Origin of the sequence: Maritimibacter sp. HL-12 (genome assembly GCF_900177545.1) — a bacterium.
GTDB lineage: Bacteria > Pseudomonadota > Alphaproteobacteria > Rhodobacterales > Rhodobacteraceae > Sinisalibacter.
In genome coordinates, this window is record NZ_FXBQ01000001.1 from 2,936,144 (window position 1) to 2,991,561 (window position 55,418).

The following is a 55,418-nucleotide window of genomic DNA, read 5'->3' on the forward strand; positions in this document are numbered from 1 at the left end:
TGGACGAAACGCCGAAAGTGAATTCGAAAGGATACTGGCAGTGGATCGCGAAAACTGAGGTAATGCTTCACTGACCACCGAAGTAAGCTTTGGGGAGGCTGCAAGGCAGCGACGGAGGTAATGATGAAAGTCCGCAAAGGGCCGAGCACGTTCTGAGGGACGAACACGTTTCGCATCTTTGCAGCGGCAGCTCCCTGCGCATAGTTGCCATCCAAGCACCACGCGGCATTCGTCACTTTGGCTCCCCACCAAAAAAACCCGCCCCGCCGCGGGTGACGGCGGGGCGGGCCACGTGGGTAAACGTGTGCACAAGCAGCGGCCTGCTCCTACAGGCCAAGCCCGGTCTAGCGCGGAAAGGTTAACGCAAGGTTCACGCGCCCTCGAATTCGCACAGAACATGCACGTCGAGGCCCATTTCCTCGAGCAGCGCGCGGCCGCCAAGCTCGGGCAGGTCGACGATGAAGGCGCAGCCGACGATCTCGCCGCCGAGCCGTTCGATCAGCTTGATCCCGGCCGCCGCCGTGCCGCCGGTGGCGAGAAGGTCATCGACCACCAGCACCCGCTCGCCGGGCTGGATCGCGTCGTCGTGAATCTCCATTACCGCCTCGCCGTATTCGAGCTGGTAGGCCTCGGAGAGCACCGCGCCGGGCAGCTTTCCCTTCTTGCGGATCGGCACGAAGCCAAGCGTGAGCTGGTGGGCGATGGCACCGCCGATGATGAAGCCGCGCGCCTCCAACCCCACCACCTTGTCGATGCGCTGACCGGCGTAGGGGTGCAGCATCTGGTCGATCGTCATCCGAAAGCCGCGCGGGCTGGCGAACAGCGTGGTGACATCGCGAAACATGATCCCTTCGTGGGGGAAATCGACGATGGTGCGGATATAGTCCTTGACGTCATTCATGGCGGGCTCACTCGGTGTTGCGGAGGCTGTAGATCGAAACGGCGTGCTTCGGCGCGTCGGCGAGGGCGAAGGCGAAGGGCCGGGCGCGGCGGGCATGGGGCACGACGTCAGTTCCTTGTGTAATGGCGGCGCAGCGCCATGATGTCTTGCGGTGCGAGCTCGGTCGCGGTGTTGGTGTCCTGGTCGAGCACCGAAACCCCGCGATAGGCGGGGCCCTTGATCTCGGTCATCAGCCCCATCGCCTGCGTCAGTTCCTCGAGCATCACGCTTTCGTAGGCGCGGGTTTCCAGCGTGGTCGAGAAAACCACGGCGGCGCGGGTGATGAAGCCGGTGTCGGGGTTGAACAACACCCGGGTGGACGCGCCGCCGAGGCGCGCGCCATCGACCCCCTCGATGCCGGTGCCGGCGATCGGCTGGCCGCGGGCGATATCGAGAAAGAAGATCTCGATCTCGGCGGGCGCATCCCCTTCGACGCGGGCGAGGCGAAAGCCGGCCTCGGCATCGTTGAGGGCCTGCAGCGCACGTTCCAGCGCGGCACCTGCGCGCAGTTTCGGACGCCCGAGAAAGGCATCGTCGATCTGCCGGAGCGCCACCCGGACCGGGCGCGAGGCATCCCAGCGCACGAAGGGCTTCCCGCAGTCGCCGCCGGGCGGCGCGGCGCAGGCGACGGCGCGGTAGAAATCCTCGTCCGAGAGCCGCCCGGGCGCTTCGATATGGTCTTGCGCCCCGGCCGGAAGCGGCAGGGCTGCAAGCAGGAGAGGCGCAAGTGCTCTCACAGAACCCGGCCTGCCACCGCGTCGAGCCGGGCGACGAGCGCCGGGTCGCGCCGGTCGGGGGCGGTCATGATGGCGTGGTCGAGGGCGCGATCGCAGCCGTGCGGGCAGGCCGGGTGCGCGGCACCGAGCATCGCGGGAAGCCGCGCGACGAGGGCGCGGGCATGTGCGGCATTGGCACCGAGGGTGGCGATGATATCGGATATCTCGACCGCGCCGTGATCGGGGTGCCAACTGTCGTAATCGGTGACCATCGCCACCGAGGCATAGCAGATCTCGGCCTCGCGGGCGAGCTTGGCTTCGGGCATGTTGGTCATCCCGATCACGTCGGCCCCCCATTGCTCGCGGTAGAGCCGCGATTCCGCAAGGGTCGAGAATTGCGGGCCTTCCATCGCAAGATAGGTGCCGCCCATGTGCACGCGGACCCCCTCGGCGGCCTCGAAACAGGCGCGCGAGAGATCGGGGCAGGTTGGATGGGCGAGGCTCACATGGGCCACGCAGCCGCTGGCGAAAAAGCTCTTCTCGCGGGCGAAAGTGCGGTCGATGAACTGGTCGACGATGACGAAATCGCCCGGTGCCATGTCTTCGCGGAACGAGCCACAGGCGGAAACCGAGACGAGATCGGTGACGCCGAGGCGCTTCATCGCGTCGATATTGGCGCGGTAGGGCACGGTGGAGGGCGCGTGCACATGGCCGCGTCCGTGGCGGGGCAGGAAGGCCATTTTCACCCCGTCGAGCCGTCCGGTGAGGATCGCGTCGGAGGGTGGCCCCCAGGGGGTTTCGACGGCGATCCAGTCCGCCGCTTCGAGCCCGTCGATCTCGTAGAGGCCCGAGCCGCCGATGACGCCGATCACCCGTTCCATGCCGTTCTCCTTTAAGGCCAGTATCGAGGATGCAAAAGCAGCGCGCGAATGCAACGTCAAAGCGCCGTGCGGGGGGAGACGAATGGCCGCGTGGGGGGCGCGGGCAAGGATGGTCGGGCATTTTTGCGAGGGGCCTTCGAGAGATCGCGGGCCGGCCTCAATCGTCGGGACGGGTGAGTTCGAAATAGTCGCGCACGATGGTATAGTCGCGGTAGCCCAGCCGGGCGACGAGGCCGAAGTGGGCGATGTCGAACTTGCCATCGACAAGGCAGTCGTCGCGCAGGTGCACGCCGACGACGTCGCCGAAGACCACGTAATTGGCGTCGCCCTTGAGCTTGACCACCTGGGTCATCCGGCATTCGAGCGCGGCGGGGGAGAGGGCAACGCGCGAGCAGGCGATTTCCTTGCAGGCCGCCTTGGTCACGCGGGCGGCGGCGAACTCGTCGGTGCGCGCGGGGAAGGCGGCGGAGGAGGCGTTCATTTCGTGCATCGCCTCTTCTTCGACCACGTTGATGCAGAACACGCCGGTCTGCTCGATGTTGCCAAGGGTGTCCTTGCCGCGCAGCCGGTCGGGCTTGTCACCGGTGGTCGAAAACATCACCTGCGGTGGAACGTAGGCGGCACCGTTGAAGAAGCTGTAGGGGGCGAGATTGTCGTGGCCGTCGCTGCCACGGGTGGAGATCCAGGCAATCGGGCGCGGCGCGATGATCGCGTTGAACGGGTTGTGTGGCAGGCCGTGGCCGTCTTCTGGGCGGTAGAACATCCGGTTTCCTTTTTCCCGAGCTCCTCGCGAAAACCTGCGACAGAGGTTGTCGTGAAACGCGCGCGTGCTCCTGTGTCTTGTCGCGCGTCAAGTGTTCCGGTTCAAAAACAAGTCGACGCGCATTTGGTTTTGCGGACGTGATAGAGCACCGCCGCGATGGCGGGAAGGGGGTGGCAGGGGCGCACGCTGGAAAACCGCAGGGTGCCATGTTATGGGCTGCGCCGGAAAGTGGCGGCCGGTTTTTCGGGCAGCCCGGGTTTCGCCCGGGCGGTGCATGACGGGGAGACCGCGATCGGCTGCAAAAAACAAGGCCCGCGGGCAGGCATGCCGGGGCAGGGACCGGCGCGGCGCGCGCGGGTGAGGGGCGGGCAGTGTTTACGCTGAGCGAGGAAAAACCGGACGACTGGTGGGAAGTCGAGGCGCTCTATGACCTGTGCTTTGCACCGGGGCGCGAGGCGCTTTCGTCCTACCGGCTGCGCGACGGGATCGACCCGGTGGCCGGGCTCTCGCTGGTGGCGCGCGACGATGACGCGATTCTCGCGGGCGCGATCAGGTTCTGGCCGGTGCTTGTGGGCGATGCGCCCGCGCTGCTTCTCGGACCGGTCGCGGTGCACCCGACGCGGCAAGGCGAAGGCCTTGGCGGCTTTCTGATCCGCGAAAGCCTTGCGCTGGCCAAGCCGCTGGGCTGGGCGCGCGTGATGCTGGTGGGCGACCGGCCCTATTACGGGCGGTTCGGCTTCGAGCGGCTCGACGATGTGATCATGCCGCCGCCGACCAACCCCGAGCGGGTGCTGGGCGCGGCCCTCGCACCCGGCGCATGGGAGGGCGTGACCGGCCCGGTGCGCCGCTTCACGGAGGGCTGAACAGCGCGCGGCTCTGTGGCGCGCCGGTTTGGGCCTTCGTCCTGTTCCTGGGCCAGACCGGCGCCAGGGCCACGATCAGCGCGGTGAACACCACCGCACCGAAGCTGAACAGCCCGTAGGCCGCCAGCGCCGCCACCATCCCGCCGCCACCTGCAAGCGCGACCACGGTAGCCCCGGCACCGACCACGAAGCCGACCATCACGAGAATGAGAATCATGCCATCCCTCCGCCAGTTGCCCGGCCAGACTGGCGGCAGAGGTGTTAAGACCGCCCTAACGCGGCCGCGATCAGGCGACGGGCGGGTGCGGCTTGTAGAGGTATTCGATCACTGCCGGGCGTACCGACTGCGCACCCGAGCCGCGGGCGGTGTCGATCACCTTGCGCAACTCAGCAAGATTTGTTCGCCTGATCAGGTGCTTGACCGGGCCGATCGAGGCCGGACGCATGGAGAGCGTGCGCAGCCCCAAGGCGGCAAAGGTGACCGCCTCGATCGGCCGTCCGGCATCCTCGCCGCAGAAACTGAGCGGGGTTCCGGCCTCGGCGCAGCGCCGCGTGATCATCTCGATCAGGTTGAGGAAGGACACGTTGAGCGTGTCGTAGCGCCGCCGCACGCGCTCGTTTTCACGGTCGGCGGCGAAGAAGAACTGCTTGAGATCGTTGCCGCCGATCGAGATGAAATCGGCGTCCTTGTAGAACTGCGCGGGCGAGAAGGCGAGCGAGGGGGTTTCCAGCATCGCGCCGATCTTGATCTCGGTGGGCAGGATATGGCCCACGCGCCGTTCGCGTTCGATCTCGCCGATCAGAAGCTCGCGGGCGTCCTGGAACTCCTGCAATTGCGCGATGAAGGGAAACATCACCGTGAGTTGGCGCCCAGCCGCCGCGCGGATCAGGGCCTGAAGCTGCATCCGCATGACACCGGGCTTGTCCAGCCCGACGCGGATCGCGCGCCAGCCGAGCGCGGGGTTGGGCTCGTCCTGCGGCTTCATGTAGGGCAGCACCTTGTCGGAGCCGATATCCAGCGTGCGGAACACCACCTGCTTGTCGCCGGCCCGGTCGAGCACCCGCGAATAGAGCTGCGCCAGTTCGCCCCGGCGCGGCACCCGCGACTGGGTGAGGAATTGCAGCTCGGTGCGGAACAGCCCGACGCCCTCGGCACCGGAGCTTTCGAGGCTCGGCAGATCGGCCATCAGACCGGCGTTCATTGTCAGCCGAACCCGCACACCGTCGTCGCTTTCTGCGGGCTTGTCGCGCAGCGACACGTAGCGTTCCTGCTGTGCCGCCTCCATCGCCATCTTGTCGCGGAAACTGTCGACGACGGCATCTTCCGGGCGCAGGTGCACCACGCCGTGCTCGCCGTCGACGAGGATGAGATCGCCGTTCAGCGCCTCGGTTGTGATCGGCCCGGCGTGCACGATCAGCGGGATCGCCCAGGCCCGGGCCACGATCGCGGCATGGCTGGCTACCGAACCCTCTTCGAGCACCACGCCGCGCAGCTTGCGGCCGTATTCCAGAAGCTCGCCGGGGCCGATGTTGGCGGCGACGAGGATCGGGTCTTCGGGCATTTCGGCACCGGTTTCCTTGCCTTGCCCGGTGAGGATGCGCAACAGACGGTTCGACAGGTCGTTGAGGTCGTGCAGGCGTTCGCGCAGGTAGGGATCGGGCACCTGGCTCATCCGGGCGCGCGCGGCGGTCTGTTCCTTTTCCACCGCCGCGGCCGCCGAAAGGCCGCGCGAGATGTCTTCTTCCATCCGCCGCCGCCAGCCGCGCGAGTTGGCGAACATCCGGTAAGCCTCCAGCACCTGCATCTGTTCCTTGTCGGCACCGTCGGCGGTGGCGAGCAACTCGTCGACTGAAACCCGCAGCGACTCGATCGCGGCTTCCAGCTTCTTCAACTCCTCTGCCGGATCATCGGCAATCGGGTTGGTGACCACGACGCGTGGCTCGTGCAGCCAGACATGGCCCATGGCGCTGCCTTCCTGGCCGATGCCGCCCTTGAAGGTGGCCGGGCGCTGGTGCAGCGCCGCAAGCGCCGCGCCCTCGCCGACGAAGGCACCCAGCTCGGTCATCTCGGCGATGACCATGGCCACCACCTCCATGCCGTAGATCTCGTCTTCGGAGAAGGCGCGCGCCTCTTTCGACTGGACCACGAGCACGCCGAGCGCTTCACCGAGGCGCTGGATCGGGACGCCGAGGAAGGAGGAGAAAACCTCCTCGCCGGTCTCGGCCATGTAGCGAAATCCCTTCTCGGCCGGGGCATCGGCGGTGTTGATCGGGCGCTTGGTGCGGGCGATGCGGCCCACGAGCCCTTCGCCGACGCGCATCCGGGTCTTGTGCACGGCCTCCGGGTTCAGGCCCTCGGTGGCGCTGAGCTCCAGCGTTTCGGCGTCGCGGAACAGGTAGATCGAGCAAACCTCGAGCCCCATCGAATCGGCAATGATCGTGGTGATCCGGTCGAGCCGTTCCTGCCCGGCCGAATCCTTCGCAAGCGTCGCCTTCAGACGGCCAAGCAGTTTGCGGCTGTCGCTTTCGCCGGGGTTCACGATGCTATTCCCTGTCGGTCTCGTCACGACAGACTAGGGGGGGCGGCGGGATTTGCCAACCAGCCGATTCCCCCTCTGCGCGAGCGCCCGCCGAGGTGATCATTCAACTGGCTTGCCGCAGGTCGTGCGCCTGCAAACGTGGCGCTGCGGCGATGGGCTGGCCTCAGCCCTTCTCCAGTTCGAAGGCGTCGTGCAGGGCCTGAACCGCGAGTTCCATGTACTTGCGGTCGATCAGCACCGAGATCTTGATCTCGGATGTGGTGATGACCTTGATGTTGATCCCCTCGCGGGCGAGCACCTCGAACATCTTCGCGGCGATCCCGGCCTGGCTGCGCATGCCGATGCCGACGATCGACACCTTGGCCACGTCGGTGTCGGCGACGAGATCATGGTAGTTGATCTGCCCCGCCGTCTTGGCCTCCTGCAGCGCCTTCTCGGCCCGCGCGACCTGCCCCACCGGGCAGGAGAAGGTCATATCGGTGCGGCCTTCCTCGGAGATGTTCTGCACGATCATGTCGACGTTGATCCCGGCTTCGGAGAGCGGGGTGAAGATCGCGCTGGCGATCCCGGGGCGGTCGGCCACGGAGATCAGCGTCATCTTGGCCTCGTCGCGGCTGTAGGCCACGCCGGATACGGCATTCTGTTCCACGATTTCCTCCTCGTCGCAGACAAGCGTGCCTGCCTCAGGGTCATATTCGCCGAAGCTCGACAACACGCGCAGCTTCACCTTGTAACGCATCGCCAGTTCGACCGAGCGGGTTTGCAGCACCTTGGCCCCGAGCGAGGCCAGTTCGAGCATTTCCTCGAAGGCGATCTTGTCGAGCTTGCGGGCCTTGTCCGCAATTCGCGGATCGGTGGTATAGACGCCATCGACATCGGTGTAGATGTCGCAACGTTCGGCATCGAAAGCGGCGGCGAAGGCCACCGCGGTGGTGTCGGAGCCGCCCCGGCCCAGCGTGGTGATCCGGCCCTCGGGGCTCACGCCCTGGAACCCGGCGACCACGGCCACCTTCATGCCCTCGGCGAATTTCGCCATGATGTTGGTTTGCGGGATGTCCTCGATCCGGGCGGCGGAATGCGTTCCGGTGGTTTTCACCGGCACCTGCCAGCCCTGCCAGGAGCGCGCGGGGATATCCATCTCCTGAAGCCTCAGCGCCATCAGCCCGGCGGTGACGTTCTCGCCCGATGACACCACCGCGTCGTATTCGCGCGCGTCGTAGAGCGGCGAGGTTTCCTCGACCCAGCCGACGAGTTCGTTGGTCTTGCCCGACATCGCCGAGACGATCACGATCACGTCGTAGCCATTGGCCACCTCGCGCGCGACGCGCTTCGAGGCCCGGGCGATCCGGTCGAGCGTGGCCACCGAGGTGCCACCGAATTTCATCACCAGAATGGGCATGGAAACCGGCTCCCGTTGCAATCCTGCGCCTGATAGGGCCAGCGTTGACAAAGCGCAAGGGGCGGGTGAGGTCCGGCCAGGCCGCTTCAGTTGGTCTTGCGGGTGGGGGTGAAGGGCAGGGGGGCGACCGGCACGCCGTCCTCGATCAGCGCGATCGCCTCCTCGGGCTTTGCTTCGCCGTAGATCGGGCGTTTCGGCGCGTCGCCACCGTGGATCGCGCGGGCTTCCTGCGCGAAGCCAAGGCCGACGTATTCGCCTTCGGTCTCGACCTTGCGCTTGAGCGCGGCGATCGCCTTCTCGCGTTCGGTGTCCGGGGATAGCCGGGCCGGGGGCTGGGCGCGGGCAGGGCGCACATCCGGGGTCATCAGCGATTTCTCGATCCGGTCGGTGCCGCACCTTGGGCAACGCAACCGTCCGTCGGCCGCCAGCGCATCAAAGGCGTCGGCGTTTCTGAACCAGCTTTCAAAGCTGTGCCCTTCCGGGCATTTCAGGGTATAGCGGATCATCTGGTTATCCAGGCAGGTCGTGCGATCATGCAGGCAGGACCGCCACCCGCGCAACCGTTTTCAATGCGCATGGGCGCGCGGGTCGAAATGCCTGACCATCTGGCGCAGCTCGGGTTCCTGCAACAGCGACGCGGCGCGTTTGCGGCTGACCCAACGGCGCTTGCGCTCGGCTTTCTCCGGCCATTCCTTGTGCACCTTCTTCACCTTCAGCGGGAACATCGCCACGACGATCGGCAGGTTGTCGCCTTCGAGCAGCTTCTGATAGGCGTAAAACCCTGCCGCGACATGCGATGGCGTGCCGGTTACGCCCGCCTCTTCCCAGGCCTCGGTGGCCGCGGCCTCCGCCGGGGTGGCTCCGTGCATTGGCCAGCCCTTGGGCAGGATCCAGCGCCCGGTGCCGCGCGAGGTGATCAGCAGGATCTCGACCTTGCCATCGTTCAGGCGCCACGGAATCGCGCCGAACTGGCTGCGCACCTCTCGCTTGACGGCGCCTGCGAGCCGCATCGGGTGTTGTCTGAGGTTGAGCGCAACCACGCTGCCGGTCCTTCGATCAATTCGCCTGTTGACGGGGTTCGCCATGGGCGCCCCGCTGTTATTCCTTCCTCTGAAGATAGCGTTTTTGGCGCTAAACTCAAAGAAAAACCGGTGTTTTGAAGTCGAGCGCCGCTGCGAGGCCCGGAGCCAAACCTAGCTGCGCTGGCCCGAGAAGCGGTCGTGCCAGGCTTCGCGGTCATCGTCGATGATCTTGGCGAACAGAACCTCCGGCACCTCGAATCCGTGGCCCGGTTCGAGCGCCGCGAGCGCGGCTGCGAGATCGTCCGGCCAATCAGCGTTTTCGGTCCTGAGGGCCGCCAGCGTCGTTGCTGCGGCGTCGGGGATGAACGGGGCCGAGAGCACCGCGTAGACCCGGATCAGGTTGAGCATCAGCCGGATGATCGCGGCGGCGCGCTCGGGGTCTTCCTTGTAGACCGACCACGGCGCGGCACCTTGCAGGTATTCGTTGCCCACCGCCCAGATCGCGCGCAACTCGGTGGCCGATTTGCGCACCTCCATGGCGTCCATCAGGCGGGCATACTCGGCGATGCGGCGCGAAAGATCGGCGATCAGCGCCGTCTCCACCGGGCCGTTCTCGCCGCCCGCGGGCACCTCTTCGCCGAACTTCGAGCGGCAGAACTTGGTGACGCGGCTGACGAAATTGCCCAGCACGTCGGCGAGATCCTTGTTCACGCTGGCCTGGAAGTTTTCCCAGGTGAACTCGCTGTCGGCGTTCTCGGGTGCGTGGCTGAGCAGCCACCAGCGCCAGTAATCGGCGGGCAGGATCGAGAGCGCCTGGTCCATGAACACGCCGCGGCCCTGGCTGGTGGAAAACTGGCCGCCGTCGTAGTTGAGGTAATTGAAGCTCTTGATGTAGTCGACGAGCTTCCATGGCTCGCCCGAGCCCATCAGCGTGGCGGGGAAGGAGAGGGTGTGGAAGGGCACGTTGTCCTTACCCATGAATTGCACATATCGCACATCATTGGCGCCCTTGTCGGTCCGCCACCAGCGTTCCCATGCAGAATCCCCACCTCCCGTGGCCTCGGCCCATTCGGCGGTGGCCGAGATGTATTCGATCGGCGCGTCGAACCACACGTAGAAGACCTTGCCCTCCATCCCCGGCCAGTCCTCGTCGCCGCGCTTCACCGGGATGCCCCAGTCGAGATCGCGGGTGATGCCGCGATCGCGCAGGCCCTCGCCGTCGTTGAGCCACTTCTTCGCGATCGAGGTGGTCAGCACCGGCCAATCCTTCTTGGATTCGATCCAGGCGTTGAGCTTGTCGCGCATCAGCGACTGGCGCAGGAACAGATGCTTGGTCTCGCGCACCTCGAGGTCGGTCGAGCCCGAGATCGCCGAGCGCGGGTTGATCAGGTCGGTCGGGTCGAGCTGCTTGGTGCATTCCTCGCACTGGTCGCCGCGGGCGCGCTCGTAGCCGCAGTTGGGGCAGGTGCCCTCGATGTAGCGATCCGGCAGGAAGCGGCCGTCGGCGACGGAATAGACCTGTTTCTCGCTCACCTCCTCGATCAGCCCGGCATCGGCCAGCTTGCCGGCGAGGTGCTGGGTCAGGCGGTGGTTCTGCGGGCTGGAGGAGCGTCCGAAATGGTCGAACGACAGCCGGAACCCCGCCGCGATCGCGGCCTGTACCTCGTGCATCTCGGCGCAGTAATCGGCCACGTCCTGCCCCGCCTTGGCGGCGGCAAGCTCGGCGGGCGTGCCGTGCTCGTCGGTGGCGCAGATGAACATCACCTCGTGACCGCGCGCGCGCATGTAGCGGGCGTAGAGATCGGCGGGAAGCTGGCTTCCCACGAGATTGCCGAGGTGCTTGATCCCGTTGATGTAGGGCAGCGCGGAGGTGATGAGAATACGGGCCATGAGACGTCCTTGGCTGGTTTTGCCCGCGTTTAACCCAACGCCGGGGCAAACGCCAGCACCGGGCCGGGGCGGTGCCTCTCCCGCCAACCCGCGCCGGCTGCCTCGGCGAACCCGGCTGGCACCAAGGCCCGGGCCCGGGGGGCCGTGCCCCCCGGGCCTGCGCTTATTGTGCCGTGTAGGCCCCGTCGACGAGGTTGTACGAGCCGGTGATGAAGCTGGCGCGCTCCGACAGCAGGAACACCACCAGCGCGGCGACCTCTTCCGACTCGCCGAGCCGCCCGATCGGGTGCGCCCCTGCGAGCATCTTCAGCGTGTCCGCGTCGAGGTTCTTCTCGATCAGCGGGGTCTTGATGAAGCCGGGGCCGACCGAGTTGATGCGGATGCCCTTGGCCGAGTACTCGATCGCCGCGGCCTTGGTCAGCCCCAGCAATGCGTGTTTCGAGGCGACATAGGCCGAGGCGTTGGCAAAGCCGACCGAGCCGAGGATCGAGGCCATGTTGACGATCGCGCCGGCACCGGCCTTTTCCATCACCGGGATGGCGTAGCGCATGCCGTAGAACACGCCGTGCAGGTTCACGTTCATGAGGTTGTGCCAGCCGTCGATGGAAAGCTCGCCGAGCGGCGCTTGCTCACCGCCGATCCCGGCGTTGTTGACGAGCGCGTCGAGCCGACCGGTCTTTTCGACCGCGAAGTCGATCATCGCCTTGACCTCGTCGACCTTGCCCACGTCGACCTTGAAAGGCAAAGCCTTGCCGCCCGCCTTCTCGACCTCGGCGACCTTGGCGGCGATGGCATCATCCTCGAGGTCGGCCACCACCACGGTGGCGCCGGCGGCGGCGAGTTCATCCACCACCGCGGCCCCGATCCCCGATGCGCCGCCGGTTACGATTGCCGTCTTGTCGTCGAATCTCAGGTCCATTTGGGGCCTCCTTTGGTGAATTGTCCTATGGGTCAAATATGGGGGCGACGGACGCTTGCGCACAGGGGGGGAAGCATTGACGATTCCGTGTGTCTGCCTTGCGCCGGGCGCAAGGCCTGTCCGCGCAGAACGGACGCCCCCCGGCACCTCCGCGCGATCGCCCGTGAAGCGTGGCGGCGCGGGCGAAAGTGTGAAATACCGTTTGCAAAGCGCAGCTTTGAACCGAAGGGACCGGCCATGACGGATATCAGCTTGACGAAATCGCGCCTCATCATCCGCAAGGCGCTCGAAGCCGGGCGTGCCCGCGAGATGAAACCGCTCTCGGTCGTCGTGGTCGATGCGGGCGGGCATGTCATCGCGTTCGAACGCTCCGACGGCGCGCCTCCGGGTCGGTTCGAACTGGCGCGCGCCAAGGCCTACGGCGCGGTGATGCTGGGCATGAGCGGCACCGCGCAGCGCGACCGCGCCGAGGCGCAGGCCTACTTCATGGCCGCCGCCAACGGCATCTACGGCGGCCAGCTTGCGCCGGTGCCCGGCGGCATCCTCGTGCGCGACAAGCGCGGTCGGGTGATCGGTGCGGTGGGCGTCACCGGCGACACGTCGGAGAACGATCTTGCCGTCGGGATCGTGGGCATCGAGGCGGCGGGCTTCGCGGCCGAAGGCTGACCCCCCTTTTCCTGCCTGCCCAACCGGCCTATCCTGAAGAAACCAGCGAGGAAAGGAACCAGTGGTGAGTGTGAAGCGGCGTCCGGTGATCGGGATCATCGGCAATTCGGCGTTGATCGGCGGCGATTATCCGGCCCATGCCGGCGGGACGATGAACTCGGCCGCCGTCGCCGAGGTCGCCGGCGGCATGCCTCTGCTGATCCCCGCCGATCCGAATTACGTGAGCGTCGAGGAGTTGATGGAGGTCTGCGACGCCTTCCTGCTCACCGGCGGGCGGCCGAACGTGCACCCGGAGGAATACGGCGAGCCGCCGACCGAGGCGCATGGTGCCTTCGACCGCTGCCGGGACGCGGTGACGCTGCCGCTGGTGCGCGCCTGTGTCGAGCGCGGCCAGCCCTTTTTCGGGATCTGCCGGGGCTTTCAGGAGGTCAACGTCGCAATGGGCGGCACGCTCTACCCGGAGATCCGCGAACTGCCCGGCCGGATGAACCACCGGATGCCCCCGGAAGGCACGCTGGAGGAAAAGTTCGCGGTGCGCCACGCGGTCCATCTGGAGGAAGACGGCGTCTTCCACCGCCTGCTCGGCGCGCGCGACGTGATGACCAACACCCTGCACGGTCAGGGGATCAAGACGGCCGGCAAGCGCGTGGTGATCGACGGCTGGGCCGACGACGGCACGCCGGAAGCGATCTACATCGAGGATGCGCCCGGTTTCGCGCTCGCCGTCCAGTGGCACCCGGAATTCAACGCCGCCAACGACCCGGTCTCGCGGCCGCTGTTCGAGGCGTTCGGCAACGCCGCCCGCGCCTGGGCCGAGGGTGCGCGCCGGGCCCCGTCGCTCAAGGCGGTGTGACCGGTTCGCGCTTGACCTTGCCTGCGCTGGAGGCTTGAAACGGCGCGCATTCAGGGAATCGAGGTTTCATGCGGATCGTGCTTGCTGTTGTTTTCGTCGCCGCTGCCGCCGCGGGCTGGGTGCTGTTCGCCCCGTCCGCCCCGGAGCCGGAACAGGTGGCGGCCACGAACCCGGCGATGGTCTCCGTGCAGATGCCCGAACTGGTGGGGGCCGAACGCGTCGGGCAGACCGTGTTCGCGTCACGATGTGCCGATTGCCACGGCAGGGATGCGGGCGGGATAGAGGGTGCCGGGCCGCCGCTCATTCACAAGATCTACGAGCCCTCCCACCATGGCGACATGTCCTTCGTGCTCGCCGCCACGCGCGGGGTGCGGGCGCATCATTGGCGCTTTGGCGACATGCCGCCGGTCGAGGGCGTGACCCAGGCCGAGATCGAGGCGGTGATCGCCTTCATTCGCAAGGTGCAACGCGCAAACGGCATCCTTTGAGGCTTGCGCGGGTCTCCCGGCCGATACACCAAGGCGACAGCCAACCGGAGGGCACATGAAACGCGCGCGCATCAACGAGATCATGGCCGAGGCCGACGCGATGATCCGCCGGTTCGGCTTCACCCTGCCGCCCTTCGCCTGTTGGACGCCCGAGGAATTCCGCGACCGCGCCCGCGAGGCGCGCGCGGTGATCGACGCCCGGCTGGGCTGGGACATCACCGATTACGGCGCGGGCAACTTCGACAAGATGGGCTTGTTCCTGTTCACCATGCGCAACGGCCGGCTCGCCGATCTGCGCGCCGGGCGCGGGATGTGCTACGCCGAGAAGCTGCTGATCTCGCGCCGCGACCAGATCAGCCCGATGCACCGCCACATCGTCAAGGCCGAAGACATCATCAACCGCGGCGGCGCGACGCTGGCGGTGGAGTTGTTCGGCTCCGACCCGGACGGCAATTTCGACGAAAGCGCCGGCGGCGCGGTGCGCTGCGACGGGATCGAACGGCGCTTTGCCCCGGGCGAGGTGATCCGCCTCGCGCCGGGCGAAAGCGTCACCCTGATGCCCGGCGACTGGCACGCCTTCTGGGGGGAGGGCGGCGACGTTCTGATCGGCGAGGTCTCGACGGTGAACGACGACGAGACCGACAACGTCTTTCGCGACCCGATCGGGCGGTTTTCGCAGGTCGAGGAAGACGAGCCCCCGCGCCACCTGCTGGTATCGGATTATGGGCGGGTGTTTGGTGGTTAGGGTTGGCAATGCGGACGGAGCGGACGTTCGCTGCGTTTGCGCCAATTGCCGCTTTGACGATTATATGGCTTCCGGCAATTCGTCTGACGGTCTTGCCATGTCCTTCAGCGCCTCTTTGCGGCGGGAGATGGTTTCATGCCATTCCTGCGCCTCACGGTCTGAGAAAAAGCTGGCGGACGGGGCAAGGCGTTTTACAGCTTCCTCGACCTCTTCCAAGCCAACTCGGAAGAATTCCTTGCGCATGTTAGAAGCGTTCACGCGGCGGTCTGCGAACTCTTTGTGAAGGGCGCTTTCTAGGGCTGGGGCTTCATCCGAATAGATCATCGCATGGGTGTCGAAGCCGAAAGGGACGCTTGCGTCACCAAGCTCTTTAACCCGGTCGTCTGGTTCAAGGCGCCGCGTCAAGCCGATCTTGACTACATCCTCGCCAAAGGAACCGATGTTCGAAATAATATAAACATAGCCGGATTTGGTCATCTCAGCCATTGCGCGGGCGCGTTCGCTTGTAGCGTGGGCTTCGGCCAAAGCGGCTTCCAGCTCCGCTATGCGGCCTTCATCTACGCCCGCCTCTGAGCGCGCTTTATCCAAGAGCTTCTGATACCGTTCCTCTTCACGTTCTGCCGCTTCGGCTTCGGCTATGAGCTTCTTCTCTTCGCGTTCCGCGCGGGCCAGCTCTGCGCGCTCTTCTTTCTCCATCTTAAGGCGCTCACGGTATTCATGGGTCGCATGCAATTCGTCCAGTTTGAGGCTGACATATTGCTCACTGATACGCAGATTCATGGACTCGTTGGCTTTGTCGATTTGCTTGGCCGCGTTGAGGATACGCTTCTCCATCGCGTTGACGTTGTTCCAGCGCGTGTTTGCGATTGCGGCTTCGCATTCGTTGTTGAAGGCTCGCATGGTCAGGCGGGTCTGGCGGTTAATCATCGTCTGACCCTTGGCGCGGCTTCCGTCCACTTGCCAGTCAGTCGGACAGAGGGTCGAGGTCTTCGCCGAGACCATTGCCTTCTGGCGATCTCGGATGCGTATGATTTCTTGCTTGTATTCGTCAGCGTCGTTGAACTCAAAATGGGGTTCATAGACACCGAGTTCCGCAAATGAGAGCTTTTCGTCATAAATTGCGACTTGTTGCTCTAATTTTTTAAGCGTGGCGCGCTTCTCGGAATAGGAATTACGCGTCTCTTCGACTTGCTTCTGTATCTCTGTTGCCGTATCTTTGAGCGTCGCGACTTCATCCTCAACAGACTTGATGGGCGCATATTTTTCCCTGAGCGTTTGTGCCGTCGCTTCCGCTTCCTTAATACGCCTTTCGGCGCGGTGTTTTGCGCCACGAGCGCGAAGCCAGAGGATCAAAAGAAGGATGGGTAGGAGCAACCATGCGGTTGCGAAAACCATAATTGGGTCCATTATTTCCAGCCTTTCAATTTTTTCTGAATTTGACCAGTATAGTGGAGGAGATCAAGGATAAGGTTTCCAGACCTTCGCTGCGCTTAGACGAATGAGCGAGTTGGACTCCCAGCCGTCATCTGACCGTTTCGCTCAAGGATGCGGCGCAAGCGTCCGAAACCCTCCGGAAAAACCAACCCCCGCCTTCCGGATCGCGTTCAGCGCCAGAGCCAGGCCTGTCCCGCGAGCGCGCCTTGCGCCTTGGCCAGAAGCCGGTGCGCGGGGCCGGTGGGGGCGGCGACGCCGGCCGCGAGCCGGTCGGCCACCACTTCCGGCGGGCAGGGCGCGCCGGTGACGGGGTCGCGGTAGCGCGGGTAGTCGATCAGCACGGCATGGGCCAGCGCGATGATGTCGGGCCGGGCGGCGCGGCGGGCGGGCACCGGGCCGAGATCGCGGGTCAAACCCCATCCGGCATAGAACGGCGCGCCGAGGCAGGTGACGGGTTTGCCGCGCAGGAGCGCCTCGAAGCCCATCAGCGAGGTCATCGTCCAGATCTCGTCGCAGGCCTCGATCAGCGCCACCGGGTCGGCCTCCTCGGCCACGACGTCGGCCAGCGCCCGCGCCTCCTCGGGCGGCACACGGCCCGCGCGCAGCCCCGCCTCCACATCGGGGTGGGGCTTGTAGACGATCACCGCCTGCGGGTTGGCCGTACGCGCGGCTTGCAGGAGCGCGAGGTTGGTTGCCACCTCGCCCGCACCAAGGCGGATCGAGGCGTCGTCCTCCACCTGTCCCGGCACGAGGATGCGGTGGCCCTCGGGGAGCGCGGGCGCGGGGCGGTCGAGGTTGTACTTGCTCAGCCGCCCCCGGATCAGCCCCGCCACCAGACGCTCGGCGCGCAGCCGCGCGCCCTCGGGCAGGGTGGCGGAAGCGGCGATCAGGCGCTCCAGTCGGCTTTCCCGCGTGGGGTCGTAGTAGATGCCGAGATCGTCGGCGACCAGCGAGAGCGGCGGCACCAGTTCGGCCCCCAGCCCACGCGAGCGCAGGAAGCCGTCTTCAACCCGCAGAACGGGCAGGCCCGCGGTGTCGCCGAGGGTTTCTTCCTTCCCGGCCCAGACCATCAGCCGCCGCCCGCTTGCCCGCGCCTTGGTGACGGCGGCGGGGCCATCGGCAAACACCAGCCGCCTTTCGCCCCCGAAGAAGCCCGCGAGTGCCCCGCGCTTCCACAGCCGCATCCCCGCCGCCACGTAGCCCGCGCCGTCTTCGCGCGCGGCGCGGGCGCGGGCTTCCAGCGCGGTGATCGCCTGTTCGACCCCGCAAAGCGCATCGTGGTGGGGATCGTACCAGGTGGGGTAGAGCACCATCGCACCGGCGAAGAGCTGCGTGCGGGTGAGCTTGCGCGTGCGGCGGGCGACGGGGTTTTCGTCGCGCGTCAGGCCCCAGCCGGCATACCACGGCTGGCCGAACACCCTTGGCCGGTGGCCTGCGAGGATCGCCTCGAAGCCCATGCCGGAACTCACGGTATAGACCGCCACGGCCCCTTCCATCAGCGCCCATGGGTCGACCGGACCGGTGACGAGGCTCACGCCCTCGCCCGCGTCCCCGGGGCCGAAATGGCCGGGGCGGTGGCCGGCGGCGGTTTCGGGGTGGGTCTTGATCACGATCGGCATGCCGCGCTCGTCGATCCGGGCGGCGGCGAGCATCTCGCGGAATGTGCCCGGCCCGGCCCCGGCATGGGCGATCGAGGCATCGCCCCGGGTCTGGTCGATCACCAGAACGTAAGGGGAGGGGGGCAGCGGCGCGGCAGGGTCGAAGCCCGCGTATTTCGACAGCTTCGCGCGCCGCATCAGATCCGAAGCCTGACGGGCGCGGGCAAGCAATGCGCCATCGTCGAACGGGTGGGTGGCGAGCAGGTGTTCGAGATCGGACGGCGCCGAACTGTCGAAATGCGCCGCGCGGCTGTCGATCACGAGGCCCAGCGGCGGCTCGCCCGCGCGCCCGGGGCGGAGCGAGCGCAGGAAGGCATCCTCGATGCGGATCAGCCGCGCGCCGGTCTTCGCCGCCACCCGCCCGCCGCGATGCGCGGTGGGCGAATGGCCCCAGACGCCGACGTTGTCATTCGGCCCCGGCCAGCCGAGGCGCAACTCCCACCCTGCGAGCGCGAGGATGCGCCGCAGCCGGGGTTGGGTGAGAAACCCGCCGTTGAAGACGAAAAGCCGCCGGGAGCGCGCTGCCCCGGCGGCTTCGGTGTCGGGTTGGCGGCCCATGCGACGGCTAGAACAGCCCCGCGGTGGCGGCGGTGGTGGCCAGCGAATCCGCGGCCCCCACGGACGAGGTGAGCGCCGAGAGCACCTTGGTCCACTGCACGTAAGGCGCTTCGGTGACATAGACGGTATCGCTGTCGCGGATCACGAAATCGCGGGCCATGAACATGCCGTTGGGTTCGGTGAGATCGAGCACGTAGATCAGCCGCTGCGCGCCCACCAGATCGGTGCGGCCAAGCACGGCACTCGCGATCTCGACCGGTTCGTTGCGGAAGACGAAAACCCCGGTCGGATCGGCCAGAGCCGGGTTGAGGCCGCCGACCTGTGCGATGGCTTCGAGCGCGGAAAGCGTCTGGGTCTGGAACTTCACCCGGGTCTGCGCGCCGGTGGCACCGAGCGCGGTGAAGGCGCGGGTATCTTCCTCGACGAGGATGCGGTCGCCGTTCCTGAGCGCGACATCAAGTTCGGGGTGCTCGAACAGATCCTGATACCAGATCTTGCCGGTCCGCTCGCCCCGGATGATCTTGACCACGGCCACCTCGGCGGGCACCGCGACGCCGCCGGCGCGCGCCAGCATCGCGCCCAGCGTGCGCGTCGGCCGCTCGATCGGGTAGACGCCCTGACCGCCCACCGCGCCGGTGAGAGACACCGTGGCACCGTCCCCCGCGAGGCGGCGCACGACCACCTGCGGATCCGGGGTCTGTTCGGCAAGCTTTTCGGTGATGATCCGGCGGATCGCCTCGGGGGTATTGCCCGCGGCCTTGATCCGGCCGGCATAGGGAATGAAGATGAAGCCCGAACCGTCGACCTGCACTTCCTCGAGGCTCGCCGCGGCCCCGGCGGCGGTGAGAATGCCTTCCTCGACGTTCTCCCAGATCGAAACGCCCAGCACGTCGCCGGGGCGGATCGTGTCGGAGCCGACCACGCCCGCGCTGGTGAACTCGGAGGTCAGCCCGAGCGAGGGCACGACCGCGGTGGCGCGGGTGACGTCATCGTTCACCGCAACCACGAAGGCGTCGCCCTGCTTTTGCACGGAACCTGCGTAGATCTCGGATTTGTTGGGACCGGATCGGGGAAGAACGTCGCAGGCCGCAAGGCCCACCACGCATGCAAAAAGGGCGGCTCTGCGCGCCCATGCGTTGCCCATCTGTATCACTGCTCGGGCTCCTTTGTGGAGTTCTGCCGTTGATTTTTTCTGCAACCTACCGGCACATCGAGGAAAAATCTACCCTTTCGATAGTCACGGGCTATTTCACCGCAAACAACTGTTGCCGTGGTGCCGCTGTGCCACGGGCGAGGGCGTCGTAGGGGTCGTCGGCGATGAGCATCATGTCGACCACTTGGCGCAAGAGCTGGCGACGGCCGCGCGCCGAATAGAAGCCGCCAGGCACCTGGCTGGTTTCGAGGAGGTATCGACGATAGTCGCGATAGGCGCGGTTGTCGGGTCGGCTCGGGCGGGTAAAGAACTCCGCCACGCCCTGCGTCGAGACGAAGTCCGGCTTGGCAAAGACCGCGTCGCCGAACGCGCGCAGCGGCAAGCCGCGCCACAGCACCTGCTGGGCGGCGGTGGAATTGACCGTCACCGCGCTGCGGGCATGGTCGAGCAGCGCCGCGAGCTTGCCGCCGCGCACGTAATGCACCCGCTTTTCAACGCCGTGGAGGCGCGCGAGGTGGCGAAGCTCGGCGCGCAGCGGCACCCGCCCGTCTTCCAGCGGATGGGCCTTGAACACAAGATGATGGTGGCGCGCCGCTCCCTCGGCAAAGCCGCTGATCACCAGGTCGAGAAAATCGGTCATGGTGGAGAACGGCGAATGCGCCTGAAAGCTCGAGTCGTGTTCGAGTTGCAAGAGCGCGAGGTGATAGGGAAAGCCGCCGTGCTTGATGCGCAACGTCGCGATCCGGCGTTCGAGCGCGAGAAGCGGCATCAGCACCAGGCGTTGCAGGTAGAGGCGAAATTCCTTGGTCACCGGCATCGCGCGGTGCGGCTTGAAGCCCCTGTAGCGCCGGTTCAGGAACATCACGAAAAAATGGTAGAGCGCGCCGTAGAAGACGTGGTGGCGCATGTCGCCCCAATGTGCGGGTGCCTCGGGAATATCGCGCTCAGCGTCGGCGAGCACCTTCTGCATCGCCGCCACGCTCATCGTCATCAGCCGTGAATTGCCGTTCGAGCCGCCGCGCTCGTAGGTGACCCAGTAGGGCCTGAGGTAGCCTTCCTCGAAAACATGGATGCCCAGCCCCGCCGCCCGGGCAATCCGCACCGCCTCGGCGTGAACGAAGCGGGTATCGCCATAGAGCACGATATCGGTGACGCGCTTCTCGGCGACGAGGGCTTCGAGGCGTGCGGGCCAGGCCGACTGATCTTCGGTGAAGGCGATATAGCCGGCGCGTCCGGGCCAGAATACCCCGTCGCCCTGGTTGAAGCCGACGCGCCAGACCTCGGCCCCGGCGGCGCGCAGCATCCGGCCAAGCCGCCAGAAGAACGGCCCGTGCGGTCCCTGCAGAAATAGAAATACCCTGTCTTTGCCGTCGATCGCTGCCATGTGCCTCCGTCTCCCGTGGTGGTCACGGGTTTGACAGGTGTTTCTTGCCATATCGTTTCGGCGAAAATGTGGCAACGCGCCAATCCGGCGCGGCTTGGCAAGCCCGCCGCGCTGGCTTAGGCAGGGGCAAAAGGAGACTGGCCCATGTTTACAGGCATCATCACCGATCTTGGCCGGGTGGCGGCAATCGCCCGGCCCGGCGACATGCGCGCGCGGATCGAAACCGGCTACGATACCGCGAGCATCGACATCGGTGCCTCGATCGCCTCCGATGGCGTCTGCCTGACCGTGGTCGATCTCGGGCCGAACTGGTATGACGTCGACATATCCGCCGAGACCCTGTCGAAAACCAACCTCGGGGACTGGACGATCGGGCACCGGGTCAACCTCGAACGCGCGCTCAAGGTGGGCGACGAGTTGGGCGGGCACATCGTTTCGGGCCACGTCGACGGCGTGGCGGAGGTGGTCGGGGTGCGCGACGAGGGCGAGTCCACCCGGGTGAGCCTGCGCGCGCCCGCATCCCTCGCCCGCTTCATCGCGCCGAAAGGATCGGTGGCGCTGAACGGCACCTCGCTCACCGTCAACGAGGTCGAGGGCGACGTGTTCGGCGTCAACCTGATCGTGCACACCAAGGCGGTGACGAACTGGGGCGCGGTGCGTCTGGGTGACCGGATCAACCTCGAGATCGATACCCTCGCGCGCTACGTCGCGCGGTTGAACGAGTTTCGCGCCTGAGGCCGCAACCGCCGGGGACCACCGTCGCCTTGCTGCCGGCATACAGCCCCGTGAGGTTTTTTCGGGTCCGGAAAACGGGTATTCTCGGGTCGCGAAATACCTTCGGGGGGTGAGCCCGAAGGGCGAGGGGGGCAGACAGCCCCCCTTTGCTCTGGCAATGCCGGGCGCGAGCGGTTATCTCGCCTGCGTGCTCAAGTGAGGGAAGGCCATGGCCGACGCAAAGCAATACGAATCCCCCGGACCGATGGAAGTGAACTGGCGCGATGCCATTTCGGCCATCGAGGAGATCATCGAGGAGGCCCGCAACGGGCGGATGTTCATCCTCGTCGACCACGAGGACCGCGAGAACGAGGGTGATCTCGTGATCCCGGCGCAGATGGCGACGCCGGAGGCGGTCAACTTCATGGCCACCCACGGGCGCGGGCTGATCTGCCTCGCGCTGCCCGGCGCGCGGATCGACGCGCTCGGGCTGCCGCTGATGTCGACGGTGAACGCCTCGCGGCACGAAACCGCCTTCACGGTCTCGATCGAGGCGCGCGAGGGGGTGACCACCGGGATCTCGGCACATGACCGCGCCCGCACCATCGCGGTGGCGATCGACCCGGCCAAGGGGGCCGGCGATCTCGCCACGCCGGGCCACGTCTTTCCGCTGCGCGCGCGCGCAGGCGGCGTGCTGGTGCGCGCGGGTCATACCGAGGCGGCGGTGGATATCGCCCGCCTCGCCGGGTTGCAGCCCGCGGGCGTGATCTGCGAGATCATGAACGACGACGGCACCATGGCGCGGCTGCCCGAACTCGTCGGCTTTGCCCAGAAACACGGGCTGAAGGTCGGCACGATCTCCGATCTCATCGCCTACCGCCGCCGCCACGACAACCTCGTGAACGAGAGCGCGCAGAAGGCGGTGACCTCGCAATTCGGCGGCGACTGGATGCTGCGGGTGTTCACCGACGAGACGCAAGGCGCCGAGCATATCGTGCTGACCAAGGGCGATCTGACCACCGATGCGCCGGTGCTGGTGCGGATGCACAGCCTCAACCCGCTGGAAGACGCGCTCGGCCTCGGCCCGGCCCCCGCCGACGAGCTTCAGCGCGCGATGGAGATCATCGCCGAGCAAGGGCGCGGCGTCGTGGTGCTCCTGCGCGACCCAGCGATGAAACTCGCCGTCGACGGTACGGTAAGCCCGCAGATCCTGCGCCAATACGGGCTGGGCGCGCAGATCCTGTCGTCTTTGGGGATTCGCCGGCTCACGCTGCTGAGCGACAGCCCGATGCCGAAGGTGGTGGGGCTCGAAGCCTATGACCTCACCATCGAGGGCACCCACCCGATTCGCGGAGGCAAGTGATGGCGACGGCCGAACAGCATTACATCCTGCCTCGCCCGTCCTTCGACAAGCCGGTGAAGCTCCTGATCGTGGTGGCGCCCTATTACAAGGATATCGCCGACAACCTCGTGGCCGGCGCGAAGGCCGAGATCGAAGCCGCCGGGGCTACGTGCGATCTCGTCGAGGTGCCCGGTGCGCTCGAGGTGCCGACCGCCGTGGGCATGGCCGACCGGCTTTCGAACTTTGACGGCTACGTGGCGCTCGGCTGCGTGATCCGGGGCGAGACCACGCATTACGACACCGTCTGCAACGACAGCTCGCGCGGGCTAACCCTGCTCGGGCTTCAGGGCCTCGCGATCGGCAACGGCATTCTCACCGTCGAGACCCGCGCCCAGGCCGAGGTCCGGGCCGATCCGGAAGGGCAGAACAAGGGCGGCGGCGCAGCGGCGGCGGCGCTGCACCTGGTGGCGCTGCGGCGCAAGTGGGGCCGTCCGGACAAGCCGGTCGGGTTCCGCCCGCGCGAGGACTACCGGGTCGCGGGCACGCCCGGCGAGGGGAGCACCGGGGCATGACCCTGTCGGGCAACGAGAAACGCAAGATGCGCTCGGCGGCGCGGCTCTACGCGGTGCAGGCGCTGTTCCAGATGGAAAGCTCGGGCCAGACCGTAGATCGGGTGATCCGCGAGTTCGAGGATTTCCGCTTCGGCGAGATCCTCGAAGAGGGCGAGATGGTCGAAGGCGACCCCGACCTGTTCCGCGCGCTGGTGGACACGGCGGTGAACCGGCAGGCGAAGATCGACCAGTTGACCGACCGTGCGCTGGTGGCAAAATGGCCGATCGCGCGGATCGACCCGACCTTGCGTGCGCTGTTTCGGGCCGCAGGAGCGGAACTGGTGGAAGGCAACACGCCGCCCAAGGTGGTGATCAGCGAGTTCGTCGATGTCGCCCGGGCGTTCTTTCCCGAGTCCGACGAGCCGAAATTCGCCAACGCCGTGCTCGATCACATCGCGCGCGAGCTGCGTCCCGAGGCGTTCTGAGCCCCCGGGCAGCGCAGGGCGCTCCGGCGCCCTGCCGCCGATCCGGCCCCCGCGACGGCTTGACGCTTGGCAGCCCGCGATTACATGCTACTATGAGAATATATCGCAAGACCGGGGGAGAATGCCCATGCCCAAGCTGATACGCTTGTATATCAAGAACGTCATCATCGGCTTCGGCCTCTCCGCTGTCTTTGTCTTCGCGCTGCTCTACACCAACGTGGCCAACCTCTGGCACCTCGTGTCGACCTCCGATATCGGCTGGATCGCGGCGGTGATGCTCTGGGTGTTCAACGGCATCGTCTTCGCGGGCGTGCAATTCGCCATCGTGGTGATGCGGATGGGCGACGACGACGAACCGAAGGGGGGCAAGCGGGTGCCGGTGGCCACCGACATTCCCGCCCGTGTCGAGGCTGTCGCCACTGCTCCGCGCAAGCCGCGCCACTGAGGCCGCGACCCCGCGGACCGACGCAAAGGCCCCGCGCGGGGCCTTTTTTCATTCCGCCTCGTAGGCCTTCAGGATCTCGTCGAGAGGTTTCTTGATCTTCGCCACGGCAGGCACCGTGGCGTCCGGGGCCGGATGGCCCACGGCGAGGATCATCACCGGCTTTTCCGAGGCGGGGCGGTCCAGTACCGCGTTCAGAAACCGCATCGGGTTCGGCGTGTGGGTGAGGCAGGCCAGCCCGGCCTGGTGCAGGGCCGCGATCAGGAAGCCGGTGGCGATCCCGACGCTTTCGGGCACGTAGTAATTCTTGAACCGGCTGCCGTCGTCGAACGCGCCCCAGCGCTGGGCGAAGACCACGATCAGCCAGGGCGCGATCTCGAGGTGCGGCTTGGCCGCATCGGTGCCGAGCGGCTCCAGCGCTTTCAGCCACTCGTCGCCCGCCGCGCCATCGTAGAACCGCTTTTCCTCCGCTTCCGCCTCGGCGCGGATCCGCGCCTTGAGGCCGGGATCGGAGATTGCGGCGAAGAACCACGGCTGGTGGTTCGCCCCCGAGGGCGCGCGCCCGGCGGTGGCGACCGCCGCCTCGATCACCGCGCGCGGCACCGGACGGGGCGAGAAATCGCGCACCGAATGGCGCTTGGCCATGTGGTCGAAAAACCCGCTCACCCGGGCCAGCATCTCGGCGTCGGAAAGCGCGAAACGGTCGGGCAGGGGGAGCGCCTCGTGGGGCAGGTTCTTGCGGGAAAACATCGTGCCTCCGGGGAAGATCCCCGGGAGGCTAGGATGTGGCGGGACCGCACGCAACCGTCGAGGTAAACTAATTCCCGAGAGCCTGCATATACAGGTGGGCACCGGGTAACCGGACCAGGGCCCGGACAGAGCCAGCTCCCTCGAGAGTCGTTAAGGCCACTGGAATTTGACCTCGTCACGAGTAGGGCAGACCGCCACATCGCTATCTAGGCGCGATAGGGGGGCTGTGCAAGCCGACGCGTTGGTTGGCGGTTTCCTGGGTCCGAAAAAACCTCGGGGGTGCGGGGGGCTGGCCCCCCGCCCCGGCACGCGCCACCGGCGCCGTGCTCTGGACAAATGTTCACCTCCTGTTCATGGTGGCCTCATGCAAGATCTCCCCCTCCAGCCCGGCCAGGTCCTGGCGCGCGGCGTGGCGCGGCACCTGCGCCAGCACGATTTCGTCTCGGTCGAGGAATTCGTGCCCGTGCGCGGCCTGCGGATCGACGTCTTCGCACTTGGCCCGAAAGGCGAGTTCTGGGTGATCGAGTGCAAGTCCTCGCGCGCCGACTACGCGGCGGATTCAAAGTGGCAGGGCTATCTCGAATGGTGCGACCGGTTTTTCTGGGCGGTCGACAGCGATTTCCCCAGCGAGCTTCTGCCGGCCGAGACCGGGCTGATCATCGCCGACGGATTCGATGCCGAGATCCTGCGGATGGGGGTTGAAACCAGGCTCGCCCCGGCCCGGCGCAAGAAGCTGATGCTCAAGTTTGCCCGCGACGCGGCGCGCCGTTTGCAGGGCTGGCGCGATCCCGGGGTCAGCGCTTTTTCGGACCCTTCGCGCCCTTCGGACCATCGGTGATCGCGCGCGCCTGCTCTGCGGCAGCGCGGATTTCCTCGGCGATTTCTTCCGCTTCCTCGGGGTCGAAATCCATCGGCAGGTCGATGCCGCCGCCCTCGACATAGATCCGCACCATTCCAAGGCTGGTGGGGCCAATCTGGATATTCGCGGTGATGTCGGTTTCGGAATCGATACCCATGCCGGCCTCCCTGATGTCCTCGCGAGGGTTACGCCGCCGCCTTGCTTTTTTCAAGGGCAGACCTCTTGCAAAGCAGAGGCCGCGGCGGTAAATGCGAGCGGCGTGCCGCCTTAGCTCAGTTGGTTAGAGCGCTGGATTGTGGATCCAGAGGTCCCCCGTTCGAGCCGGGGAGGCGGTACCACCGAAACCCCAAGATCAAGACGACCGGCCACCGGCGCGCGCGCCGATGCTGCCACCTGCGTGATCTCGGCGGTGCGGGTGGGGAACCCCGGGGAACCGACGCTGCCCCCGCGCTCAGCTCGACGCGGTGAGCACGCTCAGTGCGTCTCCGTCGAGCAGCGCCGCCGAGAGCCGCCCGGTGGCATAGGCCCCGGTATCGACGCCGATCCGCCCGGCCTCGGGTTGCACCGCATCGACAACAACGTGGCCGTGGATCACCCAGATCCCGTCGCCGCGTGGGCTGCGCAGAAAGTCCGGGTGGCCCCAGAGCAGCGCCTGTTCGGATTGCGCCTCGATCGGCTTGGCCGGGTTGGCGGCGGCGTGGACCACGGCGACGTTGCCGCTGACGTATGACAGCGGCAAGCCGCGCAGCCAGGCGAGCATGTCGGGCCCCAATGCGCGCGCGAGGGCGTCGCGGGCCTTGATCGCGCCGGCCTCGTCGGGATTTGCGCCCAGCCCGCCGATGCCGAAGCTCGCCAGCGTCTGCAACCCGCCAAAGCGCAGCCAGCGCGCGGCCTCGGCCGTGGGCGCGTCGAGAAAGCGCAGCATCATTTCCTCGTGGTTGCCCTTGAGAAACACCGCCTTTCCGTCTTGCGATCGGGCGAGCCCGTGCAGCCGGTCGAGCACCGCCGCGCTGTCTTCGCCGCGGTCGACGTAATCGCCGACGAAAACCAGACGGTCGGGGGCGGCCGCGTCGATCCGGGCCATGAGCCGGTCGAGCAGGGCGGCACAGCCGTGGATGTCACCGACCACTGCGAGCCGCTCGGCGGGTGCGCGCGGCGCCATCATGGCGACCGGGTCGGCGGGCTTGGCCCCACCGCGAAAGATCCGTTTGAGCAGCTTCATGCAGCCAGTCTAGGTGGACGTTTTCCCGCGGCCAAGATCGGGCGGGCTCAATTGTTGTAATACTTGTTGTGGCCATAGGCGGCATAGGCACTGTATTGCCCGCCGTAGCCGTATCGCTTCATCCCCTTGGGGTCGATCTGGTTGAGCACTGCGCCGGTGATGGTGATGCCGCTGAGGGCGAACTGGCGCACCACCTCGCGCACTTGGGCGCGCGAGGTGGCATCCCATTTCACGGTGAAGAGCACGGCGTCGGCCTCCTGGGCGATGATGCGCGAATCCGGCACCAGCAGCACCGGCGGCGTGTCGATGATGATCACGTCATACTTGTGGCGCAGATCCTGCATGAAGGTGCTGAAACGCTCCGAGGAAAACACGTCGGCGGCGTTGGTGGTGCTCTGTTCGCCAAGCAGCATGTCGACCCCGAGATCGTCGATGCGCTGCACCACGTTGTCGAAGCGCGCGGCCCCCGAGAGGATCGACAAGAGTCCCTCGGCTTTCTCGTAGTCGAAGTATTCCGAGAACACCCGGCGGCGGATATCGCCCTCGATCAGCAGAACCTTCTTGCCGAGGCCGGAGAAATTCTGCGCCAGAGCGATTGCCGTTGTGGTCTTGCCCTCGCCCGAAAGCGCCGAGGTGGAAAGGATCACCTGCGGCGGGCGGTCGAGGTTGGACAGCATCAGCGAGGTGCGCAGGTTGCGCACGGCTTCGGCCGCGGCCGAGGTTGGCTTGTTCACGAGGTAGTCGATCACCGCCTTGCGCTGGCGGGCAGGGATCTTCGGCAGTTGTCCGATCACCGTGAGCCCGGTCTCGCCTTCGAGGGACTCTGCCGTGCGGAAGCCCGTGTGCATCATCTCGCGCAGCAGCACGACGCCCGCCCCGGCGATGAGCCCGAGGATCATGCCGAGGGCCAGGATCAACGATCTGCGCGGCTCCGAGGGCTGCACCGGCTGCGTGGCATAGGACAGGATCCGGCTGTCGGCCTGCTGGATGCCGCGCTGGACGGAGGTTTCCTGCATCCGGGTGAGGAAATACTCGTAGATCGCGCGCAGCGCCTGGGTTTCCCGCTCGAGCTGCTGAAGCTGGACGAGATCATCGGACTGGCGGGCGTAATCGGCCTCCAGCCGGTCGAGCGACAGGCCCAGCGACGTCACCTGACCTTCCGCGCGTCCGAGATCGGCCCGGGCCCTGTCGAGAAGGGTTGCAAAGCGCGCCGCGAACAGCCCGGTGTTGCTCGCGCCGTCGATCTCCCCCGCCAGTCGCGTCAGGGCGGCATCCTCTGCGACTCGCGCCATCTCGGCAGGCTCGCCGCCCGCTTCGGCGGCTTCCAGTGCGCCGACGCGGGTTGCCAGCGCGTCGCGCGTGGTTACCAGCCCGTCGAGGCGCACCCGGGTGTCCTTGATCTGGCGGTTGAGGCCTTCGAGCGCCTCGACCGAGACCAGGTCGGTGCGGGTGGCGAAGCTCTTGATCCGTGCTTCCGCCGTCTCAAGCTCGACTCGCAGCGTGGCGACGCGCTCGGAGAGCCATTCGGTGGCCGTCTCCATCGCCTCGAACTTCACCGCGAGCTGGTCGGCGATGTAAAGCTCGGCGAGCCGGTTGGCGATGTCGGCGGACTTGTTCGGATCGGTTGTGAGCGTGGTGATGGTGAAGACATAGCTTGACCGCAGGTTGGATACCGTGATTGCCTCGGCCACGCTGTCGACGGTGGCATTGCGTTCGTGCTGCGGCGATGGTGCCGGGGTATCGGCGTCGAGGAACGGGTTGAACTCGGGATCGGCCAGCAATCCCATGTCATCGACCAACCTGTTGATCAGGTTGCGCGAGCGCAGCACCTCGACCTCGGTGTTGATCGTCGCCTGGTCGCCCGACAGGCCCGACAGGACGTTCTCGAAATCGACCATCGCGCCTTGCCGGTTGTCGAGCGCGACCGCGGCCTGCGCGGTGTATTTCGGCACCGCGATCCGGGTTGCGTAACCCCAGGCGGTGGCCCCGGCCAGAAGCATCGCGAGCACGATCCAGAGCTTGCCGCGCCACAAGGTGCCGAGCACTTCCAAGAGGTCGATTTCGTCGCCGTCGATGCCCTGGTGCACCGCTCGGTTCGAAGCGGCCGCTTCGGCCACGGCTTTGCTGTACTGGTTCACGCAGTCACTCACCTGTGGAAATCCAAGCTTTCTTTTGCGTAATGCTTTCAACCCTCGTTTGCAATCCTTGAGCAAATACACGCGGAAGTTTTGCCGCGGACGAGAGCGAGGTCGCAGGGGGATTGTGCGCCTGGTTGGCAATTCTGCGGCCGCCATGCGCCGGAATCGTGCGCCCCATCGCCCGTTCAGGACGTGTTGTGGTGAGACCGCCACAGTTGTGGATGTATCACGACATCACCTTCAGGTAGAGTATCGCGACCGATGTGGTTACTATCTATTAAGGATGTATGGAAAGTCCGAGATTCAATTCTCGCGTGTATTGCCTGGAACGCGAATTGCCGTGACACGTCGGGAACCGGAGAGAGGCATGGCCTGCTTCGGTGCGGTAGCCATCGGCCACGCACCCCGACGAGATCGACGGCGGCGACGCAGGGGGACGGTTTGAAATCTCCAGACGACATGACTTGGCGCGGGGGTTCGCGGCGGTGCGCCTCCAAGGTGCGACGCCCGCCGATCATGTGCCGACGTGCGCCGGTGAATCCGTGAAGAAGGTTCTCACCGTTTTCGGGACGCGTCCCGAAGCGATCAAGATGGCACCGGTGGTCGAAGCCCTGCGCGATGATCCGAGGTTCGACGCGCGGGTCTGCATCACGGCGCAACATCGCGAGATGCTCGATCAGGTGCTCACCCTGTTCGATATAGTGCCGGCTCATGATTTGAACATCATGAGCCCGGGGCAGTCACTTCATCAGGTCACATCACGGATCCTGACCGGCCTTGCCCCGGTTCTTCAGGCCGAAAAGCCGGATCTCGTGCTCGTGCACGGCGACACGGCGACAACTCTGGCCACATCGCTTGCGGCCTACTACGCGCAAGTCCCGGTCGGGCACGTGGAGGCCGGCCTGCGGACGGGAAACATGCGTTCGCCATGGCCCGAGGAAGGAAACCGCCGTGTCGCCGGTGCGCTTGCGGAACTGCATTTTGCCCCAACGGAAAAGGCCCGGGAAAACCTGGTTGCAGAGAACATCGCGAAAGACACGATCACCGTGACGGGAAACACCGTGATCGACGCCTTGTTCCTCGTCCGCGATCGCATCGACGCCGATCCCGCGCTCACACAAGAAATGGCAGAGCGATTTTCATACCTGGACCCTTCAAGGAAGCTGATCCTGGTCACAGGGCACCGGCGAGAGAGCTTCGGCGGCGGTTTCGAGCGTATTTGCCAGGCCTTGCGGGAGATCTCCGATAACCACCCGGACGCGGAAATCCTCTACCCGGTGCATCTCAATCCAAATGTCCAAGGCCCGGTGAACCGGCTCCTGAAAGGCATCGGGAACGTCCATCTCATCGAACCTCTGGACTACTTGCCCTTCGTGTTCCTGATGGCCCGGGCGCATCTGATCCTGACCGATTCCGGCGGCATCCAGGAAGAAGCGCCGTCGCTGGGCAAGCCGGTGCTCGTCATGCGCGAAACCACCGAGCGCCCCGAAGCCGTCGAGGCAGGAACCGTGCGGCTCGTTGGTACCGATGTCGCGTTGATCGTTGCCGAGGTTGGCCGCCTGATGACCGACCATGCGGCCTACGAAGGGATGAGCCGCGCCCATAACCCTTATGGCGACGGCAAGGCCTGCGGACGGATCCTCGATGCGCTTGCCGGGTAACTGAATGATTGAATTCAAGAAGATATCGGTCATCGGATTGGGCTATATCGGCCTTCCCACGGCGGCGATGTTCGCCTCCAGAAAGGTCGAAGTCGTCGGTGTCGACGTGAACCAGCGCGCGGTCGACATGATCAATCGCGGTAAGGTTCACATCGTGGAGCCGGATCTCGACCTCGTGGTGCGGGCGGTGGTCACGCAAGGCTATCTGCGGGCCACGACGGTTTGCGAGCCGGCCGAGGCCTTCCTGATCGCGGTTCCCACCCCGTTCACCGGCGACAATCACGATCCCGATCTGTCGTATATCGAGGCGGCCGCACGCCTGGTGGCCCCGGTTCTGGAACCGGGCAACCTGGTGATCCTCGAAAGCACCTCGCCCGTTGGTGCGACCGAAGCCCTGGCCGGCTGGCTCGCCGGTGCCCGGCCCGATCTGAGTTTCCCCCAGACCGCCGGCGACGCCTCGGACATCCGCGTGGCCCATTGCCCGGAGCGGGTTCTGCCGGGGAAGGTCATGCAGGAGCTGATCACCAATGACCGGGTGATCGGAGGGATGACGGCGGCCTGTTCGGCGGCGGCCGCGCGCCTCTACCGCACCTTCGTCACTGGCGAGTGCGTTATCGCAAGCGGCCCGCGCGTGGCGGAAATGGCCAAGCTGACCGAAAACAGCTTTCGCGACGTCAACATCGCCTTCGCCAACGAGCTTTCGCTGATCTGCGACGCCCTGGGAATGGATGTCTGGGAACTGATCCGCCTGGCTAACCGCCACCCGAGGGTCAGCATCCTGCAGCCGGGGCCGGGTGTGGGCGGGCATTGCATCGCCGTCGATCCGTGGTTCATCGTATCTTCCGCCCCCGACCAGACGCGCTTGATCCGCACCGCCCGCGAAGTCAACGACTCCAAGCCCGAATGGGTGATCGAAAAGGTCCGCGCCGCGATCGGGGCGCACCTGATGGAAAATCCCGGCAAGACCGCCGCAGACGTGACCCTTGCGATCTACGGCCTCGCCTTTAAACCCGACATCGACGACCTGCGCGAAAGCCCGGCACTGGAGATCGCGCAGGCGCTGGTGGCGGCGCACGCCGGGCCGGTGCTGGTGGCGGAACCCAATATCGAATCCTTGCCCCCGGGCCTCGGCACAGCCCGCCTCGTCGCCCACGAGGAGATCCGCGCCGACGTCCACGCGATGCTGGTTGACCACAAGCCTTTCAAATCCAGCCCCCCGCCCGCGGGGCAGATCGTGGATGCACGGGGGGTGTGGGGGTGAGACCCACGATTCCCGTGAGAAAAATACAAGCCATTCCGATAGCCCTCGCTCTTTACCTCGCGCTGGCGGCAGGAGGGTTGGGTCTCGGAGAAACCTTTACGTTGCCACGGGCCACAGTCTCTATCTTCCTGTTGATGGCTTCAGTTCTCACGATCAACAAGCGCAGTCCATTTGGCAAATCTGAGGTCACAATCCTATTCCTATTCACAATATTTCTTTTGACGCAATTCTTTCGCACGACGGAAACGTCGATCGCACTAGCCAAAATCGATGGTTTCCTCATTGGCGGGATATTTGTTCTGGTGCTCTCAAACCACGCCCTAAGAGCATACGGGAAAGACTTTCTGATTACCTTTATTTCCGTGGGTATCATCTTCCTAGTGGCAACCATAATATACAAGTTCAACTATGGGTTCTGGGATCGACTGGTGCGATACTTCGTTAACGGTCCGATTGTGTTTGGTTGGATGATGTCAATAATGGCCCTTGCCTCACTCTTTGTCTTTTTTGAGGGAAGGGGCCGGAGGTTCTTGGCGGCATACGTAGTTTTTGCGCTGTCAGTTGTCTGGAGTGGTTCGAAGGGCCCATTGATAGCGCTCGCGATTTCGACGTTGTACTTCCTTATAAAGTCGAGGAAAATAGGATCGACGTTCGCCTTCTTGCTGGCCGCGCCGTTCTCCTTCGTTTCGCTATTGGAGTTTGGATTGCTTCCAGAACGTTTGATGGTCTTCCAGAGGGTTATCGAGGGAAGCTACCGAGAGTTCGATCACGGATCAATCGGAATCCGGGCTACTATGCTGGGAGAGGCGATTGATATTTTCCTTCAGAACCCGGTTTTTGGTGTCGGAATAGCGAACTGGAGCCATTACTCGCAGCAAACATACCTGAGCAGCTTCGGTTTCATCTACCCGCACAACTTTTTTGGAGAGGTGCTCTCCGAGTTCGGTGTCGTGGGGATGATCTTTGTCGTGTGCATCTTTGCCTTCATATGGACGAATGGCAACGTCCTTTCGAAGACATTCGCAGTATTCGCAATGGTCGCACTCATGTTCACAGGCGATATTTCGTACTGGAGATTCTTGGTGTTTTTCCCCCTTTCTATGTCCAGGATCGTGGCGCGCGGATGGTAAACATAATAATAATAGCTTGGGTATCGTTGTTCTTCGCTGGGTATGTCTTTTTTGATGGGTTGGCGGCACTATCTCGAATGGCAGCCGCCAAGGCCTCTCTGAACGCGTTCGGCGCTGCGATTGAAAAAATTATGAACACAATTAAAAGGTTGAGCATTTTTTCGTTTCCACCTGCAATTGGCTACTTCGTAATGAGGCAAGACGCTAGCTCTTTGTTTCTGGCCGTGTTTGGGTCGCTGTTTCTCGGAGCTTCTGCGGCAATGTTCATTTTCCTTCGCCGCATTGCGATTCAGAGGTACTTCTTTTTGGTGGCGCTGAATTTTGATTCAGGACAAGGGATTTTCCGTGCTTTCATTTCTGCATGCCGCGGTTCTCAAAGTGGTCAGAAGGTTCAATCTCCTCCCAATGTGACTGTCTCCCTGCCAGAGGCCATGCGGCATAACCTTCAACTGTTTCTTCTTGCCTCCTGGGTCTATTTGGTGTTCGGTTCTTCAATCTTCCTTGTAAATATATTGGCGATGGTTTTTTTCGAGGCGGCGCCTGTGATACTCCAGACTCTCGGATTTTTTAATGGCTTGGGAACACTTGTACTTGCTTTCTTCGTCGACCCGCGTATCGCGAGGTTCCTGGACAAGAAAGAGAAGTTGGAGGAACTGACCCTTGTGGTCATTGCTGCGCAAGGAATCAGTGTAGGTCTCTATTCTCCGTTCTTGTTCGGGGCAGTCTTCTTGGTGTTTTTTTGATTCGGATGTTTGTGGGGTCTTGGTGCCCAGTTGAGTCGAGTGGAGTTGGACGATGACTGTTACTTTTCCCAATCCGTTCTCCAACATGGTCCAACCCGACGCCTCGCGAGACTGGTGGCGTATCCCCGACTTCGGGGCCGGAGACATCAAGGGCCTGTGGGAACTTTCGCGCTTCGACTGGGCGGTGGCATGGGCAAGCTGCGCCGCGCACGGCGATGCGGACGTGCTGCCGCGTCTGAACGCTTGGATTGCCGATTGGGCCACGAGCAACCCGCCCTACAAGGGGCCGAACTGGAAATGCGGACAGGAAGCCGCGATCCGCGTGATGCATCTTGTCGTGGCGGCTTGGGTGCTGCGGCAGGACCATGCGCCTGAACCCGGGCTGGTGGCCCTGTTGCGCACCCATCTACAGCGCATCGCGCCGACAATGTCCTACGCCATCGGTCAGCAGAACAACCATGGCACGTCCGAAGCCGCCGCGCTTTTCATCGGCGGCAGCTTTCTTGCCGGGCACGACGCCCGGGCCGATGCATGGGCGCGCAAGGGACGGCGCTGGCTGGAAGATCGGGCGCGGACCCTGATCGAGTCCGATGGCAGTTTCAGCCAGTATTCCGTGACCTACCATCGGCTGATGGTGGATACCTATGCGCTTGCCGAGGCATGGCGGTGCCATCGCGGCCTGCCTGCGTTCACGCCGCGTCTTCGCGCGCGGTTGGCCGCGGCCACCCGCTGGCTCGACGCGATGTGCGATCGCACCACCGGCGATGCGCCCAATATCGGGGCCAATGACGGGGCGCGGCTGGTGCCATTGACGGACAGCGGTTTCCGCGATTTCCGCCCGTCGATCCAGTTGGCCGCGGCCTTGTTCGAAGGGCGTGACGCATTCGGTGACGGCCCCTGGACATCGCCGCTGCGCTGGCTGTCCGTGCCAGACGGGTCCGCCGGGGCGTCGGCGGGCAGTGCCACTTTTGGCGATGGCGGGTATCATGTGCTCCGGAACGGCCAAAGCCTTGCGGTCATGCGCTTTCCCCGGTTTCGGTTTCGCCCCAGCCAGGCCGATGCGCTGCACGTCGACCTCTGGCACGAGGGCGTCAACCTGCTGCGCGATGCGGGCACTTACAGCTACAACGCCGACGGGGCCGAGTGGTTCGCGGGCACATCTGCCCACAACACCGTAGAGTTCGACGGGCGCGACCAGATGCCCCGCCTTGGGCGATTCCTGTTCGGCGACTGGATCGGGGTCGATTCAGTCGAGACGGTGCGCGAACACGGGCGGAACGTGACCGCCGCCGCAGCCTGTGGCGACGCCCACGGTGCCCGGCACCGGCGCGAGATCACCCTTGGCCCCGACGGGCTGATCTGCCGCGATACCGTGTCGGGCCGCTTCCGGGAGGCCTGCCTGCGCTGGCGTCTTGCGCCCGGCGACTGGACGCAGGACGGCCACATCCTGCGCGCCGGCCGTTTCGCCGTATCGGTCGAGATCGACGGTGTGCCGGTGACCCCGACCCTCGGGACCACCACGGAGTCGCGCCACTACCAGCAGAAGTCCGAGATCCCCTTGGCCACGGTCACCGTGAGCCGCCCGGCGGCGCTCGTCACGAAAGTCACCTTCTGACCATGCATGTTCTCTACTTCCACCAGCACTTTTCGACACCGCAAGGATCGGCCGGCACGCGGTCCTATGAGATGGCGCGGGCGCTACTGCGTGCGGGCCACAGCGTCACGATGGTTTGCGGCCGCTATGCACAGGGCACGACCGGGCTGACTGCCCCGTTCACGAAAGGTCGCCGGCGCGGCGGTGTTGACGGGATAGACGTGATCGAGTTCAACCTCGATTACGGAAATCACATGGGGTTTGCGCAGCGCGTCGCGGTCTTTGCGAAATTTGCGCTTGGCTCGATCGGGGTTGCGCTGCGCGAGCCCGCAGATGTCGTGTTTGCCACATCAACGCCGCTGACCGCCGGAATCCCCGGCATTTTCGCACGATGGCTGAGGCGCAAACCCTTCGTGTTCGAGGTGCGCGATCTGTGGCCGGAACTGCCCAGGGCGATGGGGGCCATCACCAACCCGGTGGTTCTGTGGCTCATGTCGGCGCTGGAATGGGCCTCCTACCGCTCGGCCAACCGTCTGATCGGGCTGTCTCCCGGGATCGTCGCGGGGATCGCCGCGCGCGGCGTTGACAAATCACGCATCGCGATGGTGCCCAACGGCTGCGACCTTGAGTTGTTCGCCGCCCCGCAAGACGCCTGGCGCCCCGAAGGCGTGCACGACGATCAATTGCTTGCCATCTTCACCGGAGCGCATGGCCCCGCCAATGGCCTTGATGCGGTGCTGAATGCCGCTGCGGTGCTGAAAGACCGTGGCCGCGACGATATCCGGATCGCCCTGGTCGGTCAGGGGAGGGTGAAGCCGGCCTTGCAGGCGCGCGCACGTGCCGAGGCGCTGGACAATGTCCTGTTCCTCGACCCGGTCCCGAAGACCCGGCTCACAGGCCTGATGGCCGGCGCGGATCTCGGGCTTCAGATCCTGCGAAACGTGCCCGCCTTCTACTACGGCACCTCTCCGAACAAGTTCTTCGACTACATCTCGGCGGGGTTGCCGGTGCTGAACACCTATCCGGGCTGGCTGGCCGGGTTGATCACCGACCACGACTGTGGCTTTGCCGTTCCGCCCGACGATCCGGACGCCTTCGCCGACGCCCTGATCGTGGCGGCGCAAGACCGTGCCGCCCTTGCCGGAAAGGGAAAGAACGCCCGCGCGCTCGCGGAAATCCGCTTCGCGCGCGCCAAGCTGTCGGATGACTGGGTGGCCTGGGTGACCGCTGCCGTGAGGGATTAGATATCGACCACCGGTTCAACCCGCGACAGACCGCAGCGCGTCATCAGGGTTTCAAACTGGCTGGCCCGGTTGCTGTCGTCGCGCAGGTCGATCTCGAGGGCTGCGTGAAGCTCCGGCAGACTGGCGAGCGCTGTTTCCATGTCGCGCACGAACACCGCGTCAGCGGTGGCCCGAAGGCCGAGATGCGTGGCGGGGTCGGTGCCGTCCGGGCTCAGCGGAACAAGGAAATTGTGCGCCCCCCAGCCAAGCGAAGCGAACAGCGCATCGGCCTTTTCCAGCCAACTCAGCGGCGTGATGATGGAGATCGAATGTTTCAAAGGCTCACTCCCGTCCTGTCCGCCATCCACCGCTCCAATCGCACGATCTCGGCGAGGCCCGCATCCTCGATTTCAACATAGCCGAACACCTTCCCGCTCGGGCGGAACTGCCCGTAACAGAAAAACGTGCCTTCGAGGTTGAGGTGCGGGGACGTGTTGGCGAATGCCGTGCCGACGCGCGGGGTCTGCAGGGCTTCATAAAGGTCGTCCCGGGCATAGCTCGAGGCCGCGCCGTCGATCCTGTCGGTGCCACCGGCGGTGTTCGTGATCGACCCTGCGTCCGACGGGGTGCTCGCCCCTGCCGCCACGTAGGGCGGAAGTGCCCTCGGGCTTCGGAACGCGCCCCAGGTGACCCGTTCGAAGCGTTGCAGTCCGAGACAGACCGACATCGGCGCGGCGTAGGAGATCGCGGGAATGACCATGTGATCGTCAACCCCGTCAAACTCGATCCAGGTCAGATCGCCATCCGTGCGCCATGTCGGGCGTGCCGCCGGGGTGGCCTGAGTGGCATGGTGCGCATTGCCGGACTTGTCGAGCACCAACCCCACGGGATCGCCATCCGCCGCCACGGGGATCGTGCCGGCCGCGTCCTGGAACAGCGCCGAAAGGTCGGAAAGGTCATACCACGCGCCGGGACTGCCACCCCGAAACAACCAGCCCGGATGCCATCCGGCGCGGGCGCGCACCGGCGCGGACAGGAGCGAAAAGTCGGTGACGAATTTCATGCCAGCACCAGGGCATGGATGCCGGTGGCGGTTGTGCCGGTCGCCCGCACCTGGCGCACCCCGACCGGCAGGATCGAGAAATCGGCCACGACAATGCTGCGCGTTTCGCCCGCGACCGTAACCAGACTGATCTCGCCGCCGGTCTCGACATAGAGTCCAAGCGCCACATAGGGCAGATCGGCAGAATCCTCCGGGGTGACGGGCAGCGCGTCGGTGGCAGGGCCGGAAAGCGAGGGGGCACGGTTGGCAAAGGGGTTCATGGGCGCTCCTGTTCATGTTGGCCGGCGCAGGGATGCGTCGCCGATTGGTGTCGGCGGAAATGTCGAACAAGTTGATTTCGATTTGCCGATCCACGGGCGCGCAAGGGGAAGAAGGCGTTAACCCATGAAACATGTGCTGGATGTGCTCGGGGCTGGCGTGGGCTTGGTGGTGTTCTCGCCCGTCCTGTTTGCGGTCGGGCTCCTGGTCTGGCTGCGGATGGGCTGGCCGGTATTCTTCCGCCAGACCCGCCCCGGCCTGCATGGCAAGCCGTTCGAGATGATCAAGTTCCGAACGATGCGCGAGGCGCTCGATGCCGAGGGCAACCCGCTGCCCGACGCCGAGCGGCTGACCGGGCTGGGACGCTTCCTGCGATCGTCGTCGCTCGACGAGTTGCCCGAGTTGTGGAACGTTCTGAAAGGCGACATGAGCTTCGTCGGCCCGCGCCCGCTCTTGATGGAATATCTGCCGCTCTATTCACCCGAACAGGCACGCCGCCACGAGGTTCGGCCCGGAATAACCGGCTGGGCGCAGATCAACGGCCGCAACGCGATTTCGTGGGAGGAGAGGTTCGCCCTCGATGTCTGGTATGTCGATAACCGGACGATCTGGCTGGATTTCAAGATCGTCTGGCTGACCGTTCTCAAGGTGGTGCGGCGGGAAGGGATCTCGGCGGCGGGGGAGGCGACGATGTATCCATTCGAAGGGATAGGGAAATGAGTATGGCCTTCAACTCGGGCTACGCTGAAAGCGAGGAACTCTTGCAGCTCGGCTTCGCGAGAGTGGGGCACAACGTCAGGATTGCCCGAAACTGCACGATAATCGGCTTCGAGCGCATCGCTGTCGGTGACAATGTCAGGATCGACGGCCCGACAACCATTGTCGTTGCCGAAGAGTCATTCGTTGAGATCGGCTCATACGTTCACATCGGCGGGGGCTGCCATCTGTCCGCAACCGTTCCCCTCCGGCTGGGGGATTTCTCCGGGTTATCGCAAGGTGTGCGGATATTCACTGCGACCGACGACTATTCCGGAAAAACCCTTACCAATCCTATGGTTCCGGCAAGGTACAAGCGCATTGAAACCGGTCCGGTGATATTGGGGCGGCACGTAATCGTCGGGGCCGGAACCGTTATCCTGCCCGGTGCCTGCATCGGTGAAGGCAGCAGCGTCGGGGCACTCTCCTTGGTATCCCGCCCGTTGCCGGAATGGCAGGTCTGTGCGGGAACACCCTGCAGGGCGCTGAAGGCCCGTGAAAAGGACCTGTTGTCTCTGGAGAGGGAACTTCGCGCCGAGGACAGCGGTGTGGCCAGCCCGTTCAAGGGATAATCCATGCGCATCTATCTCTCCCGCCCGCATATGTCGGGCCACGAGGAGGCGCGCGTGGCCGAGGCCTTTGCCTCGAACTTCGTGGCCCCCCTCGGCCCCCAGCTCGACGCCTTCGAGGCGGCGGTGGCCAAGTATCTCGGCGGCGGCGTGCACTGCGTCGCGCTGTCCTCCGGCTCGGCGGCGCTGCATCTCGCGTTGCGCATCGCCGGGGTGGGGCAGGGCGACGAGGTCTGGATTTCCTCGATGACCTTCGCGGGCGGCATCTTCCCGGTGAACTATCTCGGCGCAACCCCGCGTTTCTTCGATCTCGACCCGGCAAGCTGGACCATCGACACCGCGCTGCTCGCGGAAGAACTGGCCAGGGCGGCGAAGGAAAACCGCCTGCCGAAAGCCATCGTGCCCACCGACCTCTATGGCCAATCCGTCGAACTCGACACGCTGGAAAGCCTCGCCGCCCGATACGGCGTGCGCTTGATCGTCGACAGCGCCGAGAGCCTTGGTGCCAGCATCTGTGAGCGCAAGGCCGGCACCGGCGGCGACGCCGCGATCCTGTCGTTCAACGGCAACAAGATCATCACCACCTCCGGCGGCGGCATGTTGGTGACCCGGCACAAGGACTGGGCCGACGAGGCGCGGTTTCTGGCCACCCAAGCCCGCGACCCGGCCCCGCATTACGAGCATTCCACATTTGGCTACAACTACCGCCTCTCCAACATCTGCGCCGCCATCGGGCTCGGGCAGATGGAGGTGCTCGATGCCCGCGTATCCCGGCGGCGCGCGATCTTCGCGCGTTACCAATCCGCGCTCACCCGCCCCGGCATCACCTTCATGCCCGAACCCGAGGGGTCGCAATCGACCCGCTGGCTGACCGCCCTCACCATCGATCCGGAGCAGACCGGCGTCACGCGCGAGGATATCCGGCTCATGCTGCTCGACCACGAGATCGAGGCCCGCCCGCTGTGGAAGCCGATGCACCTGCAGCCGCTCTATGCAGGCGCGCCCTACCACGGAGCGGGTATCGATGAGCGCCTGTTCGAGACGGGGCTCTGCCTGCCGTCCGGCAGTGACATGAGCGACGCGCAGCAAGACGAGGTCATCGGCCGCATCCTGGCCCTGCTCGACCGTCATCGCTGAGGCCGATCGCAGGGCAACGGATCAGGGCCCTGTCCGGCGTCGGGCCTGCCCCGCTCGAGCCGGGGTCTGCGTCAGGCGCGATAGTGGTCCCTCCCGATTATTTTCCTTGGCCATGATCTCAAGTCGGGTTTATGCTCAAACTACTATAGGTTGTGTAATGGTCTGTTGAGTCTTCTTTTAGAGGATCCTTGATGATCACGAAACCGATCAGGTTTTTGCTTGAACTGGCCGACGCCCCGCGGAGGGTGAAAGGCCAGATCGTGCTTGCGCTCGATACCGCGCTCGTCCTGATCGGCCTCTACACGGTGCTCGCGCTGCGGTTCGAGGATCCGGCGTTTCTCAACCGCGCCCCGCAGGGCTACACCGCGCTGTTCGCCGCGATGGCGGTTGCAACGCCGGCGAGCCTCATCCTGCTCCAGATCCCCCGCATCAAGCTCGGCACGCTGGAAGGCCGGGCGATTCTGCGGATCGTCTTTGCGGCCGGCATTCTGGGCTTGATCCTGATCGCGGCAGGTGCCTTGCTCCAGGTCCTCGTGCCGCGCTCTGTCCCTTTCGCCTTCGCCGCCCTGTTCTTTGCCTCGGCCTTGATGATGCGGGTTGCCGGGGTTCAACTGGTCACCCACGCCGCCGATCACGACGGTGCCGCCGACAGGGTCGCGATCTATGGAGCCGGCGCCGCCGGGATCCAGCTTGCGTCCTCGCTTCGCCAGTCGCGCGAGTTGCGCCCGGTCTTCTTCGTCGATGACGATCCGAAGCTGCGCGGCGTGATGGTCGCGGGGTTGCCGGTCTTTGCCCCGAATCTCCTGCGCGAAAAACTCGATCGTCACCAGCTCGCCCACGTGCTGCTCGCCATGCCCTCGGCACCGCCGCACCGGGTAAAGGCGATCGCCGACGCGGTTGGCAGCCTCGGGGTCGAGGTTCGCTCTTTGCCCTCCTACGTCGACATCATCGCCCGGAACGAAGGCATTGGCCTGCGCACCGTCGAACCGGGCGAGCTTCTCGGCCGCGGCGTGGTGAACCTCGACGCCCCGGATATCGCGAGCACCTATGCCGGTCGCGGCGTGATGGTGACCGGGGCAGGCGGCTCGATCGGCTCGGAGTTGTGCCGACAGTTGCTGGAGTGCCGCCCGGTGAGGATCGTGTTGTTCGAGCAAAGCGAGTACGCGCTCTACGCGATCCATCACGAGCTTGCGCCGCTGGCCGAAGCGTCGGGGATCGGCCTCGTCGCACGCCTCGGGTCGGTGAACGACCACGCCCGTGTCGAGTCCGTACTCCTGCAGGAGCGGGTCGATACGATCCTGCATGCGGCGGCCTACAAGCACGTGCCGATGGTCGAAGACAACGAGATCGAAGGCGCGCGCACCAACGTGCTCGGTACCCGCACCGTGGCGCTCGCCGCGCTCGCCGCGAACGTCGAGCGGTTCGTCCTGATCTCGACCGACAAGGCCGTGCGCCCGACCAACGTGATGGGGGCGACGAAGCGGCTGGCCGAACTTGTGATCCAGGATCTCGCCACGCGTAGCGCCGAGACGAAATTTTCCATGGTGCGGTTCGGCAACGTGCTGGGCTCGTCAGGCTCGGTCCTGCCGCTGTTTCAGCGCCAGATCCAGGCCGGCGGTCCGGTCACGGTGACCGACCCGGAGGTGACGCGCTTTTTCATGACCATCCCCGAGGCGGCCCGGCTGGTGCTGCTGGCAGGGTCCTATGCGCGCGGCGGCGACGTCTTCGTGCTCGACATGGGCCAGCCGGTGAAGATCATCGACGTGGCCCGGCGCATGATCGAACTGTCCGGTCGGCGGGTCTACGATCCCGCAACCGGATCCGGCGACATCCGGATCGAGATCACCGGCCTCAGGCCCGGAGAAAAGCGCTATGAAGAGCTTCTGATCGACCACGACAACCTCCGCGACACGCCGCACCCGAAGATCCTGCGCGCCGAGGAACACATGCTCAGCGAGATCGAGATCAAGGCGATCATCCGCGAGATCGAAGCCGCGATCGAGCATCAGAACCCGGATCGGGTGCGCAAGGTGATCGAGGCGCGGGTGGATGGCTATCGCCGCCCGGATCACGCAGCGGTGCAAATCGCGGCAGGGCGGGGCTGCGAATTGCCACCCGCGGCCTTGCCGGCGTAGTTGCGCCCACACATGCTGTTCCGCCGGCACAAGACAGCCGGCGAGGACGTTGACGGCCTGCCAGCCGCCCGCGCGATTTCAGTGATGCTCTCCCAGTCCAAGGCAAGGGTCGCCCCATGACCGAGTATTTCCGCAACAGCTCGGGGCCAGTCCTTCCTGAAAGTTTTGCCAATGGGTGCTCGCATGATAACCTGTCGCAAAGAGGTCGCCGCGAGCTGGGCGGACGAGAAAACAAGAAACCGCCGGCACCGCGACATGGAATGGCGGGGCAGGGGCAGATGTCATGATCCTGGATGGCTACTTCGTGCGCGGCGAGGTCGAACGCGTCGATCCGCTTGCGGGCGGTCTTGCCACCCGTCACAACGGCAAGGTCGGGGTCGGCCTCAAGTTCTGAGCCGCTGGCAGCGGAAGCGACCGGGATCGAGACTTGACAAGCGGCCTGATCCATCGGATTGGCCAAGGTGGTGTTTTTGACGTCGTCAGGGGTGGGTTGGCATGAAGGATCTTTTTGCGGCTACCAAGTCCCTCGGTTTCGCGGGTGCCTTGTTTGGATGCCTGTTCGCGGGATCGGCATCGGCAAGCCCTGCCGAGGGCTTTCCCGCATGGTCCGACAACCCCTTCGCCCTCACGCTGTCGGACGATCTGTTCGCCAAGACCGATGAGTTCCGCTTCGAGAAGGCGACGCGGGTATTCAGCGAGTCGATGTCGGGGATCGGCGACGAGCTTGCCGATATCGCCACCTTCCCGGTGCGCGATCCCTGGACCTTCGGTGCCGCCGCCCTTGGCGTCGGCGCGCTGGTGCTGGTCGATGTGCCGCTGACCAAGGCCTACCAACAGACCCTTGCGCCCATCGGCGAGAAGATCTCGCCGCCAAGGCTCTCCAACAGCCCTTGGCTGAACTGGTTGGGTCTCGACGGGCAATACATGGTCGCCACGGTTGCCGGAACCTACGCCTTCGGCGTGGTGGCCAATGACGAGCGCGCGCAGGTGGCCGCGCTGCTTTCGGGCAAGGCGCTGACCTATTCCTACCTCACCTCGCATATCCTGCTGAAAGCCGGGTTCGGCCGGATGCGGCCCGAGCCGGACCTCGCGAACTTCACCGTCCCGACCGGCGATTACAGCACCAGCCCGTTCGATTTCTTCAAGGCCAATTCGTTCAATCTGAAATCGACGACGCGCGGCACGGCGATGCCGTCGTTCCACTTCACCGCCTATTTCTCGATGGCCCGGGTCTATTCCGGCGTCTACGACAATTACCTCATTCCCTATGGCCTTGCCGGTGCCCTCGCACTGCAATCGGCCGAGGACCACAACCACTGGGTCTCCGACATGGTGGCGGGCGCGCTGATCGGCACCGGGATCGGCAATGTCGTGCTGCGCAACTACGAAGAGCGCAGGAGCGGCGACCTGCAAGGCACCTTCATGCCCATCGTGAGCTCGCGTGGCGTCGGCGGCCGGATCGACTTTTCGTTCTGACGCCTGAAAACGCCACCTGCGAAATCCCGACATCAAGGCCCGACGAGTCATCGTGCACCCGTTCCGCCAGATGCCGGGACGTCACTCCTGGTCGTCCGTCTCTTCCGGTTCGATCCGGATGTCGTTCAGGGCCTCCAGATCGGGCTCCAGCGGCTCGTCGCCCGCCGGTGCGCCGTGGTAGGAGAGCATGTAGGCGATGATGTCGATATATTGCTGGTCGCTGAACTGGCCCGGGTTGCTGATCGGCATGGAAACCCGGGTGAATTCGTAGAGCGAGCCGACCGTGCTGCCTTGCCAGTGCCGCATGAAGGCAGTTCCGGCCAGCGGCGGGGCAGGCGACATATCGGCCGAATCCGGCGCGCCGTTCATCCGGGTGCCGTGGCAGGCGGCACAGGCACCCTGGTAGATCAGCCGGGCACCGGAGGCCTGTTCCTCGGTATAGACCCCGTCCCAGATCGACTGCGAAGCGCCGCCGCCCGGCGGTTCGACCGAAGCCAGAAGCTCCTCCGCCTCGTCCTCCGACAGGGTGCCGAAATCGTTTTCCCAACTGCTGCGGATGTAGCTCGCCACGGCGGCGATTTCCTCGGCGCCGAAATCGGGGAAAGCGGGCATCGCCTCCAGACCGTAGTGCACGCGCTGAATGATCAGCGCGGCGTCCGCCAGCCCCTCGTTGCCGGCAAGTTCCGGGAAGGCCGGCGGTTCGCCCACGCCGTCGGACTGGTGGCACGGCGCGCAGTTTGCCTCGTAGATCTCGGCGCCTTCGTCCTGCGCGCCGGCCGGCGCGGTGACGATGCAGAGCGCCGCAGCCAGAACGCTGGCTGCTCTTGCGGCGATGGTCATCTTGTCTCTCGCTTGTTGTCGGGTCCGGTTGGGCGCGGTGCCATCCGGAGCGTGGCTCGGGTCGCGGCCGAGGCGGTCGGCCGCGGGATTTTGCGGGGTGCCGACATCACGCGGCGCGGGCAGGGGGCCCGCGCCGCTGTCACGCATCACGTCGGTGCCGGGTTTCTCTCGTCCGACATTGCCTCGGTCCCGGCGATGTAGCCATGAACCGTTGCGCGGCCGAGGCCATGCATCTGGCCACCGCCGCTCGCCTCGCCTCCGGCGAAAAGGCCGGGGATCGGTTGTCCCGCCATGTCGAGCACCTGGCAGAACCGGTTGAGCCGAAGCCCGCCGTAGGAATCGTGCCAGATCACCATGATAGAGGCCGCGTAATACGGCGGCTCGTCGATCCGGTGCATCGGCGCTTCGTCCTCATGGCGTTCGAACTCGGGGTCTTCGCCCTCGTCCACCTGGCGGTTCCATTGCTCTACGGTCTCGGCCAGGTGCGACAGCGGCATGCGCTGGAACTCGTTGCCCTGCTCGATCTTGCGGGCAAGCTCCTCGATCGTGTCGGCCTCGAAGAACTGGCCGTTGGTGGTCGAGATGAACGGCTCGCGGATCGGGAAATCCCCGCGCTCGACGGCGGCGGAATCGAAGATCGCCCAGATCGGGCCGGAGTAGTATTCCGGTGCCTCGGAGCCTTCGTTGATCTGCAGGGCGGCATCCACGCCGTGGGTGTAGTGATACATCTCGCGCACCCAGTCGATGCTGCAGTTGCGCCAGTCGCCGACGTTGTGCTCGTCCCAGCTATTGGGCACGCCGAATTCCTGCCCGCCGGGATAGCGCGGCTCGACCGCCTCGTCGGGCAGGGCCATCTCGTTGAAGAAGCGCTGCCCAACCTGGTTCACCGCGATCAGGTGCTCGAAACCGGCACCGCCGATGTTGAAACCGGCCGAACCCCTGAACGGGAAGGTCGGGTGGCCGGGATACATGTCGGTATAGGCGTCACGCGTGCCGAGCCGGGTCTGGATATGGTAGGTGCGGCGACCGAAGTTCTGGTGCAGCCCGTCGAGGCTCGCACCGATCTTCATCCCGGCCATGATGCCGCTGCCATCGGCCGCACGTCCCTCGCCGCCCAGCAGCGCCCAGCCGCTGGTCGGGTAGTAGGGCTCGTTCATCCGGGGATGGAACTGGCTGCGGAACATCGGGTTCCCGGCATGGCCGCCGGTACCGACGATGACCGCGCGGTTGGCCTTGATGGTGATGGTCTCGGCGCGTTCATCGACGTTGCCGTTCGACCAGAAGCTTTCCAGCCGCTCCCCGGACTCGGGGTCTTCGCGCGGGGTGTAGCTTGCCCGCACCCCGATGACACGGCCCGAGGCGTCCTGGATCATCTCGTCCATGTGCCGGTTGAACATGAATTGCACGCCTTTCTGGCGTGCAGAATACTCCAGACAGCGCGCCATCGCGCCGCCGCCGTGAACGGCATTCACGCTGACACGGTCGGCCGAGACCGACAACTGCCGCGGGCACATCGCGCTGGAGCGTTCCGGGTCGGCGACGCCGGCATCCTCCTGGCTGATCGTTCCGGCCTCGATATCGGTCTCGTCACCGAGGGTGAGGAACACCGAGGATGCCCGCGCCCGTGAAACTCCACCGCCGAAGTGCGTGCCGTCGATGCGCGCGAACCGGCAATAATTCTCCATCAGGAATTCGCGCGTCGGCGGACAGTTCTCGGCCCAGCCGCGATGCTGGTCGGGGTTGTTGAAGCGGTAGTAGCCATAGCCTTGCTCGTCGAGGACGGACCAGTCCGTCACGTCGCGAAACAGCAGGTCGACGGAATCGTCCAGCGCCTCGGGCGACACCAGTGGGTCGACCTCGATGAAGCCCTCGGCGTCGGGGTCGCCCGCGGCATCGCGTTGCTGGATCGCATCGCCGCCGCCGAGCGAGACCCAGGCCCCGCTGTGCAGCATGCGTCCGCCCGCGTCGAAATTCTGATCGATCACCAGCACCGAGGCACCGAGATCGCGGGCCCGGATCGCCGCCGGCAGGCCGGTACATCCGGCACCGAGCACGACGATGTCGGCCTCGTAATCCCACTCGATTTCGGCTGCGTCCTGCGGCGCGTCCTGCGCCGCGGCGGGCCCTCCGAATGCGGCGACCCCTGCGCCGACGGCCGCGCCCGAGGCGAAGAATTCGCGTCTGCTGAGGCCGGAAAGTTCGATATCGTCCTTGTCTTTACGTGTTCCAATAGTTTTAGGTTTACGGGTCATGGCTTGCTCCCTCCAAGCGTTGACGGCCCCGCTGCAACATTGCAGCGGACCAGACCATCCCTATGATTTCGTGTTTTTTTACAGACCGCTAAGATCGATGCCTGATCTCGGGTCGCAGCCATGAAAGGCCGCAAAGACCTGACGGTCTGCCCCCTTCTTGAAATGACGGTAACAATTCATCATCCGTTGCGTCAAGTCGAGGGCCGGTTGGTCTTTTCACGCCTTCGGGTGCTTCGCAACTCACCCGAATGCAAACCTGCCTCGCCAATTGCATCGAGGTGGTTGCCTTCATTTCAGCCTGCGCCGGCGGCGCAAGATCCTGCAAGAGTTCGGTCGCGGATCTTGTCGGGGGTTTGGACAAATCTGCCTATTCGCCGGTCTCGACCTTGATCTCCTGTCGCAGGGATTTCCCGTCCAGCCCGTAGATCAGGATGCGCCCGTCGGTCGTGACCACGCCAAGCCAGTCCGGCCCGCGGGTGATCGCGCTGGCCTCGGCACCGGCCGGCAGCGTGAGGCTGTCGGGCAGCGGCACCGTGCCCGAGGCGTTGAAGCGCATGACAACCACGCTCACAAGCACTATGAAGCCCGCGATCATCGTCACCGTGAGGGCGGTGACGAGCCATTTCAGGTAACGCACCAAGGGTGCCTGTTCCTCGGGGATCGGAGCTTCGTCCATGTCTACGCCTTCCCTCGTTCGGGTGACCATTGCGGAAAACCCTCCCGCCCGTCTTGATAAGGCGCTCGCGCGCGATGTGCCAGAGGCGGCGGCGCTCAGCCGGTCGCGGCTGGCGCGGCTCATTGCCGAGGGCGCGGTTCGGCGGGGCGGCGCGGCGGTGACCGACGCCAAGGCCAGGGTGGCCGAGGGCGATGTTTTCGAGATCGCCGTGCCGGAGGCCGAGGAGAGCCATATCGGGGCCGAGGCGATCGTGCTCGAGATCGTATACGAAGACGCGGCGCTGATCGTGGTGAACAAGCCTGCGGGCATGGTGGTGCATCCTGCGCCGGGCAGTCCCGGCGGCACTCTTGTGAATGCGCTCATTGCCCATTGCGGCGCAAGCCTGTCGGGCGTCGGCGGCGAAAAACGCCCCGGCGTGGTGCACCGGATCGACAAGGACACCTCCGGGCTGCTGGTCGCCGCCAAGACCGACGCCGCCCACCACGGGCTCGCCGCGCAGTTCGAGCGCCACAGCGTCGAGCGGCATTACCGCGCGCTGGTGCATGGCGCGCCCGACCGGGGCGATCCGCGCCTAAAGGGCGTGCCGGGCGTCAGTTTCGAGCCGGGCGGGGTGGTCAAGATCACCACCCAGCTTGCCCGCCACAAGACCGACCGGCAGCGCCAGGCGGTGATCTGGTCGGGCGGGCGGCACGCAGTCACCCGGGCGCGGGTGGTGGAAACCTATGGCAGCCCCGGCGCGGCGGCGCTGGTCGACTGCTGGCTCGAAACCGGGCGTACGCACCAGATCCGGGTGCACCTGGCCCATGCCGGGCACGGCTTGATCGGTGATCCGGTTTACGGCGGGCGGCGTAAGCTTTCCCACAAGGCTCTTGGCGAGGCGGCGGTGGCAGCGGCGCGCGATTTTCCGCGACAGGCGTTGCACGCGGCGACGCTCGGGTTCATCCACCCGGTCACCGGCGAGGCGCTGCGTTTCGAGGCACCGCTGCCGGACGATATGGCAAACCTGATTGAAACACTCCGCAACTCGGCGTGATCCCCCTGTCGGTCCGACGGAAAAAGGTTCATAATTCGTACAAGCCTCGAGGAGCGCAAACCGGCGGCGCTTGAAAGGCGGCGCGATGCGCCTAGATGAATGTTAAGCCTCGATACATTCGAGGGCACGAAGAAGATGAGGGAGAAGGCATGAGCAACTACAACACATTGCCTGCACCAACCCCGGAAGGTGGGCTGAACCGATACCTGCAGGAAATCCGCAAGTTCCCGATGCTGGAACCGGAGCAGGAATACATGCTGGCCAAGCGCTGGGTCGATCACGAAGACACCGGCGCCGCGCACCAGCTCGTCACCAGCCACCTGCGGCTCGCGGCCAAGATCGCGATGGGCTATCGCGGCTACGGGCTGCCGCAGGCCGAGGTGATCTCGGAGGCCAATGTCGGTCTGATGCAGGCGGTCAAACGGTTCGACCCCGAAAAGGGCTTCCGGCTCGCGACGTACGCGATGTGGTGGATCCGCGCCTCGATCCAGGAATACATCCTGCGCTCGTGGAGCCTGGTCAAGCTTGGCACGACCAGCGCGCAGAAGAAGCTGTTTTTCAACCTGCGCAAGGCCAAGGCCCGGATCGGTGCGCTGGAAGAGGGCGATCTTCGGCCCGAGAACGTCGCCCAGATCGCGCATGATCTCAACGTCACCGAGGACGAGGTGATTTCGATGAACCGGCGGATGTCGGGCGGCGATGCTTCGCTCAACGCCACGATCTCGGCCGATGGCGATTCGTCGATGCAATGGCAGGACTGGCTCGAAGATGAAGATGCCGACCAAGCCACCGATTACGAACAGCGCGACGAGCTTGAAATCCGGCGCGAGATGCTGGCCAAGGCGATGAGCGTGCTCAACGACCGCGAGAAAGACATTCTCACCCAGCGCCGCCTGTCCGACGCGACGGTGACGCTGGAAGACCTCAGCGTGCAATACGGCGTCAGCCGCGAACGCATCCGCCAGATCGAGGTCCGCGCCTTCGAGAAGCTGCAAAAGAAGATGCAGGATCTCGCGTCCGAAAAAGGGCTGCTGGAAAACGCCTGACCGCTTCGCAAGCGATTGAAGCCAAACCCGCCCGGGCCTATGCTCGGGTGGGTTTGATACTGGGAGGCACCAATGGCCGAACCGTTGCGCTGGGGAATTCTGGGGGCGGCGAATTTCGCCGCGAACCACATGGGGCCGGCGATCCACGCCGCCCATGGCAACAGCCTCGTGGCGCTTGCCACCTCGCATGCGTCGAAGGCCGCGCCTTTCGAGGCGTTCTGCCCGGGGCTCGACGTGTTTCTCGATTACGACGCGATGCTGGAATGGGACGCGATCGACGCGGTCTATATCCCGCTGCCCAACCACCTGCACGTGGAATGGGCGAAAAAGGCCATCGCGGCGGGCAAGCATGTGCTCACCGAGAAGCCGATTGCCATGGTGGCGAGCGAGATCGACGAGCTGATCGCCTTGCGCGATTCCACCGGGCTGATGGTGGCCGAGGCCTTCATGATCGTGCATCATCCGCAATGGCAGCGCGTGCGCGAGATCATCGCCAGCGGCGAGATCGGCCGGGTGGCGCATGTCGATACCGCGTTTTCCTACGACAACCACGAAGACATCGACAATATCCGCAACCGCCCCGAAACCGGCGGCGGCGGTATCCGCGATATCGGCGTCTATACCTATTCTTCGGTGCGCTTCGCCACCGGCGCGGAACCGGTGGCGCTGTCGGCCCGGCTCAGGCGCGAGAACGGCGTCGATACCTGGGCGCAGGTCGTGGGCGAGATGGAAGGTGCGGGCGGGCGCTTCACCTATTCCGCGATGACCTCGATGCGTCTCAGTCCGCGCCAGGAGGTGGTGTTCCAGGGCGATCTCGGCACCCTGACGCTGCGCGCGCCGTTCAACGCGGGCGTCTTCGGCGAGGCGCAGGTGGAGGTGCGCGGGCTCGACGGCGCATACCGCGTCGAGCGCTGGCCGACGGAAAACCAGTATGTGCGGCAGGTCGAGAACTTCGCCCGCAGCGTGCGTGAAGGCGTGGCCTATCCCTGCCCGCTGGAGTTTTCCAAGGGCACCCAGGCGATGATCGACATGGTTTTCGCCAATGCCAGCGAGATCGCATCGCGAGACTGACCGGCATCATGGTGCGGCTTGCAGGTTCTGGGTAAAATACCCATGTAACCCGATGAAAGGGGGACGCTATGAAACCGATCAAGACGCTCGTTCTTCTTGCCGATGACGGCAGCGCAAGGCTGTTTGAAAACCTCGGCGTGGGCAAGGGCCTGACCGAGCTTGAAGATTTCGCCGCCAGCATGGTTGTGGGTGAAGAGGTCGAGTATGCCGACCGTCCGGGGCGGATGAACGCCGCGCCGGGTATGGGGCTTCATGCCTTCGATACCGCCGAAGCGGAACACGACCAGGCCCAGGAGGCCTTCGTGAAAGCGGTGCTGGCCGAGACCGACGCGCGTTTCACCGAAGGCGGGTACGACCGTTTCGTGATGGTGGCCGCGCCGTCGACGCTGGGCGCGCTGCGCGCCGAGTTGCCCGCCGCCCTGAAGGAGGCGCTGGTGCTCGATGTCGCCAAGGATTACCTCAAGCTCAAACCGGCCGAGGTGGTGAATCGCCTCGCGGATCAGATCGTTCTGTAGGCTCAAAAGGAGGGTCAGATGACCCGCAAACCTTCAAAGAAGACCGACGAAGACAGCGAACCCACCGTGCTTGAAGAGCCCGGGACCGCGACGGAAAGCGACGAGGTCGACTGGGGTGAGGCCGAGAACAACGTCTGGCTGCGGGGGCTGTGGATGCTCCTTTTCGCGTTGTTCTTTGCGGTGGCCGAGGCACTGTTGTGGCTGCTGGCCCTGGTGCAGTTCTTCTGGATGCTGTTTGCCAAGGCCCGCAACCAGCCGATTTCCGATTTCGGCGAGGACGTGGCCGACTGGGTGGCTCGGATCACCCGGTTCCAGACCGGTGCCACCGAAGACCGGCCCTTCCCCTTCGCCAAGTGGGGCAAGGCCGACGCGGAGCAATAGGCTTGGCGGGCGGCTGGACACGTGACGGCGCGGTGAGCGAGCAGATCGAGGCCTCGATTGCCGAGGAACTCGAGCGGTTGCGCGCCCGTCGCGGGCCTGCGGGCGAGAGCGCGCATAAATGCACCGACTGCGGCGAGCCGATCCCCGAGGCCCGCCGCACCGCTCTGCCGGGCGTGAAGCTCTGCATCGACTGCCAACAGGAGCGCGACGCCAGTTTCAAGGCCCGTCCCGGCATCAACCGGCGCGGCTCGAAGGACAGCCAGTTGAAGTGACCGCCTGCCATGGCGCTTGACGCGCGGGTGTGTCGTGCGGTTGCATGGCGTGACCGTTCGTCGCCAGGGGGGGATCATGACCGGGCATTTCATCGGGGCCGTTGCAGCCCTCTCGCTTGTGGCCGCTGCCGCATCGGCGCAGGAGACGGCGCTGCCGGGTGCGGCGGCCGACACGGTGGTGGGGATCACCCTTGACCAGCCGTCGAACACGCGGCCACGCTCCGAAAAATTCTGGTGGGATGACGACTGGTTCGACCGCGGCCTTCTGCCGGTGCCGGTGAACCACACGGTTTCCGAACGGGCGCTCACCTACACCAACCCCGACGATGGCACCGAGGTGCCTGCGATGCTCTATCGCCCCGAGGCGGAAGGGCAATATCCGGGTGTGCTCTTCGCGCATGGCCGGCGCGGGCTTGATCCGCTGGTGCGCCGTCTCGCGGTGCGGCTCGCCGCGCGCGGCTTCGTGGTGCTCGCGCCTGATGTCTACGAGGCCCGATTTCTCGAACCCTTCCCGATCACGCATGATCCTTCCGCCGAGGGCGACATGGCGGCGGGGGTCGATGCCCTGCTCGCACAGCCGGAGGTGTCGAGCTCGAAGGTCTGTCTCGTCTCGCACACGCGCGGCGGGTTCTACGCGCTGCGCGTGGCGGTGGACCGCGGGCGGCAGGCCGACGCGGTGGCCTGCTATGTCGGCTTCTATCCGCATTTGCAGGACCCGAACGCACCCGAGCCCGAGCAGGTGTATCGCTATCACCCCGATGTCGACGCGCTGGAGATCCCGGCGCTGATCTTCATCGGCGAATACGAGCAATACCAGCGCCGCCGCTCGATCGAAACCGCGGTGTCGTTCATGAAGCGGGCGGGGCGCGACGTGCGGCTGATCATCTACCCGGGCGTTGGCCGGGGCTTCGACTTCCGTGATCCGAGCGTGCGCACCTTTGCCGACGATCTCGCGACGAAGGATTCAAACCTGCGCACAGCGGATTTTATCCGCGCGCATCTCGGCGCATCCTGCTCCGAGTGCTGACCCGCCTATTCAGCGTACTTCAAACTACTCCGGGATCGGGCGTGTGAACGCTTGTTCATCACCGCGTCCAGCTTATTCCCATGGTGCCGTTCACTTCGTAGAAGGGGCCACGAAAAAAAAGGTTTCGTCCTCCCGCTCTCTCCCCATGCGGGCGGAGAGTGGCTTGATATTTTTGGTTGCTGCCCAGTCCAATAAGGCGTTCCAGAGCTGCGGGAAACGCGGGTCATCTCGTGCAACGAGGTCAAGACCCGCGTCACGAGCGATGGCTTTGGCACGTCCCGGTGGTACTGCCCGATGCTCCTTCAAGCCATCTGGCTCTAAAGCGCGTAATGACCATCCTAGAGGCTCGATCAACAGGGTGCTTTCGTCGTCGATCGCAAGAAAGTATTCTGCGTTTGAAAAATTCCTTCCGTATTCGACGAGGCTGACTCGGGAATGCTTCCGGTGCATTCTCGCTCCGATTCGAAGATCCTCGATAGAAATCATTCCTCCATCGCCTCCAGCTCGTCGATCAGCCCCGAGATCATCGAAAGCCCCTTGTCCCAGAACTTCGGGTCGGAGGCGTCGAGGCCGAAGGGGGCGAGCAGCGCCTTGTGGTGCTTTGAGCCGCCAGCCTTCAGCATTTCGAAATACTTCGCCTGGAAGTCGGCGTCGCCTTCCTCATAGACGGCGTAGAGCGCGTTCACCAGGCCATCCCCGAAGGCATAGGCGTAGACATAGAACGGCGAATGCACGAAGTGCGGCACGTAGGCCCAGAAGGTTTCGTAGCCGTCCATGAAATTGAACGCCGGCCCAAGGCTCTCGGCCTGCACGCTCATCCATAGCGCGTTGATGTCGTCGGGTGTGAGTTCGCCGCCGGCCCTCGCCGCGTGCAGCTTGCACTCGAAATCGTAGAACGCGATCTGGCGCACCACGGTGTTGATCATGTCTTCCACCTTGCCCGCCAGCAGAACCTTGCGCTGGGCGTCGTCCTTCGCGGTGGCGAGCAGCTTGCGGAAGGTGAGCATCTCGCCGAACACCGAGGCCGTTTCGGCCAGCGTGAGCGGCGTCTGGCTCAGCAGTTCGCCCTGGCCCGCCGCGAGCACCTGGTGCACGCCGTGGCCAAGCTCGTGGGCCAGCGTCATCACGTCGCGCGGCTTGCCGAGGTAGTTGAGCATCACGTAGGGGTGCACATCCGTGACCGTCGGGTGCGCGAAGGCACCGGGGGCCTTGCCGGGCTTCACCCCTGCGTCGATCCAGCCGCGCTCGAAGAACGGCTGGGCGATGCGCGCCATCTCGGGGTCGAACCCGGCGTAGGCGTCGAGCACCGTTGCCCTTGCCTCGTCCCAGTCGATCAACCGGGTTTCCTCCATCGGCAGCGGCGCGTTGCGATCCCAGACTTCGAGCACGTCGAGCCCGAGCCATTTGCGCTTGAGCTCGTAGTAGCGGTGCGAGAGCTTGGGGTAGGCGGCGACCACCGCGTTTCGCAGCGCCTCGACCACCTCGGGCTCAACATGGTTGGCCAGGTGGCGGCCGGTTTGCGGCGTGGGCATCTTGCGCCAGCGGTCCTCGATCTCTTTCTCCTTTGCGAGCGTGTTGTGCACGCGCGAGAAGAGCTTGACGTTTTCGCCGAAGACCCGGGCCAGTTCGCGCGCGGCGGCCTCGCGCTTGCTGCGGTCCTGCTCGGTGAGCAGGTTCAGCGTGGATTCGAGCGACATCTCCTCCTCGCCTTCGGGGGTGAAGCTGAGGCTCGCGATGGTTTCATCGAAGAGCTTGTTCCAAGCCGTCGCCCCGACCGAGGATTGATCGTGCAGGAACTTCTCCAACTCGTCCGACAACTGGTAGGGCCGCATCGCGCGCAGCCGCTCGAACACCGGCCGGTAGCGCGCGAGATCGGCGTTGGCGGCAATCAGGGCATCGAGTGTTTCGTCGGGAAGGCGATTCA

Annotated in this window: 57 protein-coding genes and 1 tRNA gene (2 of these 58 running past the window's edge); 31 read left to right on the plus strand and 27 right to left on the minus strand. The window is 65.2% G+C overall.

The genetic code is table 11. The features are described 5' to 3' along the window. Nucleotides 1–58 carry the 3' portion of a HEPN domain-containing protein gene (locus B9Y97_RS14520; protein WP_085527418.1) on the plus strand. It extends 809 nt beyond the left edge of the window, so the window shows 58 of its 867 coding nt (coding positions 810–867); its start codon lies beyond the left edge, outside the window; the stop codon is at nt 56–58. A gap of 312 nt (nt 59–370) precedes the next feature. On the opposite strand, the gene B9Y97_RS14525 is transcribed toward B9Y97_RS14520, so the two are convergent. From B9Y97_RS14525 to B9Y97_RS14540, 4 genes are all read right to left on the minus strand, one after another. Continuing rightward, on the minus strand, nt 371–901 hold the full coding sequence (locus B9Y97_RS14525) for an adenine phosphoribosyltransferase (protein WP_085527419.1): 531 nt from the start codon (nt 899–901) through the stop codon (nt 371–373). A 107-nt stretch (nt 902–1,008) separates the two neighbouring features. Then, entirely contained in the window at nt 1,009–1,677 is a 669-nt protein-coding gene (locus B9Y97_RS14530; RefSeq protein WP_085527420.1) for a DUF2927 domain-containing protein, read from the minus strand. Beyond that, entirely contained in the window at nt 1,674–2,537 is an 864-nt protein-coding gene (locus B9Y97_RS14535; RefSeq protein ID WP_085527421.1) for an S-methyl-5'-thioadenosine phosphorylase, read from the minus strand. Before B9Y97_RS14535 ends, B9Y97_RS14530 begins: the two co-directional genes overlap by 4 nt. A gap of 157 nt (nt 2,538–2,694) precedes the next feature. Then, on the minus strand, nt 2,695–3,300 hold the full coding sequence (locus B9Y97_RS14540; RefSeq protein WP_085527422.1) for a flavin reductase family protein: 606 nt from the start codon (nt 3,298–3,300) through the stop codon (nt 2,695–2,697). Nucleotides 3,301–3,671: 371 nt separating this feature from the next. Here B9Y97_RS14540 and B9Y97_RS14545 point away from each other — a divergent pair, with 371 nt between their 5' ends. After that, entirely contained in the window at nt 3,672–4,163 is a 492-nt protein-coding gene (locus B9Y97_RS14545; protein ID WP_085527423.1) for a GNAT family N-acetyltransferase, read from the plus strand. Here B9Y97_RS14545 and B9Y97_RS14550 read toward each other — a convergent pair. The 7 genes from B9Y97_RS14550 to B9Y97_RS14580 all read right to left on the minus strand — a co-directional run bounded on the left by B9Y97_RS14550 (nt 4,150) and on the right by B9Y97_RS14580 (nt 11,933). Further along, a complete protein-coding gene (locus B9Y97_RS14550; protein WP_085527424.1) occupies nt 4,150–4,380 on the minus strand; it encodes a hypothetical protein in 231 nt (76 codons plus the stop codon). The genes B9Y97_RS14545 and B9Y97_RS14550 overlap by 14 nt on opposite strands. Before the next feature lie 70 nt (nt 4,381–4,450). Continuing rightward, entirely contained in the window at nt 4,451–6,706 is a 2,256-nt protein-coding gene (ptsP, locus tag B9Y97_RS14555) for a phosphoenolpyruvate--protein phosphotransferase (RefSeq protein WP_085528283.1), read from the minus strand. Between the two features lie 160 nt (nt 6,707–6,866). After that, nucleotides 6,867–8,102, minus strand: a complete 1,236-nt coding sequence (locus B9Y97_RS14560; protein WP_085527425.1) for an aspartate kinase — start codon at nt 8,100–8,102, stop codon at nt 6,867–6,869. An 86-nt stretch (nt 8,103–8,188) separates the two neighbouring features. Then, nucleotides 8,189–8,608, minus strand: coding sequence for a DUF1178 family protein (locus B9Y97_RS14565; RefSeq protein ID WP_085527426.1), 420 nt, complete (start codon nt 8,606–8,608; stop codon nt 8,189–8,191). A 60-nt stretch (nt 8,609–8,668) separates the two neighbouring features. Beyond that, complete coding sequence (locus B9Y97_RS14570; RefSeq protein ID WP_254900930.1) at nt 8,669–9,112, minus strand: NUDIX hydrolase; 444 nt, start codon at nt 9,110–9,112, stop codon at nt 8,669–8,671. Between the two features lie 183 nt (nt 9,113–9,295). Then, nucleotides 9,296–11,014: a methionine--tRNA ligase gene (metG, locus tag B9Y97_RS14575; RefSeq protein ID WP_085527428.1), complete on the minus strand. Its 1,719-nt coding sequence runs from the start codon at nt 11,012–11,014 to the stop codon at nt 9,296–9,298. 163 nt (nt 11,015–11,177) lie between these two features. Then, a complete protein-coding gene (locus B9Y97_RS14580) occupies nt 11,178–11,933 on the minus strand; it encodes an SDR family NAD(P)-dependent oxidoreductase (RefSeq protein ID WP_085527429.1) in 756 nt (251 codons plus the stop codon). A gap of 237 nt (nt 11,934–12,170) precedes the next feature. Between B9Y97_RS14580 and B9Y97_RS14585 the strand changes: the two genes are divergently transcribed. From B9Y97_RS14585 to B9Y97_RS14600, 4 genes are all read left to right on the plus strand, one after another. After that, nucleotides 12,171–12,599 carry a GlcG/HbpS family heme-binding protein gene (locus B9Y97_RS14585; RefSeq protein ID WP_085527430.1) on the plus strand — a complete coding sequence of 143 codons (429 nt, stop codon included), beginning with the start codon at nt 12,171–12,173 and terminating at the stop codon, nt 12,597–12,599. Nucleotides 12,600–12,669: 70 nt separating this feature from the next. Continuing rightward, nucleotides 12,670–13,452 carry a gamma-glutamyl-gamma-aminobutyrate hydrolase family protein gene (locus B9Y97_RS14590; protein WP_085528284.1) on the plus strand — a complete coding sequence of 261 codons (783 nt, stop codon included), beginning with the start codon at nt 12,670–12,672 and terminating at the stop codon, nt 13,450–13,452. 68 nt (nt 13,453–13,520) lie between these two features. Further along, nucleotides 13,521–13,940: a c-type cytochrome gene (locus B9Y97_RS14595; protein WP_085527431.1), complete on the plus strand. Its 420-nt coding sequence runs from the start codon at nt 13,521–13,523 to the stop codon at nt 13,938–13,940. 55 nt (nt 13,941–13,995) lie between these two features. Further along, the gene (locus B9Y97_RS14600) at nt 13,996–14,685 is read left to right on the plus strand and encodes a D-lyxose/D-mannose family sugar isomerase (RefSeq protein ID WP_085527432.1); all 690 of its coding nucleotides are present in this window, start codon (nt 13,996–13,998) and stop codon (nt 14,683–14,685) included. Between the two features lie 60 nt (nt 14,686–14,745). On the opposite strand, the gene B9Y97_RS14605 is transcribed toward B9Y97_RS14600, so the two are convergent. From B9Y97_RS14605 to B9Y97_RS14620, 4 genes are all read right to left on the minus strand, one after another. Further along, the gene (locus B9Y97_RS14605; RefSeq protein ID WP_254900931.1) at nt 14,746–16,080 is read right to left on the minus strand and encodes an SNIPE associated domain-containing protein; all 1,335 of its coding nucleotides are present in this window, start codon (nt 16,078–16,080) and stop codon (nt 14,746–14,748) included. A gap of 209 nt (nt 16,081–16,289) precedes the next feature. Then, nucleotides 16,290–18,335, minus strand: a complete 2,046-nt coding sequence (locus B9Y97_RS14610; RefSeq protein ID WP_085527434.1) for a capsular polysaccharide biosynthesis protein — start codon at nt 18,333–18,335, stop codon at nt 16,290–16,292. Nucleotides 18,336–18,342: 7 nt separating this feature from the next. Continuing rightward, entirely contained in the window at nt 18,343–19,479 is a 1,137-nt protein-coding gene (locus tag B9Y97_RS14615) for a polysaccharide biosynthesis/export family protein (RefSeq protein WP_085528285.1), read from the minus strand. Nucleotides 19,480–19,579: 100 nt separating this feature from the next. Beyond that, a complete protein-coding gene (locus B9Y97_RS14620; protein WP_085527435.1) occupies nt 19,580–20,872 on the minus strand; it encodes a capsule biosynthesis protein in 1,293 nt (430 codons plus the stop codon). 144 nt (nt 20,873–21,016) lie between these two features. Here B9Y97_RS14620 and B9Y97_RS14625 point away from each other — a divergent pair, with 144 nt between their 5' ends. From B9Y97_RS14625 to B9Y97_RS14645, 5 genes are all read left to right on the plus strand, one after another. Beyond that, the gene (locus B9Y97_RS14625) at nt 21,017–21,607 is read left to right on the plus strand and encodes a riboflavin synthase (RefSeq protein ID WP_085527436.1); all 591 of its coding nucleotides are present in this window, start codon (nt 21,017–21,019) and stop codon (nt 21,605–21,607) included. Nucleotides 21,608–21,815: 208 nt separating this feature from the next. Continuing rightward, nucleotides 21,816–22,949 carry a 3,4-dihydroxy-2-butanone-4-phosphate synthase gene (gene ribB, locus B9Y97_RS14630; protein ID WP_085527437.1) on the plus strand — a complete coding sequence of 378 codons (1,134 nt, stop codon included), beginning with the start codon at nt 21,816–21,818 and terminating at the stop codon, nt 22,947–22,949. Further along, complete coding sequence (locus B9Y97_RS14635; RefSeq protein ID WP_085527438.1) at nt 22,949–23,500, plus strand: 6,7-dimethyl-8-ribityllumazine synthase; 552 nt, start codon at nt 22,949–22,951, stop codon at nt 23,498–23,500. The genes ribB and B9Y97_RS14635 overlap by 1 nt, the downstream gene beginning before the upstream one ends. Then, entirely contained in the window at nt 23,497–23,964 is a 468-nt protein-coding gene (nusB, locus tag B9Y97_RS14640) for a transcription antitermination factor NusB (protein WP_085527439.1), read from the plus strand. Before B9Y97_RS14635 ends, nusB begins: the two co-directional genes overlap by 4 nt. Nucleotides 23,965–24,091: 127 nt before the next feature. After that, nucleotides 24,092–24,409, plus strand: coding sequence for a hypothetical protein (locus tag B9Y97_RS14645; protein ID WP_085527440.1), 318 nt, complete (start codon nt 24,092–24,094; stop codon nt 24,407–24,409). A gap of 48 nt (nt 24,410–24,457) precedes the next feature. Here B9Y97_RS14645 and B9Y97_RS14650 read toward each other — a convergent pair whose 3' ends face one another. Beyond that, the gene (locus B9Y97_RS14650) at nt 24,458–25,156 is read right to left on the minus strand and encodes a nitroreductase family protein (RefSeq protein ID WP_085527441.1); all 699 of its coding nucleotides are present in this window, start codon (nt 25,154–25,156) and stop codon (nt 24,458–24,460) included. 364 nt (nt 25,157–25,520) lie between these two features. On the opposite strand from B9Y97_RS14650, the gene B9Y97_RS14655 reads away from it, so the two are divergent. Next, complete coding sequence (locus B9Y97_RS14655; protein ID WP_085527442.1) at nt 25,521–25,994, plus strand: MmcB family DNA repair protein; 474 nt, start codon at nt 25,521–25,523, stop codon at nt 25,992–25,994. Here the strand turns inward: B9Y97_RS14655 and B9Y97_RS14660 are convergent. After that, nucleotides 25,951–26,172 (minus strand): DUF6324 family protein, encoded by a 222-nt coding sequence (locus B9Y97_RS14660; protein WP_085527443.1) that lies wholly within the window; start codon nt 26,170–26,172, stop codon nt 25,951–25,953. The genes B9Y97_RS14655 and B9Y97_RS14660 overlap by 44 nt on opposite strands. Before the next feature lie 104 nt (nt 26,173–26,276). Between B9Y97_RS14660 and B9Y97_RS14665 the strand changes: the two genes are divergently transcribed. Continuing rightward, nucleotides 26,277–26,353 (plus strand) — tRNA-His (locus B9Y97_RS14665). Between the two features lie 113 nt (nt 26,354–26,466). On the opposite strand, the gene B9Y97_RS14670 is transcribed toward B9Y97_RS14665, so the two are convergent. Further along, a complete protein-coding gene (locus tag B9Y97_RS14670; RefSeq protein WP_254900932.1) occupies nt 26,467–27,237 on the minus strand; it encodes a metallophosphoesterase family protein in 771 nt (256 codons plus the stop codon). A gap of 47 nt (nt 27,238–27,284) precedes the next feature. Beyond that, nucleotides 27,285–29,387, minus strand: coding sequence for a GumC family protein (locus B9Y97_RS14675; protein ID WP_254900933.1), 2,103 nt, complete (start codon nt 29,385–29,387; stop codon nt 27,285–27,287). Nucleotides 29,388–29,917: 530 nt separating this feature from the next. Here B9Y97_RS14675 and wecB point away from each other — a divergent pair. The 6 genes from wecB to B9Y97_RS14705 all read left to right on the plus strand — a co-directional run bounded on the left by wecB (nt 29,918) and on the right by B9Y97_RS14705 (nt 37,008). Beyond that, nucleotides 29,918–31,036: a non-hydrolyzing UDP-N-acetylglucosamine 2-epimerase gene (wecB, locus tag B9Y97_RS14680; protein WP_217809463.1), complete on the plus strand. Its 1,119-nt coding sequence runs from the start codon at nt 29,918–29,920 to the stop codon at nt 31,034–31,036. Nucleotides 31,037–31,040: 4 nt separating this feature from the next. Then, on the plus strand, nt 31,041–32,297 hold the full coding sequence (gene wecC / locus B9Y97_RS14685; RefSeq protein WP_217809464.1) for a UDP-N-acetyl-D-mannosamine dehydrogenase: 1,257 nt from the start codon (nt 31,041–31,043) through the stop codon (nt 32,295–32,297). Continuing rightward, nucleotides 32,294–33,427, plus strand: a complete 1,134-nt coding sequence (locus B9Y97_RS14690) for an O-antigen ligase family protein (protein ID WP_139828333.1) — start codon at nt 32,294–32,296, stop codon at nt 33,425–33,427. The genes wecC and B9Y97_RS14690 overlap by 4 nt, the downstream gene beginning before the upstream one ends. Nucleotides 33,428–33,504: 77 nt before the next feature. Next, nucleotides 33,505–34,170 carry a hypothetical protein gene (locus B9Y97_RS14695; RefSeq protein WP_139828334.1) on the plus strand — a complete coding sequence of 222 codons (666 nt, stop codon included), beginning with the start codon at nt 33,505–33,507 and terminating at the stop codon, nt 34,168–34,170. 52 nt (nt 34,171–34,222) lie between these two features. Next, nucleotides 34,223–35,785, plus strand: coding sequence for a heparinase II/III family protein (locus B9Y97_RS14700; RefSeq protein WP_139828335.1), 1,563 nt, complete (start codon nt 34,223–34,225; stop codon nt 35,783–35,785). 2 nt (nt 35,786–35,787) lie between these two features. Then, nucleotides 35,788–37,008, plus strand: coding sequence for a glycosyltransferase family 4 protein (locus B9Y97_RS14705; protein WP_085527448.1), 1,221 nt, complete (start codon nt 35,788–35,790; stop codon nt 37,006–37,008). Here the strand turns inward: B9Y97_RS14705 and B9Y97_RS14710 are convergent. Genes B9Y97_RS14710 through B9Y97_RS14720 form a run of 3 tightly spaced genes read right to left on the minus strand, consistent with a single transcriptional unit; the run spans nt 37,005 to nt 38,310 of the window. Further along, nucleotides 37,005–37,325 (minus strand): hypothetical protein, encoded by a 321-nt coding sequence (locus B9Y97_RS14710; RefSeq protein WP_085527449.1) that lies wholly within the window; start codon nt 37,323–37,325, stop codon nt 37,005–37,007. The genes B9Y97_RS14705 and B9Y97_RS14710 overlap by 4 nt on opposite strands. After that, a complete protein-coding gene (locus B9Y97_RS14715; RefSeq protein ID WP_085527450.1) occupies nt 37,322–38,050 on the minus strand; it encodes a hypothetical protein in 729 nt (242 codons plus the stop codon). The genes B9Y97_RS14710 and B9Y97_RS14715 overlap by 4 nt, the downstream gene beginning before the upstream one ends. Further along, nucleotides 38,047–38,310: a spike base protein, RCAP_Rcc01079 family gene (locus B9Y97_RS14720; protein WP_085527451.1), complete on the minus strand. Its 264-nt coding sequence runs from the start codon at nt 38,308–38,310 to the stop codon at nt 38,047–38,049. Before B9Y97_RS14720 ends, B9Y97_RS14715 begins: the two co-directional genes overlap by 4 nt. Before the next feature lie 124 nt (nt 38,311–38,434). Between B9Y97_RS14720 and B9Y97_RS14725 the strand changes: the two genes are divergently transcribed. From B9Y97_RS14725 to B9Y97_RS14745, 5 genes are all read left to right on the plus strand, one after another. Continuing rightward, nucleotides 38,435–39,028 carry a sugar transferase gene (locus B9Y97_RS14725; protein ID WP_085527452.1) on the plus strand — a complete coding sequence of 198 codons (594 nt, stop codon included), beginning with the start codon at nt 38,435–38,437 and terminating at the stop codon, nt 39,026–39,028. Then, nucleotides 39,025–39,636 carry an acyltransferase gene (locus B9Y97_RS14730; RefSeq protein ID WP_085527453.1) on the plus strand — a complete coding sequence of 204 codons (612 nt, stop codon included), beginning with the start codon at nt 39,025–39,027 and terminating at the stop codon, nt 39,634–39,636. The genes B9Y97_RS14725 and B9Y97_RS14730 overlap by 4 nt, the downstream gene beginning before the upstream one ends. 3 nt (nt 39,637–39,639) lie before the next feature. Then, nucleotides 39,640–40,770, plus strand: coding sequence for a DegT/DnrJ/EryC1/StrS family aminotransferase (locus B9Y97_RS14735; protein WP_085527454.1), 1,131 nt, complete (start codon nt 39,640–39,642; stop codon nt 40,768–40,770). A gap of 191 nt (nt 40,771–40,961) precedes the next feature. Beyond that, nucleotides 40,962–42,905, plus strand: coding sequence for a polysaccharide biosynthesis protein (locus B9Y97_RS14740; RefSeq protein WP_085527455.1), 1,944 nt, complete (start codon nt 40,962–40,964; stop codon nt 42,903–42,905). A 495-nt stretch (nt 42,906–43,400) separates the two neighbouring features. Further along, nucleotides 43,401–44,381 (plus strand): phosphatase PAP2 family protein, encoded by a 981-nt coding sequence (locus tag B9Y97_RS14745; protein WP_085527456.1) that lies wholly within the window; start codon nt 43,401–43,403, stop codon nt 44,379–44,381. An 81-nt stretch (nt 44,382–44,462) separates the two neighbouring features. Here B9Y97_RS14745 and B9Y97_RS14750 read toward each other — a convergent pair whose 3' ends face one another. From B9Y97_RS14750 to B9Y97_RS14760, 3 genes are all read right to left on the minus strand, one after another. Further along, entirely contained in the window at nt 44,463–45,221 is a 759-nt protein-coding gene (locus B9Y97_RS14750; protein ID WP_176224383.1) for a c-type cytochrome, read from the minus strand. Nucleotides 45,222–45,367: 146 nt separating this feature from the next. Further along, the gene (locus B9Y97_RS14755) at nt 45,368–47,473 is read right to left on the minus strand and encodes an FAD-dependent oxidoreductase (protein WP_085527458.1); all 2,106 of its coding nucleotides are present in this window, start codon (nt 47,471–47,473) and stop codon (nt 45,368–45,370) included. 367 nt (nt 47,474–47,840) lie between these two features. Then, complete coding sequence (locus B9Y97_RS14760) at nt 47,841–48,149, minus strand: DUF6476 family protein (protein ID WP_085527459.1); 309 nt, start codon at nt 48,147–48,149, stop codon at nt 47,841–47,843. On the opposite strand from B9Y97_RS14760, the gene B9Y97_RS14765 reads away from it, so the two are divergent. The 7 genes from B9Y97_RS14765 to B9Y97_RS14795 all read left to right on the plus strand — a co-directional run bounded on the left by B9Y97_RS14765 (nt 48,148) and on the right by B9Y97_RS14795 (nt 53,494). Beyond that, on the plus strand, nt 48,148–49,182 hold the full coding sequence (locus B9Y97_RS14765; protein WP_085527460.1) for an RluA family pseudouridine synthase: 1,035 nt from the start codon (nt 48,148–48,150) through the stop codon (nt 49,180–49,182). The genes B9Y97_RS14760 and B9Y97_RS14765 overlap by 2 nt on opposite strands. 149 nt (nt 49,183–49,331) lie before the next feature. Beyond that, complete coding sequence (rpoH, locus tag B9Y97_RS14770; protein ID WP_085527461.1) at nt 49,332–50,228, plus strand: RNA polymerase sigma factor RpoH; 897 nt, start codon at nt 49,332–49,334, stop codon at nt 50,226–50,228. Nucleotides 50,229–50,300: 72 nt separating this feature from the next. Next, nucleotides 50,301–51,299 (plus strand): Gfo/Idh/MocA family protein, encoded by a 999-nt coding sequence (locus tag B9Y97_RS14775; protein WP_085527462.1) that lies wholly within the window; start codon nt 50,301–50,303, stop codon nt 51,297–51,299. Between the two features lie 68 nt (nt 51,300–51,367). Next, entirely contained in the window at nt 51,368–51,814 is a 447-nt protein-coding gene (locus tag B9Y97_RS14780; protein ID WP_085527463.1) for a host attachment family protein, read from the plus strand. Between the two features lie 18 nt (nt 51,815–51,832). Further along, on the plus strand, nt 51,833–52,195 hold the full coding sequence (locus tag B9Y97_RS14785) for a DUF4389 domain-containing protein (RefSeq protein ID WP_085527464.1): 363 nt from the start codon (nt 51,833–51,835) through the stop codon (nt 52,193–52,195). 2 nt (nt 52,196–52,197) lie between these two features. Further along, a complete protein-coding gene (locus tag B9Y97_RS14790) occupies nt 52,198–52,467 on the plus strand; it encodes a DksA/TraR family C4-type zinc finger protein (protein ID WP_085527465.1) in 270 nt (89 codons plus the stop codon). Nucleotides 52,468–52,543: 76 nt separating this feature from the next. Beyond that, nucleotides 52,544–53,494, plus strand: a complete 951-nt coding sequence (locus B9Y97_RS14795; protein WP_085527466.1) for a dienelactone hydrolase family protein — start codon at nt 52,544–52,546, stop codon at nt 53,492–53,494. 90 nt (nt 53,495–53,584) lie between these two features. Here B9Y97_RS14795 and B9Y97_RS18005 read toward each other — a convergent pair whose 3' ends face one another. Together B9Y97_RS18005 and B9Y97_RS14800 are read right to left on the minus strand one after the other, a co-directional pair. Beyond that, the gene (locus B9Y97_RS18005) at nt 53,585–53,980 is read right to left on the minus strand and encodes a hypothetical protein (protein ID WP_139828336.1); all 396 of its coding nucleotides are present in this window, start codon (nt 53,978–53,980) and stop codon (nt 53,585–53,587) included. Continuing rightward, nucleotides 53,977–55,418: the 3' portion of a M3 family oligoendopeptidase gene (locus B9Y97_RS14800; protein ID WP_085527467.1), read on the minus strand. 394 nt of this gene lie beyond the right edge of the window; only the last 1,442 of its 1,836 coding nucleotides appear in the window; the start codon falls outside the window, past its right edge — the gene reads right to left on this strand; it ends in the stop codon at nt 53,977–53,979. The genes B9Y97_RS18005 and B9Y97_RS14800 overlap by 4 nt, the downstream gene beginning before the upstream one ends.

Bases quoted from the DNA above. Each gene is read 5' to 3' on its own strand.
- B9Y97_RS14620 (WP_085527435.1), bottom strand. From the start codon at position 20,872: ATGGCAGCGATCGACGGCAAAGACAGGGTATTTCTATTTCTGCAGGGA.
- B9Y97_RS14795 (WP_085527466.1), top strand. From the start codon at position 52,544: ATGACCGGGCATTTCATCGGGGCCGTTGCAGCCCTCTCGCTTGTGGCC.
- B9Y97_RS14755 (WP_085527458.1), bottom strand. From the start codon at position 47,473: ATGACCCGTAAACCTAAAACTATTGGAACACGTAAAGACAAGGACGAT.
- B9Y97_RS14645 (WP_085527440.1), top strand. From the start codon at position 24,092: ATGCCCAAGCTGATACGCTTGTATATCAAGAACGTCATCATCGGCTTC.
- metG (WP_085527428.1), bottom strand. From the start codon at position 11,014: ATGGCCCGTATTCTCATCACCTCCGCGCTGCCCTACATCAACGGGATC.
- wecC (WP_217809464.1), top strand. From the start codon at position 31,041: ATGATTGAATTCAAGAAGATATCGGTCATCGGATTGGGCTATATCGGC.
- ribB (WP_085527437.1), top strand. From the start codon at position 21,816: ATGGCCGACGCAAAGCAATACGAATCCCCCGGACCGATGGAAGTGAAC.
- B9Y97_RS14695 (WP_139828334.1), top strand. From the start codon at position 33,505: ATGGCAGCCGCCAAGGCCTCTCTGAACGCGTTCGGCGCTGCGATTGAA.
- B9Y97_RS14610 (WP_085527434.1), bottom strand. From the start codon at position 18,335: ATGGGCCGCCAACCCGACACCGAAGCCGCCGGGGCAGCGCGCTCCCGG.
- rpoH (WP_085527461.1), top strand. From the start codon at position 49,332: ATGAGCAACTACAACACATTGCCTGCACCAACCCCGGAAGGTGGGCTG.
- B9Y97_RS14760 (WP_085527459.1), bottom strand. From the start codon at position 48,149: ATGGACGAAGCTCCGATCCCCGAGGAACAGGCACCCTTGGTGCGTTAC.
- B9Y97_RS14655 (WP_085527442.1), top strand. From the start codon at position 25,521: ATGCAAGATCTCCCCCTCCAGCCCGGCCAGGTCCTGGCGCGCGGCGTG.
- B9Y97_RS14740 (WP_085527455.1), top strand. From the start codon at position 40,962: ATGATCACGAAACCGATCAGGTTTTTGCTTGAACTGGCCGACGCCCCG.
- B9Y97_RS14765 (WP_085527460.1), top strand. From the start codon at position 48,148: ATGTCTACGCCTTCCCTCGTTCGGGTGACCATTGCGGAAAACCCTCCC.
- B9Y97_RS14605 (WP_254900931.1), bottom strand. From the start codon at position 16,080: ATGGTTTTCGCAACCGCATGGTTGCTCCTACCCATCCTTCTTTTGATC.
- B9Y97_RS14705 (WP_085527448.1), top strand. From the start codon at position 35,788: ATGCATGTTCTCTACTTCCACCAGCACTTTTCGACACCGCAAGGATCG.
- B9Y97_RS14595 (WP_085527431.1), top strand. From the start codon at position 13,521: ATGCGGATCGTGCTTGCTGTTGTTTTCGTCGCCGCTGCCGCCGCGGGC.
- B9Y97_RS14750 (WP_176224383.1), bottom strand. From the start codon at position 45,221: ATGACCATCGCCGCAAGAGCAGCCAGCGTTCTGGCTGCGGCGCTCTGC.
- B9Y97_RS14585 (WP_085527430.1), top strand. From the start codon at position 12,171: ATGACGGATATCAGCTTGACGAAATCGCGCCTCATCATCCGCAAGGCG.
- B9Y97_RS14725 (WP_085527452.1), top strand. From the start codon at position 38,435: ATGAAACATGTGCTGGATGTGCTCGGGGCTGGCGTGGGCTTGGTGGTG.
- B9Y97_RS14745 (WP_085527456.1), top strand. From the start codon at position 43,401: ATGAAGGATCTTTTTGCGGCTACCAAGTCCCTCGGTTTCGCGGGTGCC.
- nusB (WP_085527439.1), top strand. From the start codon at position 23,497: ATGACCCTGTCGGGCAACGAGAAACGCAAGATGCGCTCGGCGGCGCGG.
- B9Y97_RS14550 (WP_085527424.1), bottom strand. From the start codon at position 4,380: ATGATTCTCATTCTCGTGATGGTCGGCTTCGTGGTCGGTGCCGGGGCT.
- B9Y97_RS14560 (WP_085527425.1), bottom strand. From the start codon at position 8,102: ATGCCCATTCTGGTGATGAAATTCGGTGGCACCTCGGTGGCCACGCTC.
- B9Y97_RS14535 (WP_085527421.1), bottom strand. From the start codon at position 2,537: ATGGAACGGGTGATCGGCGTCATCGGCGGCTCGGGCCTCTACGAGATC.
- B9Y97_RS14780 (WP_085527463.1), top strand. From the start codon at position 51,368: ATGAAACCGATCAAGACGCTCGTTCTTCTTGCCGATGACGGCAGCGCA.
- B9Y97_RS14650 (WP_085527441.1), bottom strand. From the start codon at position 25,156: ATGTTTTCCCGCAAGAACCTGCCCCACGAGGCGCTCCCCCTGCCCGAC.
- B9Y97_RS18005 (WP_139828336.1), bottom strand. From the start codon at position 53,980: ATGATTTCTATCGAGGATCTTCGAATCGGAGCGAGAATGCACCGGAAG.
- B9Y97_RS14670 (WP_254900932.1), bottom strand. From the start codon at position 27,237: ATGAAGCTGCTCAAACGGATCTTTCGCGGTGGGGCCAAGCCCGCCGAC.
- B9Y97_RS14625 (WP_085527436.1), top strand. From the start codon at position 21,017: ATGTTTACAGGCATCATCACCGATCTTGGCCGGGTGGCGGCAATCGCC.
- B9Y97_RS14540 (WP_085527422.1), bottom strand. From the start codon at position 3,300: ATGTTCTACCGCCCAGAAGACGGCCACGGCCTGCCACACAACCCGTTC.
- B9Y97_RS14785 (WP_085527464.1), top strand. From the start codon at position 51,833: ATGACCCGCAAACCTTCAAAGAAGACCGACGAAGACAGCGAACCCACC.
- B9Y97_RS14660 (WP_085527443.1), bottom strand. From the start codon at position 26,172: ATGGGTATCGATTCCGAAACCGACATCACCGCGAATATCCAGATTGGC.
- B9Y97_RS14525 (WP_085527419.1), bottom strand. From the start codon at position 901: ATGAATGACGTCAAGGACTATATCCGCACCATCGTCGATTTCCCCCAC.
- B9Y97_RS14730 (WP_085527453.1), top strand. From the start codon at position 39,025: ATGAGTATGGCCTTCAACTCGGGCTACGCTGAAAGCGAGGAACTCTTG.
- B9Y97_RS14775 (WP_085527462.1), top strand. From the start codon at position 50,301: ATGGCCGAACCGTTGCGCTGGGGAATTCTGGGGGCGGCGAATTTCGCC.
- B9Y97_RS14565 (WP_085527426.1), bottom strand. From the start codon at position 8,608: ATGATCCGCTATACCCTGAAATGCCCGGAAGGGCACAGCTTTGAAAGC.
- B9Y97_RS14570 (WP_254900930.1), bottom strand. From the start codon at position 9,112: ATGCGGCTCGCAGGCGCCGTCAAGCGAGAGGTGCGCAGCCAGTTCGGC.
- B9Y97_RS14580 (WP_085527429.1), bottom strand. From the start codon at position 11,933: ATGGACCTGAGATTCGACGACAAGACGGCAATCGTAACCGGCGGCGCA.
- B9Y97_RS14600 (WP_085527432.1), top strand. From the start codon at position 13,996: ATGAAACGCGCGCGCATCAACGAGATCATGGCCGAGGCCGACGCGATG.
- B9Y97_RS14700 (WP_139828335.1), top strand. From the start codon at position 34,223: ATGACTGTTACTTTTCCCAATCCGTTCTCCAACATGGTCCAACCCGAC.
- B9Y97_RS14720 (WP_085527451.1), bottom strand. From the start codon at position 38,310: ATGAACCCCTTTGCCAACCGTGCCCCCTCGCTTTCCGGCCCTGCCACC.
- B9Y97_RS14735 (WP_085527454.1), top strand. From the start codon at position 39,640: ATGCGCATCTATCTCTCCCGCCCGCATATGTCGGGCCACGAGGAGGCG.
- B9Y97_RS14715 (WP_085527450.1), bottom strand. From the start codon at position 38,050: ATGAAATTCGTCACCGACTTTTCGCTCCTGTCCGCGCCGGTGCGCGCC.
- B9Y97_RS14615 (WP_085528285.1), bottom strand. From the start codon at position 19,479: ATGGGCAACGCATGGGCGCGCAGAGCCGCCCTTTTTGCATGCGTGGTG.
- B9Y97_RS14635 (WP_085527438.1), top strand. From the start codon at position 22,949: ATGGCGACGGCCGAACAGCATTACATCCTGCCTCGCCCGTCCTTCGAC.